This is a genomic window from Psychroserpens sp., assembly GCF_036960315.1.
Classification (GTDB): domain Bacteria; phylum Bacteroidota; class Bacteroidia; order Flavobacteriales; family Flavobacteriaceae; genus Psychroserpens.
Genome location: NZ_JBALVR010000004.1, coordinates 1 through 57,671 on the forward strand (window position 1 = coordinate 1; position 57,671 = coordinate 57,671).

Annotated in this window: 57 protein-coding genes and 2 tRNA genes (1 of these 59 running past the window's edge); 32 read left to right on the forward strand and 27 right to left on the reverse strand. The window is 33.7% G+C overall.

Annotated elements, in window-relative coordinates:
* On the forward strand, nt 1-584 hold a 584-nt coding region (locus V7719_RS07970), incomplete at its 5' end, for a T9SS type B sorting domain-containing protein (protein WP_335729363.1).
* Between the two features lie 299 nt (nt 585-883).
* Here the strand turns inward: V7719_RS07970 and V7719_RS07975 are convergent.
* Nucleotides 884-2,401, reverse strand: a complete 1,518-nt coding sequence (locus tag V7719_RS07975) for an OmpP1/FadL family transporter (protein ID WP_335729364.1) — start codon at nt 2,399-2,401, stop codon at nt 884-886.
* 38 nt (nt 2,402-2,439) lie between these two features.
* Nucleotides 2,440-3,507 carry a hypothetical protein gene (locus V7719_RS07980; RefSeq protein WP_335729365.1) on the reverse strand — a complete coding sequence of 356 codons (1,068 nt, stop codon included), beginning with the start codon at nt 3,505-3,507 and terminating at the stop codon, nt 2,440-2,442.
* Nucleotides 3,508-3,607: 100 nt separating this feature from the next.
* Between V7719_RS07980 and proS the strand changes: the two genes are divergently transcribed.
* The 3 genes from proS to rpsT all read left to right on the forward strand — a co-directional run bounded on the left by proS (nt 3,608) and on the right by rpsT (nt 5,571).
* Nucleotides 3,608-5,086 carry a proline--tRNA ligase gene (proS, locus tag V7719_RS07985; protein ID WP_335729366.1) on the forward strand — a complete coding sequence of 493 codons (1,479 nt, stop codon included), beginning with the start codon at nt 3,608-3,610 and terminating at the stop codon, nt 5,084-5,086.
* A 132-nt stretch (nt 5,087-5,218) separates the two neighbouring features.
* A tRNA-Glu gene (locus V7719_RS07990) sits at nt 5,219-5,290 on the forward strand.
* A 26-nt stretch (nt 5,291-5,316) separates the two neighbouring features.
* On the forward strand, nt 5,317-5,571 hold the full coding sequence (gene rpsT / locus V7719_RS07995) for a 30S ribosomal protein S20 (RefSeq protein ID WP_335729367.1): 255 nt from the start codon (nt 5,317-5,319) through the stop codon (nt 5,569-5,571).
* Nucleotides 5,572-5,723: 152 nt separating this feature from the next.
* Here the strand turns inward: rpsT and rho are convergent, their stop codons facing one another.
* Nucleotides 5,724-7,514, reverse strand: a complete 1,791-nt coding sequence (gene rho / locus V7719_RS08000; protein ID WP_335729368.1) for a transcription termination factor Rho — start codon at nt 7,512-7,514, stop codon at nt 5,724-5,726.
* 230 nt (nt 7,515-7,744) lie between these two features.
* Between rho and V7719_RS08005 the strand changes: the two genes are divergently transcribed.
* Nucleotides 7,745-8,155: a DUF4293 domain-containing protein gene (locus V7719_RS08005; protein WP_335729369.1), complete on the forward strand. Its 411-nt coding sequence runs from the start codon at nt 7,745-7,747 to the stop codon at nt 8,153-8,155.
* A gap of 82 nt (nt 8,156-8,237) precedes the next feature.
* Here V7719_RS08005 and V7719_RS08010 read toward each other — a convergent pair whose 3' ends face one another.
* Nucleotides 8,238-8,732, reverse strand: a complete 495-nt coding sequence (locus V7719_RS08010; RefSeq protein WP_335729370.1) for a metallophosphoesterase family protein — start codon at nt 8,730-8,732, stop codon at nt 8,238-8,240.
* A 66-nt stretch (nt 8,733-8,798) separates the two neighbouring features.
* Between V7719_RS08010 and truA the strand changes: the two genes are divergently transcribed.
* A complete protein-coding gene (gene truA, locus V7719_RS08015) occupies nt 8,799-9,593 on the forward strand; it encodes a tRNA pseudouridine(38-40) synthase TruA (RefSeq protein WP_335729371.1) in 795 nt (264 codons plus the stop codon).
* A gap of 8 nt (nt 9,594-9,601) precedes the next feature.
* Nucleotides 9,602-11,368 (forward strand): ABC transporter ATP-binding protein, encoded by a 1,767-nt coding sequence (locus tag V7719_RS08020; protein ID WP_335729372.1) that lies wholly within the window; start codon nt 9,602-9,604, stop codon nt 11,366-11,368.
* On the opposite strand, the gene V7719_RS08025 is transcribed toward V7719_RS08020, so the two are convergent.
* Genes V7719_RS08025 through folP form a run of 5 tightly spaced genes read right to left on the reverse strand, consistent with a single transcriptional unit; the run spans nt 11,369 to nt 15,300 of the window.
* On the reverse strand, nt 11,369-12,169 hold the full coding sequence (locus V7719_RS08025; protein ID WP_335729373.1) for a DUF3667 domain-containing protein: 801 nt from the start codon (nt 12,167-12,169) through the stop codon (nt 11,369-11,371).
* A gap of 24 nt (nt 12,170-12,193) precedes the next feature.
* A complete protein-coding gene (locus tag V7719_RS08030; RefSeq protein WP_335729374.1) occupies nt 12,194-12,991 on the reverse strand; it encodes a DUF3667 domain-containing protein in 798 nt (265 codons plus the stop codon).
* On the reverse strand, nt 12,992-13,774 hold the full coding sequence (cdaA, locus tag V7719_RS08035) for a diadenylate cyclase CdaA (protein ID WP_335729375.1): 783 nt from the start codon (nt 13,772-13,774) through the stop codon (nt 12,992-12,994).
* 36 nt (nt 13,775-13,810) lie between these two features.
* Nucleotides 13,811-14,530 (reverse strand): hypothetical protein, encoded by a 720-nt coding sequence (locus V7719_RS08040; protein WP_335729376.1) that lies wholly within the window; start codon nt 14,528-14,530, stop codon nt 13,811-13,813.
* The gene (folP, locus tag V7719_RS08045) at nt 14,530-15,300 is read right to left on the reverse strand and encodes a dihydropteroate synthase (protein ID WP_335729704.1); all 771 of its coding nucleotides are present in this window, start codon (nt 15,298-15,300) and stop codon (nt 14,530-14,532) included. Before folP ends, V7719_RS08040 begins: the two co-directional genes overlap by 1 nt.
* Before the next feature lie 130 nt (nt 15,301-15,430).
* Here folP and V7719_RS08050 point away from each other — a divergent pair, with 130 nt between their 5' ends.
* The 8 genes from V7719_RS08050 to V7719_RS08085 all read left to right on the forward strand — a co-directional run bounded on the left by V7719_RS08050 (nt 15,431) and on the right by V7719_RS08085 (nt 21,509).
* Nucleotides 15,431-15,970 (forward strand): DUF1599 domain-containing protein, encoded by a 540-nt coding sequence (locus V7719_RS08050; protein ID WP_335729377.1) that lies wholly within the window; start codon nt 15,431-15,433, stop codon nt 15,968-15,970.
* Nucleotides 15,971-15,981: 11 nt separating this feature from the next.
* Entirely contained in the window at nt 15,982-17,076 is a 1,095-nt protein-coding gene (locus V7719_RS08055) for a BT_3928 family protein (RefSeq protein ID WP_335729378.1), read from the forward strand.
* Between the two features lie 14 nt (nt 17,077-17,090).
* Nucleotides 17,091-18,167, forward strand: a complete 1,077-nt coding sequence (locus tag V7719_RS08060; RefSeq protein ID WP_335729705.1) for an ABC transporter permease — start codon at nt 17,091-17,093, stop codon at nt 18,165-18,167.
* A gap of 1 nt (nt 18,168) precedes the next feature.
* A complete protein-coding gene (locus V7719_RS08065; protein ID WP_335729379.1) occupies nt 18,169-18,660 on the forward strand; it encodes a TlpA family protein disulfide reductase in 492 nt (163 codons plus the stop codon).
* A 36-nt stretch (nt 18,661-18,696) separates the two neighbouring features.
* Nucleotides 18,697-19,446, forward strand: a complete 750-nt coding sequence (tpiA, locus tag V7719_RS08070; protein WP_335729380.1) for a triose-phosphate isomerase — start codon at nt 18,697-18,699, stop codon at nt 19,444-19,446.
* Nucleotides 19,447-20,247 carry a class I SAM-dependent methyltransferase gene (locus V7719_RS08075; protein WP_335729381.1) on the forward strand — a complete coding sequence of 267 codons (801 nt, stop codon included), beginning with the start codon at nt 19,447-19,449 and terminating at the stop codon, nt 20,245-20,247.
* Between the two features lie 87 nt (nt 20,248-20,334).
* Nucleotides 20,335-21,171: a 50S ribosomal protein L11 methyltransferase gene (prmA, locus tag V7719_RS08080; RefSeq protein ID WP_335729382.1), complete on the forward strand. Its 837-nt coding sequence runs from the start codon at nt 20,335-20,337 to the stop codon at nt 21,169-21,171.
* A gap of 62 nt (nt 21,172-21,233) precedes the next feature.
* Entirely contained in the window at nt 21,234-21,509 is a 276-nt protein-coding gene (locus V7719_RS08085; protein ID WP_335729383.1) for an ATP-dependent Clp protease adaptor ClpS, read from the forward strand.
* Nucleotides 21,510-21,680: 171 nt separating this feature from the next.
* Here V7719_RS08085 and V7719_RS08090 read toward each other — a convergent pair whose 3' ends face one another.
* From V7719_RS08090 to V7719_RS08125, 8 genes are all read right to left on the reverse strand, one after another.
* The gene (locus tag V7719_RS08090) at nt 21,681-22,751 is read right to left on the reverse strand and encodes an alkene reductase (protein ID WP_335729384.1); all 1,071 of its coding nucleotides are present in this window, start codon (nt 22,749-22,751) and stop codon (nt 21,681-21,683) included.
* A gap of 78 nt (nt 22,752-22,829) precedes the next feature.
* Nucleotides 22,830-24,038, reverse strand: coding sequence for a hypothetical protein (locus V7719_RS08095; RefSeq protein ID WP_335729385.1), 1,209 nt, complete (start codon nt 24,036-24,038; stop codon nt 22,830-22,832).
* 115 nt (nt 24,039-24,153) lie between these two features.
* On the reverse strand, nt 24,154-24,924 hold the full coding sequence (locus V7719_RS08100) for an outer membrane lipoprotein-sorting protein (RefSeq protein WP_335729386.1): 771 nt from the start codon (nt 24,922-24,924) through the stop codon (nt 24,154-24,156).
* A gap of 44 nt (nt 24,925-24,968) precedes the next feature.
* Nucleotides 24,969-27,317: an efflux RND transporter permease subunit gene (locus V7719_RS08105; RefSeq protein ID WP_335729387.1), complete on the reverse strand. Its 2,349-nt coding sequence runs from the start codon at nt 27,315-27,317 to the stop codon at nt 24,969-24,971.
* Nucleotides 27,318-27,461: 144 nt separating this feature from the next.
* The gene (locus V7719_RS08110) at nt 27,462-28,058 is read right to left on the reverse strand and encodes a TetR/AcrR family transcriptional regulator (RefSeq protein WP_335729388.1); all 597 of its coding nucleotides are present in this window, start codon (nt 28,056-28,058) and stop codon (nt 27,462-27,464) included.
* 123 nt (nt 28,059-28,181) lie between these two features.
* Nucleotides 28,182-29,588 (reverse strand): MBL fold metallo-hydrolase, encoded by a 1,407-nt coding sequence (locus tag V7719_RS08115; RefSeq protein ID WP_335729389.1) that lies wholly within the window; start codon nt 29,586-29,588, stop codon nt 28,182-28,184.
* A gap of 103 nt (nt 29,589-29,691) precedes the next feature.
* Complete coding sequence (locus V7719_RS08120; RefSeq protein WP_335729706.1) at nt 29,692-30,099, reverse strand: DUF6691 family protein; 408 nt, start codon at nt 30,097-30,099, stop codon at nt 29,692-29,694.
* Nucleotides 30,100-30,103: 4 nt separating this feature from the next.
* Nucleotides 30,104-30,664, reverse strand: a complete 561-nt coding sequence (locus V7719_RS08125) for a YeeE/YedE family protein (protein WP_335729390.1) — start codon at nt 30,662-30,664, stop codon at nt 30,104-30,106.
* 101 nt (nt 30,665-30,765) lie between these two features.
* On the opposite strand from V7719_RS08125, the gene V7719_RS08130 reads away from it, so the two are divergent.
* Nucleotides 30,766-30,839, forward strand: a tRNA-Arg gene (locus V7719_RS08130).
* A 313-nt stretch (nt 30,840-31,152) separates the two neighbouring features.
* Here the strand turns inward: V7719_RS08130 and V7719_RS08135 are convergent.
* The gene (locus tag V7719_RS08135) at nt 31,153-31,275 is read right to left on the reverse strand and encodes a hypothetical protein (protein ID WP_335729391.1); all 123 of its coding nucleotides are present in this window, start codon (nt 31,273-31,275) and stop codon (nt 31,153-31,155) included.
* A 108-nt stretch (nt 31,276-31,383) separates the two neighbouring features.
* Here V7719_RS08135 and V7719_RS08140 point away from each other — a divergent pair, with 108 nt between their 5' ends.
* Genes V7719_RS08140 through V7719_RS08160 form a run of 5 tightly spaced genes read left to right on the forward strand, consistent with a single transcriptional unit; the run spans nt 31,384 to nt 37,151 of the window.
* On the forward strand, nt 31,384-32,382 hold the full coding sequence (locus V7719_RS08140) for a GntR family transcriptional regulator (RefSeq protein ID WP_335729392.1): 999 nt from the start codon (nt 31,384-31,386) through the stop codon (nt 32,380-32,382).
* A gap of 4 nt (nt 32,383-32,386) precedes the next feature.
* Nucleotides 32,387-33,331 carry an aldose 1-epimerase gene (locus V7719_RS08145; RefSeq protein WP_335729393.1) on the forward strand — a complete coding sequence of 315 codons (945 nt, stop codon included), beginning with the start codon at nt 32,387-32,389 and terminating at the stop codon, nt 33,329-33,331.
* Entirely contained in the window at nt 33,319-34,965 is a 1,647-nt protein-coding gene (locus V7719_RS08150) for a solute:sodium symporter family transporter (protein ID WP_335729394.1), read from the forward strand. Before V7719_RS08145 ends, V7719_RS08150 begins: the two co-directional genes overlap by 13 nt.
* A gap of 5 nt (nt 34,966-34,970) precedes the next feature.
* Nucleotides 34,971-36,119, forward strand: a complete 1,149-nt coding sequence (gene galK / locus V7719_RS08155; protein WP_335729395.1) for a galactokinase — start codon at nt 34,971-34,973, stop codon at nt 36,117-36,119.
* A gap of 12 nt (nt 36,120-36,131) precedes the next feature.
* Nucleotides 36,132-37,151: a UDP-glucose--hexose-1-phosphate uridylyltransferase gene (locus tag V7719_RS08160; protein ID WP_335729396.1), complete on the forward strand. Its 1,020-nt coding sequence runs from the start codon at nt 36,132-36,134 to the stop codon at nt 37,149-37,151.
* 47 nt (nt 37,152-37,198) lie between these two features.
* Here V7719_RS08160 and V7719_RS08165 read toward each other — a convergent pair whose 3' ends face one another.
* A complete protein-coding gene (locus V7719_RS08165) occupies nt 37,199-37,333 on the reverse strand; it encodes a hypothetical protein (RefSeq protein WP_335729397.1) in 135 nt (44 codons plus the stop codon).
* A gap of 199 nt (nt 37,334-37,532) precedes the next feature.
* Nucleotides 37,533-37,685: an SsrA-binding protein gene (locus V7719_RS08170; RefSeq protein WP_335729398.1), complete on the reverse strand. Its 153-nt coding sequence runs from the start codon at nt 37,683-37,685 to the stop codon at nt 37,533-37,535.
* Between the two features lie 612 nt (nt 37,686-38,297).
* Here V7719_RS08170 and V7719_RS08175 point away from each other — a divergent pair.
* The gene (locus V7719_RS08175) at nt 38,298-40,292 is read left to right on the forward strand and encodes an endonuclease (RefSeq protein ID WP_335729399.1); all 1,995 of its coding nucleotides are present in this window, start codon (nt 38,298-38,300) and stop codon (nt 40,290-40,292) included.
* Nucleotides 40,293-40,366: 74 nt separating this feature from the next.
* Here the strand turns inward: V7719_RS08175 and V7719_RS08180 are convergent, their stop codons facing one another.
* Entirely contained in the window at nt 40,367-42,529 is a 2,163-nt protein-coding gene (locus V7719_RS08180; protein WP_335729400.1) for a M56 family metallopeptidase, read from the reverse strand.
* Nucleotides 42,530-42,531: 2 nt separating this feature from the next.
* The gene (locus tag V7719_RS08185) at nt 42,532-42,891 is read right to left on the reverse strand and encodes a BlaI/MecI/CopY family transcriptional regulator (RefSeq protein WP_335729707.1); all 360 of its coding nucleotides are present in this window, start codon (nt 42,889-42,891) and stop codon (nt 42,532-42,534) included.
* A gap of 204 nt (nt 42,892-43,095) precedes the next feature.
* Here V7719_RS08185 and V7719_RS08190 point away from each other — a divergent pair, with 204 nt between their 5' ends.
* Nucleotides 43,096-44,043, forward strand: coding sequence for a calcium/sodium antiporter (locus V7719_RS08190; RefSeq protein WP_335729401.1), 948 nt, complete (start codon nt 43,096-43,098; stop codon nt 44,041-44,043).
* 58 nt (nt 44,044-44,101) lie between these two features.
* On the opposite strand, the gene V7719_RS08195 is transcribed toward V7719_RS08190, so the two are convergent.
* Nucleotides 44,102-45,115, reverse strand: coding sequence for a glutamine synthetase beta-grasp domain-containing protein (locus V7719_RS08195; RefSeq protein ID WP_335729402.1), 1,014 nt, complete (start codon nt 45,113-45,115; stop codon nt 44,102-44,104).
* Between the two features lie 183 nt (nt 45,116-45,298).
* Between V7719_RS08195 and V7719_RS08200 the strand changes: the two genes are divergently transcribed.
* From V7719_RS08200 to V7719_RS08230, 7 genes are all read left to right on the forward strand, one after another.
* Entirely contained in the window at nt 45,299-47,485 is a 2,187-nt protein-coding gene (locus V7719_RS08200; protein ID WP_335729403.1) for a glutamine synthetase III family protein, read from the forward strand.
* Nucleotides 47,486-47,824: 339 nt separating this feature from the next.
* Nucleotides 47,825-47,965 carry a hypothetical protein gene (locus V7719_RS08205; RefSeq protein ID WP_335729404.1) on the forward strand — a complete coding sequence of 47 codons (141 nt, stop codon included), beginning with the start codon at nt 47,825-47,827 and terminating at the stop codon, nt 47,963-47,965.
* A 247-nt stretch (nt 47,966-48,212) separates the two neighbouring features.
* Nucleotides 48,213-48,893 carry an outer membrane beta-barrel protein gene (locus tag V7719_RS08210; RefSeq protein ID WP_335729405.1) on the forward strand — a complete coding sequence of 227 codons (681 nt, stop codon included), beginning with the start codon at nt 48,213-48,215 and terminating at the stop codon, nt 48,891-48,893.
* Between the two features lie 36 nt (nt 48,894-48,929).
* On the forward strand, nt 48,930-50,108 hold the full coding sequence (locus V7719_RS08215; RefSeq protein WP_335729406.1) for an AIR synthase related protein: 1,179 nt from the start codon (nt 48,930-48,932) through the stop codon (nt 50,106-50,108).
* A gap of 399 nt (nt 50,109-50,507) precedes the next feature.
* Entirely contained in the window at nt 50,508-51,584 is a 1,077-nt protein-coding gene (prfA, locus tag V7719_RS08220) for a peptide chain release factor 1 (protein WP_335729407.1), read from the forward strand.
* 33 nt (nt 51,585-51,617) lie between these two features.
* Nucleotides 51,618-52,433, forward strand: coding sequence for an orotidine-5'-phosphate decarboxylase (pyrF, locus tag V7719_RS08225; RefSeq protein ID WP_335729408.1), 816 nt, complete (start codon nt 51,618-51,620; stop codon nt 52,431-52,433).
* Nucleotides 52,434-52,470: 37 nt separating this feature from the next.
* The gene (locus tag V7719_RS08230) at nt 52,471-53,262 is read left to right on the forward strand and encodes an ABC transporter substrate-binding protein (RefSeq protein WP_335729409.1); all 792 of its coding nucleotides are present in this window, start codon (nt 52,471-52,473) and stop codon (nt 53,260-53,262) included.
* Here V7719_RS08230 and V7719_RS08235 read toward each other — a convergent pair.
* Nucleotides 53,231-53,458: a Lacal_2735 family protein gene (locus tag V7719_RS08235; RefSeq protein ID WP_335729410.1), complete on the reverse strand. Its 228-nt coding sequence runs from the start codon at nt 53,456-53,458 to the stop codon at nt 53,231-53,233. The genes V7719_RS08230 and V7719_RS08235 overlap by 32 nt on opposite strands.
* Nucleotides 53,459-53,681: 223 nt before the next feature.
* Here V7719_RS08235 and V7719_RS08240 point away from each other — a divergent pair, with 223 nt between their 5' ends.
* Nucleotides 53,682-54,902 carry an outer membrane beta-barrel protein gene (locus V7719_RS08240; protein ID WP_335729411.1) on the forward strand — a complete coding sequence of 407 codons (1,221 nt, stop codon included), beginning with the start codon at nt 53,682-53,684 and terminating at the stop codon, nt 54,900-54,902.
* Nucleotides 54,903-54,940: 38 nt separating this feature from the next.
* Here the strand turns inward: V7719_RS08240 and V7719_RS08245 are convergent, their stop codons facing one another.
* Both V7719_RS08245 and V7719_RS08250 read right to left on the reverse strand, forming a co-directional pair.
* Nucleotides 54,941-55,141, reverse strand: coding sequence for a Lacal_2735 family protein (locus V7719_RS08245; RefSeq protein ID WP_335729412.1), 201 nt, complete (start codon nt 55,139-55,141; stop codon nt 54,941-54,943).
* Between the two features lie 269 nt (nt 55,142-55,410).
* On the reverse strand, nt 55,411-56,121 hold the full coding sequence (locus V7719_RS08250) for a DUF4197 domain-containing protein (protein WP_335729413.1): 711 nt from the start codon (nt 56,119-56,121) through the stop codon (nt 55,411-55,413).
* Nucleotides 56,122-56,164: 43 nt separating this feature from the next.
* On the opposite strand from V7719_RS08250, the gene V7719_RS08255 reads away from it, so the two are divergent.
* Nucleotides 56,165-57,121 (forward strand): MBL fold metallo-hydrolase, encoded by a 957-nt coding sequence (locus tag V7719_RS08255; protein ID WP_335729414.1) that lies wholly within the window; start codon nt 56,165-56,167, stop codon nt 57,119-57,121.
* 40 nt (nt 57,122-57,161) lie between these two features.
* Here V7719_RS08255 and purU read toward each other — a convergent pair whose 3' ends face one another.
* A protein-coding gene (purU, locus tag V7719_RS08260) for a formyltetrahydrofolate deformylase (protein WP_335729415.1) crosses the window boundary here: on the reverse strand, nt 57,162-57,671 show its 3' portion. It continues 339 nt past the right edge of the window; only the last 510 of its 849 coding nucleotides appear in the window; its start codon lies off the right edge, out of view; the stop codon is at nt 57,162-57,164.

Below are 57,671 nucleotides of genomic sequence, written 5' to 3' on the forward strand. Positions count from 1 at the left end.
GTGAAGGCGGAACGTATAGTGTTACGGTAACCGATGTTACAAGTTCAAGCAACACGATGTGTGAGAGCAGTGATAGTACAGAGGTTATTGAGAGTGATCCACCAGAGGTTACCGCTACAGTTACAACAGATGCTTTTGCAGATACTCATGTTATAGAAGTTAGTGTCGTAGGGGTAGGCGAGTATGAGTATAGTTTGGATGACGGTCCATGGCAAGATGAGCCCATCTTTGTAGATGTATCGTTAGGTGAGCATGTGGTTACGGCCAGAGATAAGAATGGTTGCGGAGAGGCGAGTGATGAAGTCATAGTTATGGATTATCCGAAGTTCTTTACACCAAATGGCGATGGATATAACGACACATGGAACATTAGCGCAATAAATAATCAACCAAGCGCAAAAATTTATGTATTTGACAGATACGGAAAACTACTCAAGCAACTCAGTCCGACAGGAGGTGGATGGAATGGTACCTATAACGGTAATCAGATGCCAACGAGTGACTACTGGTTTGTAGTGGAGTACAATGAGCCTAATACAGGTGACCGTAAAGAATTTAGAGCCCACTTTACCCTGAAAAGATAGGTGTAGTTTAATTAAAATATTTAAAAGCTATGTAGAGATGCATAGCTTTTTCTTTTTGACATCCATCATAGATTTTAAGAAACAGATGAATAATAAACCTTATTCATTACATACATTAGTGAAAAGATTGATTTGTTCTATTGGGCTTCAGTCTGAAATTATAGATACTTATTAAAAGAAGTCTTGCTATATGATATATTTTAAAACGTAATATCTTTTGTTAGGCTATTGCCTAATATTTTCAATAAAAAATGCCGAACTACAGTTCAGCATTTTTTATAAAGTATGTTTATGAATTGTTACAAGTTAAAACCTAATGTTAGTGTTATGTTAGAGTTTTTAGTATCTAAAGTAGCGGCATCTGTAAGACCAACTGAGTACAGTTGATTGTTAACTGTTCTTTCTGCCACATCATAAGTTAAATCTAGTTTGGTGTTTCCGAAGTTATAACCAAGACCTAAAGAGTAGCCAGTAAGATCTCCGTAAAATGAGTCGTCCTCATACGGACTTTCTTCAAATCTGTAGCCACCTCTAAAACTAAATTGTTGATGCTTAAACTCTCCTCCGAATCTGTACGTGTTAGCAATTTTAAATATGTTATCCATAATTTCATTTTGAGAAGCAAAGAATGCATCAGATGTAGGTCTGAATTTTGTGTTTTTAAAATTTCTTCTCGAATAATCAAAACTCAATAACGCTTGTTCTCCAAAAACATAAGCTAAACTTCCGGTGATCTTTCCTGGAGACTGAAGTCTATAATTTGGGAAAATATTAATAACGTTTGGATTGATAGACGTTGAGAGATTACTACCACCATCATTTCTTATTGTCCCAATACTTTGAGAGGTTTCTTCTGTAAGAGTTAACCAAGTTGGTGAATTATATGTAAAGCCAGCTCTAAACTCTTTAGTTAATTTTAAAATAGCTCCCAATTGAAATGAAAAGCCATTACCTGTAGTTAGTAAATTGTTGTCAAAGCCAACATCGGTAACTAAAGATCCTGCGTTTGAGTTTGACTCATCAAAGGATGTAAATCTTTCATAATTAATAAAATGTGTGTTTAAGTTTAGTCCTAGATATAATCTATCTTCATATTGAGTAGCAGCATTAAAACTTAATTTTCCATTATAACCTCTAGCAACATAATTATAACTTTGATTGAAAGTTCCAGGAGCAATATTTGAATTATAAACTGTATTGTCATCAGTATCAGTATCTGGTTCTAGAATAAAAGACTCATATCCTAAGAATGCTTGTTGATTTCCGAAGCCATAAAAAGTGCCTATTTCTGCATAAGCTTCTGAAATTGTTTCTCCTGGAAAAGCAGAAATTTCATCTAGCCTTCGTCCTTGAGCATAAGCTAAAAAGTAGCTGTCAATTGAATTAGTATTCTGACCAGAAGCAAACCACTCGTCATCATAATTTGCAGTTTTATCATACGCAACACTTACAACAAATTTTCGCCATGAAGAGTTTTCGTTTCTATTAGCAAACACAAATGCAGCTCCAGCTTGATGTAAATCAATTTTTGAATCTGATGATGAATTTTGTCCATTAAAAAAAGACACGTCATTGTCAGAATTTAAGCTTGAAAGCGATATAGAAGCGTGACTTCTGCTAAATATTGCCGAACTAGCAGGATTTATACTTACGGCAGACATATCTCCACCTAGTGCTCCAAACGCACCACTCATTGCTCTAAATCGTGCTGTTCCTTGAATTTCATCTTGAGAAAATCTGAGTGCGTCAGATATATCTTGAGCTATAATATTGGACATAGAGAATACACCTATGACAAGTATAATTAACTTTTTCATATTAAATTTTTAAAACTTTTGCAATAAATAATATCGAATTATCCTCTTTTTCTAGAACTACTTCTAGTTGATGACTTTGAAGATCCAGATGATCTTGAAGAACCTCCAGAGCTTCTCGCTGAAGAACCACTACTTCGAGTGCTACTTCTACTAGGTGTAACTCTAGTTCTTGATGAGCTAGAATTGCTTCTTGTTCTAGTCGAAGAACTGTTAGTTCTAGTTCTTGTTGAACGAGTATTAGTTCTTGTTCTTGTTGATTGTGGTCTAGTTATACGAGTATTAGTTCTTGTTCTAGTCGATTGAGGTCTAGTTATACGAGTATTAGTTCTTGTTGTTTGAGGTCTAGTTATACGAGTATTGCTACGAGTATTAGTTCTTGGGCGTGATGTAAGTGCTCTAGTTGAATTCCCTAACACACTTCTGCTAGCTATAGATCTTCGACCTGAATTTGATGTATTATTAGTGCCTCTTCGGCCATAATTATCCGATCCTCGTCTACCATAGTTGTATGCAAGATTATTTCCGTAATAGGAATTTCCATAGTTATAACCGTAATATCCTGGTGGACACCATGCATTAAAGCCTCCATATCCATAGTTGCCATAGCCGTATCCGAAGTAAGGATTCCATCCCCAATTGTTCCAACCAAATCCACCTCCCCAACGAGAATTGTATCTGCCCCAATTATTCCAACCATAACCAGCATTAAAGCCCCAGTTATTCCATCCCCAATTATCATAGCGATTGATAATAGTTATGGTAACTTGATCACTATCTTGACCCCAACCAGCATTACCAGTTTGAATTTCTTCAGATGATTCGTCGTCGTAGTCACCTACATAATCATCTATATCAGTAAATATAGCACTACCATCATCTGGTATTTCGCTATATTGTAAAGCTTTTTCAGTAAAATAATCTTTATATAAACTGTTGTCTTCAACAGGAACATTGCTTGTCTCTTCGTACACTACTGCATCGTCACTATAAATACCATCATTATCATAACCAACATATTGATATGATCCACAAGAAGCAAACAAGAATGTTAAGCTTAGTGCAACAATAATTGGCAATTTCGTCTGTATGTAATTGTTTAATTGCATATCTTTTGATTTTAATTGTTGAACATTACAAAAATAGTTAGTTTTGCTGAACTATTTTTTTATTTAACATAATCACAAATTTTGTGCCAAAAAGCAGATAATGAGTAAAAACCTTACAAGTAGAACAGAAGATTATTCTAAATGGTATAACGAATTGGTCGTAAAGGCTGATTTAGCTGAGAATTCAGCGGTTAGAGGCTGCATGGTCATCAAACCTTATGGTTATGCAATTTGGGAAAAAATGCAAGCGGAATTAGATAGAATGTTTAAGGAAACAGGTCATCAAAATGCATATTTCCCACTTTTTGTGCCTAAAAGTTTGTTTGAAGCTGAAGAAAAAAATGCAGAGGGCTTCGCAAAGGAGTGTGCAATCGTTACGCATTATAGACTACAAAATGATCCAGATAATGAAGGGAAACTCCGTGTTGATCCAGAGGCTAAACTAGAGGAAGAGCTTATTGTAAGACCAACTAGTGAAGCTATTATTTGGCATACTTTTAAAGGATGGATTCAAAGTTATAGAGATTTACCTTTACTAATTAACCAATGGTGTAATGTCGTGCGTTGGGAAATGAGAACACGATTGTTTTTACGTACAGCTGAATTTTTATGGCAAGAAGGTCACACTGCTCATGCTACAAAAGCTGAAGCTGTTATTGAAGCTGAACTAATGAATGATGTATATGCTGAATTTGCAGAAAATTTCATGGCGATTCCAGTCATTAAAGGTGTGAAAACTGAAAGTGAACGTTTTGCAGGAGCTATTGAAACGTATTGTATAGAAGCATTAATGCAGGATGGGAAGGCGCTTCAGGCTGGTACGTCTCATTTCTTAGGCCAAAATTTTGCTAAAGCATTTGATGTGAAGTTTACCAATAATGAAGGTAAGCTAGATCATGTATGGGCAACATCTTGGGGAGTTTCAACACGATTAATGGGAGCTTTGATTATGACACATAGTGATGATAAAGGACTGGTTTTGCCTCCAAATTTAGCGCCATCTCAAGTCGTTATCGTGCCTATATATAGAAATGATGAGCAACTTGAAGTGATTACTGAAAAGGCCAATACCATCATTAAAGAATTAAAGACTTTAGGTGTTTCTTGCAAGTTTGATTCTAGAACGACACATAGGCCAGGTGCTAAATTTGCGCAACATGAGCTTCAAGGTGTGCCTTTAAGAATAGCAATAGGTCCTAAGGATTTGGAAAATGGCACTGTTGAGTTAGCAAGACGTGATACCTTGACTAAAGAAATAGTTTCTATGGATGATTTAGTTTCTACTGTTGAAACACTTTTAAAAACAATTCAGGAAGAATTATTTAGTAAAGCACTTAATTATAGAGATACTCATATTTCCGAAGTTGATGATTTTGAAACCTTTAAAGAGGTTTTAGAAGGTAAGACAGGTTTTATATCTGCGCATTGGGATGGTACAGCAGAAACTGAACAAAAGATAAAAGAACTTACCAAAGCTACTATTAGGTGTATCCCAATGGATGTGAAAAAAGAAGCTGGGAAATGCGTATACACTGGTAATCCATCAACTAATAGAGTGCTTTTTGCTAAGGCATATTAAATTTTTTTCAAAAAAGTTTATTAAGGTGTTGCAACATTTAAAAATAGTTGTATTTTTGCATCCGCAATGAGTAATTGCTTGTTCATTTGAAATGAAGCTTAAATTTAAGTTTCAAACAGAAATAACTCAAATGGCCCGTTCGTCTATCGGCTAGGACGCATGGTTTTCATCCATGTAAGAGGGGTTCGATTCCCCTACGGGCTACGATTTTTAATAAGAAATAATATACAATGGCAAATCATAAGTCAGCATTAAAAAGAATTAGAAGTAACGACGCTAAACGTTTACGTAACAGATATCAACACAAGACAACTCGTGGTGCTATTAAAAGATTACGTGACATGGAGAAAGCTAAAGACGCAAATGAATATTTGCCTGCAGTGATTTCAATGATAGATAAGTTAGCTAGAAATAATGTTATCCACGATAATAAAGCGGCTAATTTAAAGTCTAGTTTAACTAAGCATGTAGCTTCATTAAGTTAGCAAAAGCTTATAGTTAAAATTATAGAAGCTTCTCTTACGAGAGGCTTTTTTTGTTGCGTTATATTTTAGGTAAATTTAATCTATAATATAAAAAAGCCCTTAATATCGATTAAGGGCTTTTTTTGTTGTGTTATATTAGTCTTAAAGAGATGTTATCCATTCATAGATACTAAGAACTCTTCATTGTTTCTAGTTTGCTTGAATCTATCATTTATGAATTCCATAGCTTCTACAGGATTCATGTCGGCAAGGTATTTACGCATTACCCACATTCTTTTAATAGTAGTTTCATCTAATAGAATATCATCACGACGTGTACTCGAAGATGTTAAGTCGATTGCAGGGAAAATACGACGGTTAGAAATTTTACGATCTAACTGTAATTCCATATTACCTGTTCCTTTAAATTCTTCAAAAATCACTTCATCCATTTTTGAACCTGTTTCGGTCAATGCTGTAGCAATGATAGTTAACGAACCACCATTTTCGATATTACGTGCAGCTCCAAAGAAACGCTTTGGCTTATGAAGCGCATTCGCATCAACACCACCAGAAAGAATCTTTCCAGATGCTGGTTGAACCGAGTTATAAGCTCTTGCTAAACGTGTAATTGAGTCTAAAAGAATTACCACATCGTGGCCACATTCTACAAGTCGTTTTGCTTTTTCTAAAACGATATTCGCGATTTTTACGTGCTCGTGTGCTTCTTTATCAAAGGTAGAAGCAATAACTTCACCACGCACATTACGTTGCATATCTGTTACCTCTTCAGGACGTTCATCAATTAATAAAATCATTTGGTAAACCTCAGGATGATTAGCTGCAATTGCATTTGCAACATCCTTAAGTAACATGGTCTTACCCGTTTTAGGTTGTGATACAATCATACCACGTTGTCCTTTTCCTATTGGAGCGAACAAATCCATAATACGTGTAGAGATAGTTGCTTGCTTCTCAGCTAGATTAAATTTCTCTTCCGGAAATAAAGGAGTTAAATGTTCAAAAGCGACACGGTCTCTAACGACATTTGGACTCTGACCGTTAATTTTACTTACCTTGATTAATGGGAAATATTTTTCACCTTCTTTTGGTGGGCGTACATTTCCAAAAACAGTATCACCAACTTTTAATCCAAATAATCTAATTTGTGATTGCGATACATAAATATCATCGGGAGATGATAAATAGTTATAATCAGATGAACGTAAAAAGCCATAACCATCTTGCATAATATCTAAAACACCTTCACTTTCTATGATGGCATCAAATTCGAAATCCGGTTCTCTGTAACGGTTACGACTGTCTTTGTTTCCGTTATTTTTATGCACATTGCCATCCTTTTGACGCGGATTAGGCTTATTTGTGTCATTGGTTTTTTGACGCGGATTAGGTTTATGGTCTTTTGATTGATTTTGTTTATTATCGTTATCCTTCTGATTCTGATTCGGATTAGGTTTATTATCGTTGGAATTTTTAGAACGATTATCGGTATTCTGATTATTGGTTCTCGGATTGTTATTTCTAGTATCTTTTTTTTCGTTGGAATGAGTTTTAGGAGACGTATCCTCTTTCTCATTAGTATGAGCTTTAGGTGACGTATCGTCTTTCTCATTAGTATGAGTTTTAGGTGACGTAACGTCTTTTTTCTCATCTAATTCCATTTTCTGCTGTTGCGCAGGTTTTTCATCTTGTTTTTTCTCAACACGAGCTCTTGGCTTTCGTTGTTGCTGTACAGGTTTCTTTTGCTCTACTTTCTCTGCAGGTGCAGGTGTAGGTGCAATGACTTCTTTTTTCACAGCATCTGGATTGGCTGCCTGAAAGTCTAAGATTTGGTAAACAAGATCTAATTTTTTTAACGAACGGTATTTTGGTACGTTTAATTTTTGAGCTATATCCTGAAGTTCAGGAAGCTTCTTTGCTTTTAATTCGGAAATTTCGAACATGTATATGTATACTAATTAAGTTTATTCTTTGAAATGGATTTATTTCTTACTTTTCTCTTTTCTGAAAAATGTTAATGGTGGGAAAAATTTGAAAAAAATCTGAAGATTTAACCCTCTGCAACTCTGAGTGTAACAGATTGTTAATGCAATAATACAATTTTATTTTTGAAATTTAATACATCTTTTAAAAAGAAACTATTAATTTTGTGCTTCATTAGAGATAATTATAAATGATTCAACGCATACAAACCATATATCTATTATTATCTGCAGCTGTGTCTGCAGGCTTAATATTTGTGTTTCATTTGTGGACCAATAGCGAAGATGTTATGGTCTTTGCAAAAGATGACTATTTGTATCTAGGTTTGTTTTTAGGATCTGCTTTATTATCTTTAATCTCTATATTTAGCTATAAAAACAGGAAGTTTCAATTTGTTTTGGGACGACTTAATATCATATTAAACTTTATTTTATTAGGATTTTTTGTGTATCAATTGCTAATACCACCTGGAGAGAGTCATATCTCAGAGAAAGGTGTTGGGATATTCATTCCTATTTTATCTATCGTGTTATTGGTTTTAGCCAATAAGGCCATAAAAAAGGATGAAGACCTCGTGAAATCTGTCGATCGATTACGATAAACCCTATTATCTTAATTATTTTAGTGCGTAAACCCAAGGTGAAGACCTTGGGTTTTTTAATGCTTTATGTTTTTCGGAAATATTAGCGCTTCGGAAATTCTATCACTTCAAGATTTTCGATTTTTTTGCCATCAATGGTAAAGCGTAGCATGGTTCTTATGTTGTGAAAACCATGTTTGCCGACTGCGCCAGGATTCATATGAATCAAATTATAGCGTTTATCTGGCATCACTTTCAGAATGTGTGAATGTCCACAGATGAAAATCCGAGGTGGATTCTCCTTTATCAAATCTCGAGTTCTCATGTTATATTTAGGTGGATAACCTCCAATATGCGTCATCCAAACAGCAACATCTTCACACATAAACCGGTTATTTTCTGGAAATTCTGTTCGCGCTTTAGCGTCATCAATATTTCCGTATACTGCACGTAAGGGTTTTAATGCTTTAATCTTGTCGGTCACTGCTAAATCACCGATATCTCCAGCATGCCAGACTTCATCAGCTTGTTTGACGTATTTTAAAATAGCATCATCAATATAACTATGTGTATCAGAGAGTAATAGGATTCTTGTCATCTAGTTGCTCTAGTGGTTAGTTTAGTTTATTTCCCGAAGAAAACCTTTTAATTGTGTTAATGTAAGATGATAACCATCAAAACTAATTATCTTTGTGCTTATACAAAAGTAAGGTTTCTATTGCGGTTTTTTATCGAATTATCATATAACGGAAAAGCATACCATGGTTGGCAAATTCAGCCAGATGCAATATCTGTACAGGAGGTTTTGGAAAAGGCCTTATCTACTATATTAAAGCAGAATATTGCTATTGTTGGAGCAGGAAGAACAGATACAGGAGTTCATGCTTCGAAGTTCTATACGCATTTCGATTTTGAAGATTCATTACCTGAAAATTTTGTTTTTAAATTAAATTCATTTCTTCCAAAGGATATTGCCATTCAATCTATTTTTAAAGTTAGAGACGATGCTCATGCACGTTTTCATGCTATAAGTAGATCGTATAATTATAGAATTTCGACTAGCAAAAATGTGTTTAACTATGATTTTGCTTTTGCATTACAGAAACCGTTAAATGTCGAGTTGATGAATAAAGCTTGCGATATTCTATTACAGTATAAGGATTTTCAATGCTTTTCGAAGGTAAATACAGATGTAAAAACGTATAATTGTAAATTGATGCTCGCTCAGTGGAGCGTTAATGGAGACGAGTTAGTATTTACAATAATAGCAGATCGCTTTTTAAGAAACATGGTTCGCGCAGTTGTAGGAACTCTCATAAATATTGGTTTAGGTAAACTTGAACTGGAAAAATTGCATGATATTATAAAATCTAAAGATAGGAGTGAAGCAGGGTTTTCCGTGCCTGCTCATGGATTATATTTAGTAAATGTTGAATATCCAAAAGACATAAAAAAGTAAATAACTTAATGGAAAACAAGAAAACAAAAGCTTTCGATCTCGATTTGTTTAAGAGATTACTTCAATATATTAGACCGTACAGGTTAGTGTTTATTGGGTCTTTGTTTTGTGTGATTGGATTAGCAGTTTTTGGTGTATTACGACCATTGGTGCTGCAAGAGGCTATAGATGAGCATGTTAAGACTCAAGACTATAATGGGTTCTTGTTCTATATCATTGCTATGCTGGTTTTATTGCTATTAGAAGTGGTATGTCAATTGCTCTTTATATATTATGCGAGTTGGTTAGGACAATCGGTTGTTAAGGATATTCGAGTGAAATTATATAATCATGTCTTAAAGTTTCGAATGAAATATTATGATAACTCTTCCGTAGGTATTCTAATTACTAGAACGGTTACAGATATGGAACGTATCGCAGATATTTTTGGTCAAGGCTTGTTCATGATTTTTAGTGATTTACTTAAGATGCTTGTTGTTGCTGGAGCCATGATTTATATAAATTGGAAGTTGAGTTTGATTGCCTTTGTAACAATGCCAATTGTATTATTTGCGACTAAGATTTTTCAGAAGTATATGAAACGAGCTTTTGAAGAAGTAAGAACCGAAGTGTCTAATTTGAACTCCTTTGTTCAGGAACGTGTAACTGGAATGAAAATTCTTCAGCTATTCACGAGAGAAGCTACTGAATTCAAAAAATTTGAAGCCATTAACGAGCGTCATAAAAAAGGATGGTTAAAAACTGTTTGGTATAACTCTGTATTTTTTCCTATTGCCGATTTGTTGTCCTCTATAACTTTAGGATCCATTATTTGGGCAGGAGGATTAATGGTTGTGATTCAAGGTACAGCAACAGAAGGTAATTTATTTGCATTTATCATGTTTGTGCCAATGTTGTTTAGACCATTAAATCAGATTGCTAATAAATTCAACACATTACAAATGGGAATGGTTGCAGCAGATCGTGTGTTTAAAGTGTTGGATACGACATCTCAGATTGATGATTCTGGTACTAACATCGCTACAGAATTTAAAGGTGATATTTCATTTAAAGAGGTGCACTTTTCTTATGTTGAGTACGAAGAAGTGCTCAAAGGCATTTCGTTAGAGGTCAAAGCAGGTGAAACAGTTGCTATTGTTGGAGCTACTGGAGCAGGAAAGTCCACCATTATCAATTTATTAAACCGTTTTTACGACATCAGCGATGGTATCATTTGCATTGATGGAACAGATATTAAAAGTTTAACCTTAAAATCATTGCGATCTCAAATAGCAGTTGTTTTACAGGATGTGTTTTTGTTTGCTGACACAATCTTAAATAATATTACACTCAAGGATCCTAGTATTTCTGAAGAAGAGGTTATACAAGCCGCAAAAAATATCGGAATCCATGATTTTATTTCTAGCCTTCCAAATGGCTATCATTACAACGTTAAAGAACGTGGATCGATGTTGTCTTCAGGACAACGACAACTCATTTCGTTTTTGAGAGCTTATGTGACTAATCCAAGTATATTGGTATTGGATGAAGCGACGTCTTCCGTCGATTCATATTCTGAGCAACTCATACAAGATGCTACAGATAAAATTACCAAAGGACGTACGTCAATCGTTATTGCGCATCGTTTAGCAACGGTTCAGCAAGCTGACCAGATTATTGTTATGGATGCTGGTAAAATTGTAGAAAAAGGAACGCACAACGAACTTCTAAAAGTCGAAAATGGCTATTATAGAAATCTCTATGAAGTCCAGTTTTTAAAGGCTGAAGCTGTTTAACTATTGTTTTGCTGCTTCAATAGCTGCTCTTTGAGCTTCTATGATTTGTTGCATGTCACCAGTAAAAAACATAATGATCATTACAATAATAGTAATGATTACCATGAAAACACCTAGAACACCTAAAAACAACAGTGTTCTTAATATAATTTTCCCAAAACTAAGTTTGTATAGTCGCTTAAAAGTATAAGCCGCATAAAGTATCATAAAAGGTAGAAATATCATACTCAAAAGGGCTTGCTGAACACCAAACATTGCTGTAATCACAATAATAAATGCGGTGATAATTGATAGTTGAGATTGCCAGTACAAAAAAACAACGATCAACTCGGTGTAATTGAATTTTTTTAATCCTACAAATGTGACACGAGCAATGAGTGCATAAATTGGGATATAAAGCATCATAAACAAGGACATGTATTCTTGAATAAAACTTGCATTTTTCTTTTGGAATTCTTCTTGTCCTTCAAAAGCAAATGCGGAATAATCCATAGCTTCTGGATAAAACTTATCTAGGATTAAAATATATAATCCAGTTAAAGTTATGGCTAAACCAAAATAACTAATAGGATTTACATAACGTTTTCGTATGCCATTAATGTAGCCTTCAATTACAACCTCTGGCCTTATAAATAAATCAAGAAACGTTCTTATAAGCTTGTTGTCATAATTGAAAAAAGTATCGCTAAAATGTTCAAAAAGATTCTTAACGGTTAAGCGATTTCTAATCACTTTTCCTCCACAACGATTACAGAAATCACTATCAGGAATTAATTCGGTATGGCAGTTTTTACAATTCATTAGATGGTTGTGGTTAGCTGATCTTTACATAACATTGGAAACTAATATAGTTATCATTATTAATATAACAGAAACGATAATTAAGATAATTCCAAACGTAATCATTACAAGTAAGAAGTGCAATACTGTATCCCAAAATGACGTTTCAAAAACACGTTTTAAAACATAAAAGAAATAAATAAATATCAAAAGGGTTACAAAACTTGAAATTAATAAATAATTAAATCCGAAGCACAAAAATAAAATACTAACTACCGCAGTAATAATGACTACTTGAGCATTGTAATACAAGTTAAGAACTAAATGTTCTGTGAAATTATAACGTTTTTTCGGTTTAATAACCAAGTATACAAGCCAAGTTGCTAATGTATAAAGCGGAACCGTTATGATGTAAATTATACTTTGATATCTATTAATTTCTTCAAAACTACCTAAAGGATATGTGCTAAAAGTATTGCCTTTCGTCTTAGAAGCTTCTTCTAATGGTTTGAAAAAATCTAAGGCAGTAGCCATATCCTCACTAAAAAATGTATTCATTAAGAATACTTGAATACCAACTAGCGTTAATGAGATGGCAAAATATTGAATGACGTTGATATATTTTTTCCGAGTACCATCTATAAAACCATTAATGACCAGTTCGGGTTTTGTAAACAGATGGATAAACGTTTTAAAGAACTTATTGTCAATACTAATGAATTGCTCATTGATTTCACTCCAAATATTTTTGAGCGTCAGTCGGTTTCGAATGAGCTTTGCACCACATAACGGACAAAAATTAATAGTTTCTTTTAGAGAAGTATTGCAATTTTTACAATCCATCTATGTTAAGTCTTTAAAAAGTAAGGTTGTAAGCTCTGTTAGGTCTTCAAACATAACAAATTCGCCGCTTTTTATATAGGAAATTTGCCCAGTTTCTTCGCTAACTACTATAGCTACAGCGTCTGTTTTTTCAGTAATACCAACTGCTGCGCGATGACGTAAGCCAAAACGTTGCGGAATACTTTTTTCATTATTCACAGGAAGAATCACGCGTGTCGCTTTTACCACATTATTCTCGATAATTATTGCGCCATCGTGCAACGGACTATTTTTAAAGAAGATACTTTCGATAATCGGTTGTGTGACTTTGATGTTCATCTCATCACCGGTATTGGTTAGGAAATCAAGATTGTTATTACGTTCTAAAACGATAAGTGCTCCTGTTCTCGATTTCCCCATTTTGTCACAAGCTGCAACTAAAGCATGAATATCGGTTTCAGTTTCGGCTTCGGTTTTTAAGAACTTCATCTTCTTGAAAAACTTACCACGGCCACTTAGGTTGGTGGATCCAACCATGAGCAGGAATTTTCGTATTTCGGGCTGGAATACTACGATAAGTGCAATAATTCCAACCTTGATAAAGCCATCAAAAATGCGATGCAACATGAACATGTCTAGAAATTCTGTAACTCTCCAAACCAAGTAAATGATAATAATCCCAATAAAAATATTGACAGCCACAGTACCTTTGACTAGCTTATAGACATAATAAAGAAGAATAGCGACGAGGAAGACGTCGATAAAGTCTATAATTCCAAAATCCCAAAATTTGAATTTTTCCAAGGTAAAGGTGTTTAGCGTAAATGTAATAATTATTGGTTAATAAATGAATTCGTTGTTGTTGATTGAAATAATGTCCGATTTTAATTCTGAAATAATAGATTTGAAAGTAATGTATTCTTGAAAACTTAAATTTTCATTAAAGACCAATGATACTTCTAACTTGATTGCAATTCCAACATTTAAAAGTGTTTCAAAGTATTTTTTTATTTGGTCAGTTCTTAGAACTGTTGGCGGTCCAAATACTTCATTTTTACTTTCAAAGTATAATATAACTTCTTGGAATATGTCTGGACCTATCGAAAAATTAGTAACTGGTTCAAAATCATTCTCATTAAAAGGTTTTGAATTTTCTTCAATAGGTTTTTTGTTTCTATCAATACTATAAACCACATCCGTAAACTCCAAAAAGCCTAAATTCTGAATGCTTGTATCATTACAGGTATAATAATTTTTAGCCGATTCGTTTTTATGCATTTTGGCATTGCGTTTTTTGTCTTGCAAAAATTTAATCTTCGGAATGGCTTGTGCAAGCGTTAATCTTTTGTCGACATTAACGAGCCAATTGGTTGTGCTAATAATGTTTTTCCGGTTGAGTTCTACACTATCTTCTTTAGTTTCATCATAAAACAAATAGGCATGAGATACATCGTGGATTTCCGTAATTGGTGCATTTTCAATTTCGGGAAGTTGCAGGATACGCTTATTTCCGCACGATACTAAAAGGAGAGTGATAACTGAGAGATATAGGTATTTCATTAATGTAATTTTTGGGTGAGTTTGATGCATTCCATGGCTTCCTTAACATCATGTACTCTCAAAATACTCGCGCCTTTTTGTAAAGCAATCGTATTGAGAACTGTGGTTCCATTAAGAGCGTCATCGGCAGAATTTTCAAGCGTTTTGTAAATCATAGATTTTCGCGACACTCCAGCAAGAATTGGCAAATCAGTCATTTTAAATAGCTCTAATTTGTTGAGTAATTCGTAATTCTGTTCTATGGTTTTTGCAAATCCGAAACCGGGATCGATAATTATATCGACGATACCTAAGTCTCTTGCTTTAACGATACGCTCAGAATAATAGAAGAGCATATCCTTGACCAAGTCGTCATAATCGGTTAGTTGTTGCATGGTTTTAGGAGTTCCTCTCATATGCATCATAATGTAGGGCACATTTAAATCGGCAACGGTTTTTAGCATATTTTCATCTAAATGTCCCGCTGAAATATCATTTATCAAACACGCTCCAGCATCGATGCATTGTCTAGCAACTTCACTTCTAAAGGTGTCTATGGATATTATTACTTCAGGGAAATTTTTAATAATGAGTTCTACTATTGGAACAATGCGTTGCAATTCTTCGGATTCGCTGACATGGTCTGCATTAGGTTTAGAGCTATAAGCGCCAATGTCGATAAAAGTAGCGCCTTCGCTTAGCATAGTGTCGACTTGTATTATAATTGCCGCCTTATTTTTAAAACGTCCACCGTCGTAAAATGAATCTGGAGTCACGTTTAAAATACCCATGACTTTAGGTTGGCTAAGATCTATTAATTGCCCTTTACAATTGATGGTTTTACTCAAAATTATATAGTGTGGTTAAAGTTTTTTAATCTGATTAATTTATGCGAAATTTACGGAAAATTAAATGTTTTAAATGCAAGATACTTCAAAACAATATGATGATGTGATTTCACAATGCCGAAGTCTTTTTATCAATAAAATGAAAGACTACGGAAGTGCATGGCGAATTCTTAGATTACCATCTTTAACTGATCAGATTTATATTAAAGCACAACGTATAAGAGGTTTACAGCAAAATAATGAGCGTAAGGTTGATGAAGGTGAAGTAAGTGAGTTTATTGGAATCATCAATTATTGTACAATGGCTTTGGTGCAATTAGATAAAGGCGTGGTGGAACAACCCGATTTATCTTTGGACGTAGCTACAGCACTTTACGATGAAAATATTGCCACTACCAAACAACTCATGATGGATAAAAATCATGATTATGGTGAGGCTTGGAGAGATATGCGAGTGAGTAGTTTAACCGATTTGATTTTACAAAAATTATTGCGTGTTAAGCAAATTGAAGATAATGCAGGAAAAACTTTAGTAAGCGAAGGTATTGATGCCAACTATCAGGATATGATTAATTATTCGGTGTTTGCATTGATTCATTTAAGTGAAGCATAAAACAACAACAAATGAAAACACTAGTCAACCTATGTAGAATCCTTGTTGGAGGATTATTTATTTTTTCAGGATTTATAAAATTGAATGACCCTTTAGGATTCTCCTATAAGCTTCAAGAATATTTTAGTTATGATGTTTTAGATATTCCATCATTGATACCATATGCATTAGGGATTTCTGTATTTGTAGTGGTTTTTGAAGTCGTTTTAGGTGTGTTTTTATTGATAGGCTATAAACCTAAATTCACGGTTTGGAGTTTATTAGGAATGATCGTGTTCTTTACCTTTTTAACCTTTTATGCAGCCTATTTTGAAAAAGTAAAAGATTGTGGATGCTTTGGTGATTTCTTAAAATTATCGCCTTGGGAATCGTTTTGGAAAGATGTCATCTTGCTCGTTATGATTGTCATTCTATTTGTTGGACAACGTCATATCAAGCCTATATTGAGTACATTTGGTTTAACAATTACAGCATTATTGAGTTTTATCGCCTGCTTAGGTTTTGGTTATTATGTGTTAATGCATTTGCCAGCTTTCGATTTTAGAGCTTATAAAATTGGAGATAACCTTCAAGAAAACATGCAATTACCTCCAGATGCTCAAAAAGCCGTAACCGATTATATTTGGACTTATAAAGTGAATGGTGAAGAAAAAACAGTTACAGATAGAGGTCGCGGACCAAAAGTATACGATGAGATTATTGGTGTAGAGACCAAAACCATTGAAGAAGGTGATGTGCCTAAAATTCAGGACTTTTCTATCGAATCTCAAGATGAAGATTTAACGCAACAGTTTTTAGCTGAAGAACAACTAGTTATTATTGTCGCTTACAGTTTGGAAAATGCCGAAGCTGATGGTATGAAAAAACTGCAAACCATGGCAGAAGAAGCTCAAAAAAAGGGCTACACTGTTATTGGTTTAACGGCATCAGGAGAACCCAAGAAAAAGGAAATTAGAGACGCGTATAAATTAGATTTTGATTTCTACCTATGTGATGAAAAAGTATTAAAGACGATTGTGCGAGCAAATCCGGGAGCCATAGTTCTTGAAAAGGGTACAGTAACTCAAAAAGCACATTGGAACGATCTTGAAGATTTAGAATTTTAATCAATAATGAACATCTGTTAAACTACATTTTAAATAAAGCCTTTTACGCATTACTCACTCTTTTTGGTGTAGTAACCGTAATTTTCTTATTATTTAGTGTACTTCCTGGAGACCCAGCACAAATGATGTTAGGGCAAAATGAAGACAGTGAGCAAGTGGCTATCGTCAAAGCGAAATACGGATTTGACAAACCCATTTCAATACAATATTTATATTATCTCAACGATTTGTCGCCTGTATCGTTTCATTCTTCAAAACCTGAAGATTACACGTTTTTAAGCGAAGGAAAATACACTGAATCTAAGTTGTTTACCTTAGGAAATACAACGACAGTGATCAAGTTTCCGTATTTGAGAGAATCCTTTACCAAACAGGGAAAGAAAGTATCTCAGGTGATAGGTGAAACGTTGCCAAATACATTCGTTTTAGCCGTTTCAGCAATTTGTATCGCTATTATTCTCGGAATTATCTTCGGAATCATTTCAGCACTGTATAAAGACCAATGGATAGATAAAACGATTCAAATTTTTAGCACGCTCGGAATGAGCGTGCCTTCTTTTTTTAGTGCCATTTTGTTTGCTTGGCTATTCGGTTTTGTACTTCATAAATATACCAATCTTGAAATGACAGGAAGTCTATACGAACTGGACGATTTTGGTGAAAAGGTCAATATCAAATGGAAGAATCTCATATTACCTGCAATTGTTTTAGGTATTCGTCCGTTGGCTGTCATCATTCAATTGATGAGAAACTCTTTATTAGAAGTCTTTAACCAAGATTACATTAGAACAGCTAGAGCAAAAGGGCTTACCGAATTTCAAATTATAAAAAAACACGCCATTAAAAACGCCTTGAATCCAGTGGTTACAGCAATTTCAGGATGGTTTGCATCGATGTTGGCTGGAGCTGTTTTTGTGGAGTATATTTTTGGATGGAATGGTCTCGGAAAAGAAATCGTTAACGCGTTAAACACATTAGATTTACCTGTAATTATGGGTTCTGTGTTAATTATTGCAATATTGTTTATTATCATTAATATCTTTGTGGATGTTATCTACGGATGGCTTGATCCCAAAGTGAAATTAGAATAAAATGAAACTAATAATTATAACCTTATTTGTTGGAGCTTTCTTTTTAAACTGTGAGGCACAACCAGAACCAACTGCCTTTTCTGAAGACGCATTGAAGGATACATTTATCAATCCGAAAGGGGAATCGGTAAGTCTTGAGTCTATACTAGAAACCTATAAAGGGAAAACGATTTTAATAGATGTTTGGGCAAGTTGGTGTAGAGATTGTATTGTTGGTTTGCCTAATTTAAAGGCCTTACAAAAGGAATACGATGAGGTGGCTTATGTGTTTTTATCTATGGACAAAACTCAAAAGAGTTGGAAAAACGGTATTGAGAAATATGGCATTGTTGGTGAACATTATTTTATGACATCAGGCTGGAACAGTGCGTTTAGCAAGTTTGTAGATTTAGATTGGGTACCGCGATACATGGTTGTCGATAAAGAAGGAAACATCAAATTATTTAGAGCGATAAAAGCCAACGATCCAAAAATAAAAGAACATTTGAAATAAATTTAAGTTTCTTCGGAAACCAAAAACACAACACACATGAGAAAAAACATTGTAGCAGGAAATTGGAAAATGAATAATGGTTTGATTCAAACAGAAACCTTAATTTCAGAATTGAAACAGCAAACTAAAACATCTGATGCAGAGGTGATGATAGCGCCTTCTTTCACAAATTTATGGCACGCTTTTGAAGCGACAAGACAAGACGATATAGAAGTTGTAGCTCAAAATATGCACTTTGCTGAAAATGGCGCATATACGGGAGAAGTTAATGCCAGTATGCTAAAAAGTATAGGAGTACATACTGTTATTTTAGGTCATAGCGAACGTCGTGCCTATTATAATGAGACTGACGAATCATTAGCGAAAAAAGTAGATGCAGCTTTGGCAAATGATATGCGAGTGATATTCTGTTTTGGAGAAGAATTGGCAGATCGTAAAGCTGGTAATGAAGAAGCAGTTGTAGAAAGCCAGATTAAAAATGCACTGTTTCATTTAGAGGATTCAGCATACAAAAATATTGTTTTGGCGTATGAACCTGTTTGGGCAATTGGTACAGGAGAAACGGCAAGTCCAGAGCAAGCTCAAGATATGCACGCTTTTATAAGAAAGACTTTAGAAAGTAAATATGGACATACCGTAGCAGATGATATGACCATTCTTTACGGAGGAAGTGTGAAGCCGGGAAATGCTAAAGAAATTTTCTCTAAGCCTGATGTTGATGGTGGACTAATTGGAGGAGCAGCTTTAAATGCCGAAGATTTTTATGCTATTGTGAATGCTTTTTAAATGGGCTTAGCTATACCGAAACAAATTTTAAGAAGCATAGGTGCTATTAGACTCTTGGATAATATGCGTTATCAATTCATGAAGTATAAGAACCGCATTGATAACAAAAATTTTAAATCAGAAAATCCAAATATAGCTTTTCCTCCAGATTATTTGCTTTACGAATCTCATAATATTAATTATAGATTCTATATAGATAATGGTAAACAAAATGCACGTAATCTTATAGAACTGTTTCAAAAGTATACGGATCTTGAAGGTAAAAATATACTAGATTGGGGATGTGGACCTTCAAGAATTATAAGGCATTTTCCTGATTTGTTCCCAAGCACGAATGTGTTTGGAACAGATTATAATAAAAACACCATCGCTTGGAATAAGAAACACATAAAGGATGTCAGTTTCTATGAAAATGAGATAAATCCACCGACGAATTTCGATGACGATTTTTTTCATGCGATTTATGGGTTATCAATATTTACTCATCTTTCCGAAGAGAACCATTTTAATTGGATTAATGAATTGCATAGAATTTCTAAGGTTGGCGCAATTTTGATATTAACGACTCATGGTGAGAATTATAAAATAAAACTCACAAAATCTGATCAGGTCCTTTATGATGCAAATACATTAGTCGTCAAAGGAAATACATTAGAAGGTCATAGGACTTATGTCGCTTATCAACCCCCTCAATTTATGAGGCAATTATTTAAAGATAAATTTGAGTTGTTAGAACACATTCCAGGGCCAAAAGATGAGGACTATTTGGATCAAGATAAATGGGTTATTAAAAAAATATAAAGGATAGCTTTATGAGTCAAATAAAAATTCATGTTATTGTAAGCGCATTTTAAAATTGCTTATCTTTTGCCTCTCTAAATAGCTTACATGTCAAACACCATATACTTAGGATATTATTTCAAAGTGAAACCACTTCAACCAGCTGTAGAAATTCTAATTGCTCAGCTAGGTTATGCTGGTTTTGAGAGTTTTGTCGAAACCGAAGAAGGCGTCACGGCATACATTCAGAAAGAGGAGTGCAGTGAAACTATCCTTGATGATATTCAGATTTTAAATTCTGAAGAATTCGAGATTTCGTTTACTTCAGAAGAGATTGAACAAACCAATTGGAATACCGAATGGGAAAAAAATTTTAATCCTATTATTGTTGATGATACATGTTCAGTTCGTGCTCCATTTCATGAGAAACCAAACACAGAGTTTGATATAATCATTGAACCAAAAATGAGTTTTGGTACTGGTCATCATGAAACGACACATATGATGATTCAACACCTCTTAAAAAATGAGTTTACTGATAAATCGGTTTTGGATATGGGCTGTGGAACAGGTGTTCTCGCGATTTTGGCTGAAATGAAAGGCGCTAAGCCTATCGATGCGATAGATTATGATAACTGGTGCTATCTCAACAGTCTTGAAAATGTTGAGAGAAACAACAGAAAACACATTACCGTTTTAGAAGGCGATGCAAATCTATTGCCTGGTAGACATTATGATATCGTGATTGCGAATATTAATAGAAATATTCTGATCAATGATATGGAAACCTATATCAATACTTTGAATGATAATGGAACCCTATTCTTGAGCGGATTTTACAGGGATGATATTCCAATTATCAAAGCCGAGTGTAATAAATATGCTTTAAAGCACGTTGAAACTTTAGAAAGAAATAACTGGGTAGCTTTAAAATTTGAAAAATAATCTTTAAATTTATCTAACGTTAGGCTACCAACCTCATTAAATAAATTGCGATGCACCAAATAATGAGTACAAAAGAAAAAGCAAAAGAAGAAGTCCTCGTCGACACCTTAGAACAGCCTTTAAATGAGATTGTTGTTTATAATGATGATGTCAATACTTTTGATCATGTCATAGATACGTTAATCTATGCTTGCGACCACACACCTGAACAGGCAGAACAATGTTCAATAATTGTTCACTACAAAGGGCTATGTACAGTAAAAACAGGTGAGTATAAAGAATTAGAGCCGCGATGCACGATGCTTTTAGAAGCAGGTTTAAGTGCTGAAATTATTTAAAAGAATTTTGATGACTTTAATAAAGTGGCTTCTCTAAAGTTGGATTGGATAAATTGATTCTTATTTATATAGATAGTTAAAGACTTATTTGTTCAGTACTATAACTATATAAAATGAAAAACGGTTTGAAGATTAGTCAAACCGCTTTTTTTTTTATGTTATATGAGATTATTAGTAATCTGTATACCCTTTTTCTCCTGGAGAATAGAATGTATCCATATCTGGAGCTACCAATTCTTTTTCATTTTGAATTTTTTCAACAAAATCAGGGTTCGAAATAAATGGTCTACCAACGTAAACTAAGTCTAATCCACTATTTAAAATAGCTTCTGCTTTTTCAGTGGTATTAACATCACCACCAGAAATTATGTTTCCTTTAAAATTTTCTTTGATTGTTTTTTTGATGTCAGTGGTGAAATCTGGTGCACCAAAAGCTACTCTCTGGTCTACAATATGGATATAGGCAATCTCAATTTTGGCTAATTCCTGAGCCAAATAAATAAAAGTGTTTTCTAATGTTTCATAATCAGACTGCATATCATTGTAAGCGCCATATGGGGAAACTCTAATTCCAACCTTGTCAGATCCAATTTCATTTGCGATTTTCCGAGCAGTTTCTAAAACAAATCTGGTTCTGTTTTCAATAGATCCTCCATATTGGTCTTCTCTTATGTTGGACTTTGGATTGATAAATTGATTCATTAAGTAACCATTTGCAGCGTGTAATTCTACACCATCAATACCAGCTTCATTTACCAACCTAGTAGCCGCATTTACATATTCATTTTGAGTACTTTCAATCTCTTGAAGCGTCATTGCTTTTGGCATTTCATGAGCGACCATCCCAGTTTCTGTAAACATCTCACCAGCTGCTTGAATGCTCGAAGGAGCTAAGGTAATTGCTCCTGAAGGCATATTTGCTTTCGCTGTAATTCTTCCTGTGTGCATGAGTTGTACAAATATTTTGCCGTTTTCTAAATGTACAGCGTCAGCTATAGTTTTCCAGCCATTAATTTGTTCATCTGAAAAAGCACCAGGGATTCTAGGGTAACCTAATCCGTTTAGGGAAGGGGAAGTGCCTTCACTAATAATAAGTCCTGCACTAGCTCTTTGTTGGTAATATTTTACCATCAATTGGTTTGGGATATTATTAGTGGCTCTACATCGAGTTAGCGGAGCCATCACAATCCTGTTTTTTAATTCTGTTGACTTTCCCAGTTGAAAGCTATTAAATATATTCATTCAGTTATTTTATTTTTAAAAGTTAATATTGACTTTAAGTAAAGTCTATGGTGAAAAATTATTTGGATATTGATTTCTTTAAAAAAACTTAGAAACAGAAAATCGTAAAAAACTATCTTCTTTAAAATTTCCTAGTATTAATTCATTGGTGTCAATGCCACTAAAAATTCTAGCTTCTAATTCGGCTTTCCAGCTACTTCCTATTCTTCTTGATGCTTCAATACTGAAAATTTTACTACTAGATTCTAAATCTGCTATACCGCCTATTAATATAGAAGTATCTTGGATGTCGTTAAAAGCAATTCTGCTTCCAAAAAACATGTCGTTTTGTAGGGCATTAAGGGCAAGCTCGTCGCGATCGTCATAGAGATATTCGCCTAAAACGCCAATGTCTAAACCATTGCCATCAATATTGCTAAAGGTGTATTCTAAGCCAGCAACAAAAGCAAAGATATCTTGTGCTTTGGCAGTTCTATAAATAGATTCAAATTTCCAAAGAAATGCATTATGCGTGGCTTGTATATCTATTCCTGTTTGATTAATTACAGGATAAAAAGCGTTTATATTTCCTAATGTATCAAAGGTAAATAATGGCTCTCTACCATTACCATAAAAATGTGACACACCAATATCGAAAGCACCAATATAGTGGCTCCATCGAAAGGCCAGGTCTTGTCGCCATTCGTTTGCACCACTTTCATAGGTTAAATCGTCCTTATCTATAATTGTTGGAAAACGTAATCGTCCTTTTTTACCAGAAAAAGTTCGTTTTCTATGATAGGGCAAGTAGAAAAAATCAAAATTACCATAGTTGTCTGTAGTATATGTAAATTGGACCATTGGTTGTCCTAACTTGTCCTCGCCATCAAAAGACTCAACAGCATCTGTTTGGTTGATAATGTCTACTAAATGATTACTCTCAGTGACTCCCCAATATACTTTTTTGAGACCTAGACTTAATTCCCATTTATTTTTTGCCTTTTGGTAATACAATTCTCTTATATCCCAATGTGTGCGTTCGTCATCTACATCTAACCTAAAAAAGCCTGAAAAGTTTATGCTTTCATAGCCTTTATTCCATTCGGCAGAATATTCAGGTTTAAATGCAATTGATGGGAAATTATCTTTTTGCCCTTCGAAAAGCGCATCATTTGTAAAATAACGATATTCGGCTTCTACTTCAAGCTCGAAATCATGTGTTATTTTTTGATCTTTCTCTTGAGCAAACATATTGTATTGCACAAATAGAATGATAAAAGTAAAAAGTTGAAATACTGTTTTTTGCATTTTCATTGATGATATAATTTAAAAGCGCAATACCGAAAACTATTGCTATTAACCCACACTATCTAAAAACCATGAAATTAAATAGTTAACGGTGTCGCGACTCTTTTAAAAGCTATTAATTACCTGCTCTTTTTAAAGCAACTTGAGAGAAATCTTCTTCCGCTAAATTGACTTCAAAATTATAGTTACTAAATTCTAGGCGTGTTTCTTTATTGCTCTGTACATTTACCATATTAAAGACGCCAGCTCTCCAAAATTTATTTTTATAGAGCTCATAGTCAGAATAGGTTAAGGTTTTTAAAAGTGAACCTTTACGGTCGTAAAAATCTATTTTTTCAACTCTATATCCTTTATCTTTATTATAGGTAACATTACGTTTTGTATAACCAGATTTTGGATCTACAGGGTCTTGTTCAACGGTTAGAAGACTGCCATTTTCTTTAAGAAATTTATAAGTGTATTTTTCAACTTCTTGCGAAGATAAATCTTCATATGCAAACTCGCTACCTACAAAAGGACCAGATTTATTGTTAGATGAAATACGCTTTACTCTTTTAATTGAAGGTAAAAACAACCATTGATCGTCTGAAACCGTTTTGTGTGTAAACGTAAGTGTAGCTGTACCTTTAACATCTTTTGGACTGTTAAAGACGATTAGTGATTTATCACCATCCTCTGTTAATTCTAAAGTTTTAGTGGTTAAATCGCGTTCGCTGGTTTGACCATTTTTGTTTTTTAATGTCATTTTTAAATCCACCGTAGAACTGTTAAACCCTAAATCGGCTTGTTCTGCTGCTTTTGCAATTTCTAATCCGCGTTCTTCAGCAGATTGAGCATTTATTCCTAGTGTGCTTAAAATTGCAAGAGCTAAAATTATTTTTTTCATCTTATTTAGTATTAAAATTAGTTATCGTGTTTAGTTTGTGGTTACTATTTGTCAATGCTTTTTGTTTCCTTTTTACTTATAAGAACAAGTAATGATGGTAATAAAATAAAGTCGATTATTAGTGCTGACAATATAATGATTACTGTAATTCGTGCCATATAACTGTTTAAAGCAAATGCTGATGTTGAAAGCACGATAAAACCAGCTAACAATACAATGGTTGTCGTTACAAGTGCTTCTCCTACAGTTTCAAACGCATAGATTACAGCTTGTTTGGCGTTGTAGCCCAATTCGCGTTGTGCTCTTAAAAATTTACTCATGAAGTGCACTGTGTCGTCAACAATAATACCTAATGTCATTCCAAAAACAATAACCATTCCAGTATTAATGGTGCCTTTATAGAGCCACCATAAGCCAAAGCCAATAAGTACAGGTGTTACATTTGGAATAATACTTAATAGACCCAGTTTAAAGTTTCTTAAAGCAAGCATAAGTACTAGTGAAATTAAAATTAGGGCAATTATATTTCCGTTAAACATACTTTCTGCTTGTCTGAATCCTAGATTTGAAAACATAAGCATTGGACTAACAGGAATAGCATGCATTTCTGCGGGTGCATTTTCTTTTAACCAATTTTCACTGCGTTTTGCAAAAGCAATAATTTCTGGGCTACTAATGTTTTTAAGTGTAACTGTAACACGAGTTTCTGATTTATCGACATTTATTTGATTGTTTAAATCTAAACCAAATGGTAAGGACAGTTCATATAATAATAAATATTGAGCAGCTTCTTCTCTATTGCTTGGAACTTTATAAAAACTTTCGTCATCGCCATGCATAGATCGATTAACACGTCGCGCAACTTCACTAAAAGCATTTACATGAACGACTTCTGGTTGTTGGTTCAACCAATCTTCAAAAGCATTTAGTTTTCTAAGATATACTGGGTTGTTAATTCCGCCACTTTCTCCACTTCCAACAGAAAGTTCTATATTATAAATCCCTGTGAGGTTATCGCTTATATAATCTGTATCTGTTCTAAATTCAACACTTTCATCAAAATAATTAATAAACTCATCATTAAATACATTCTTTGTTGCCATAAAGGTCATTACACCAATTATTACAGCAGAAATAATCGTTAGTTTTAAGGGTTGTTTTACAACAAACTCACCAAACGATACATACCTGTTTTTCCTGGTTTTGGTAGTTTCTTTTTTTGCTTTCGCTTTTACTGGGAAAATTGCCATTAATGCCGGTAATGTAGTGGTTGAAAAAATAAATGCCATTGTCATTCCAAAGGCAGTAATATTTCCTAAATCCCAAAAAGGAGGGACATCGCCAAAATTCATAGTTAAAAACCCAATAACCGTTGTTAAACTCGTAATAAATACTGGCATAAAATTGAGTCTAATAGATTCTATTAATGCATCTACTTTACTAAGACCATCTTTACGCATTTTTTGTAGCATAGTGACCAAAATATGAATACTATCTGCAACCGCAAGCGTGAGAATCATGGTCATAAAAGTAGCAGATGGAGGCGTTAATTTGATACCCATGATACCAATGAAACCTACAGCACTTATAATTGAAAATAATACAACAACTAATGTTGTAATAGCACTATAAATACTTCTGGTTAATATTAGTGTCACAATGAGAACTAGAAGAATCATAATCCCGGTAAGCTTTAAATCATTCATTGAAGATTCAAAAAACGCCGTGTTCAATGGTACTAAACCAGAAGTGTGTACCTCAAAATTCGGATTCTTATCTTTAAAATCAGCAATCATGCCCCTAACAAAAGCAGTTACTTCAGGAATTTCTGCAGCACTATCTTTACCAGGTAATCTTACCGTAATATTTACTGCAGTAACACTGCCTTTTTCGTTTATAATACGATTTACAAGTAATGGTTCTTTTAGTGCTTTTACTTTAATCTCGGCGATTTCAGCATCTGTTTTTAAAGCAGATTCATAAGACAAGTCATCTACATATAAATCGTCGCCTACGGCACTTGTATGCTGAAAATTGGTAATAGCATCAACTCTAGACGAGTATGGTGTATTCCAAGATTCTGCAGTTAATTCTTCAATGGCAGTAAGGTTTCCTTTAGTAAACACATTACCATTTGAAGGTGAAAGAACCAAAATAACATTGTCGAGCTTTGTGTATTTTTCTTGAAGCGCATCAAAGGCTTCTAATTCTGGATTAGATTTGTTGAAAAAAACATGGTAATCACCATCAAATTCCATTTTTCCTTGAGAGGCGAGACCAAAAGCTAATAATACTGTAGCGATAAGCACTTTCCACTTGTGCTTAATTACAAATTTCGCCCAATTTTTCGCAAATTTATTTGAAGCGTTGCTTACTTTTTTTAATGCATTCATTCTTTATTATTTTAGTTGACCAGTCAGTTAGTTTATTGACTTAATCATTCGTTAGTTTATATAAGACGATTCTAATGATATGTTCGTGCCAAACTTTAAATGTTAAAAAAAATTGACCGGTCGTCTATAAACTGATTAAAAAAATTATTTTAAAAGTGTATTTCTTATGATATTCATGAGATTATCAATGGGATAAGAGCTATTCATTTCTTTCATTGTTGTCATAGCTCCTTTTCCTGCATCTTCAATAAATGCAGCAATATCTGCAGCTGCCATCTTATTTTCTATCTCACCAAAATCCTGAGCCTCTTGAATAACGTTGGTTATTAAAGACAATACCATTTGTTCTTTTACTAAAATGGTTGTCCTGATTTTTTCACTATGTTCTGCCATTTCACTGCCTAAATTGCAAGCCAAGCAACCCATTTTACAATCCATTTCATTTTTCAGAACACTATGTCGATATTCATGAAAATCTAAAAGCCGTTGTTTTGGGGATACCGATTTGTTTTCCAAAATCTCTCTAGCCGGTGTAAACATCATAGAAAAATATTTTTCTATTGCTTTTACTGCAAAGTCTTCTTTACTTTCAAAATAAAAATAAAAAGATCCTTTAGGAATCCCAGCTATTTTAACAATGTCGTTAACACTCGTCGCATTATATCCTTTAGACCACAGCAATTCCATCCCTTTATCTAAAAGAGTATCTGCTTTAAGGTCGTGTTTTAAGGTTTTGGACATGTTATAAATATTGATGAGGCAAATATATGACCACTCGTCTAGTAAATCAAATTTTTAAATGTTAAAATTATTATAAATTCAATTAAATTACTATTATATTATTGTTTATCAGTAGTTTATGTCTTATAAGGTTGAAGGGCAAACAAAGTCTGTCATAGGTAAATCAGTTTTTTTGATATCAGCAAAACCTCCAGCAACATCAACTAAATTGTGAAAACCTCTTGCTTTTAAAATGGAAGCTGCAATGACACTTCGGTAACCCCCAGCACAATAGATATGATACGTTGTATCTTTTGAGACTTCGCTCATTTGCTCATTGATATAATCTAAAGCGAAGTGTTGAGAATTTTCTAGATGCATACTAGCATATTCACCATCTTTTCTAACATCTAAAATAGTAACGCCTCCATTTTTTATCCTGTTTGCAAATTTTTCAGCAGAAATAGATTCTAATGTGTCTGTATCTTTTTCAGCTTTAGTCCAAGCATTGATTCCGCCTTCTAAATATCCAAGTGTATTATCATAGCCAACACGAGATAAACGTGTCACAGCTTCTTGACTCTTGCCTTCTGGAACTACTAAAAGAATAGGCTGTTTTATATCTGTGATTAAAGCGCCAACCCAAGGTGCAAATCCACCATTTAATCCAATGAAAATCGAATTTGGGATGTGACTTTTAATGTATTCATTTTGTGGTCTTACATCGAGAACTACGGCTTCCTCATGATTTGCCATAGCTTCAAAGTCTGCAGGACTGAGAGGGATATTGCCTGTTTTTAATACCGCTTCAAAGGTATCATACCCCGTTTTGTTTAGCATTGCATTTTTTGCAAAATACTGTGGAGGAGGTGCAATGCCATCAAGAACTTCTTCTACAAACTCTGCTTTGGTCATATTTGCTCGAAGCGCGTAATTGGTTTTCTTTTGATCTCCAATAGTTCCAACAGTTTCTTTGCTGAGGTTTTTTCCACAGGCTGAACCTGCACCATGAGCTGGATAAACGATAACGTCATCAGCTAAGGGCATTATTTTATCACGCAAGGAATCAAATAGCATGGCTGCTAAATCTTCTTTAGTTAAGTCAGATTTAATGGCTAAATCTGGTCGACCCACATCACCTAAAAATAAGGTGTCACCAGAAAAAATAGCATGATTTTTTCCGTTTTCATCAATCAATAAATACGTCGTTGATTCTAAGGTATGACCAGGTGTATGTAATACTTTTATGGTAATATTTCCAAGTTTAAAGTCTTCATTATCTTGTGCCGAATGAATATCATAAGTTGTTTCAGCTCCAGGCCCGTAAACAATTGTAGCATCAGTTTTTTTAGCTAAATCCACATGTCCTGAAACAAAATCGGCATGGAAATGCGTTTCAAAAATATATTTAATTTTCGCATTATTGCTATGGGCTTTATCAATGTATGATTGCGTTTCTCGAAGCGGATCGATAATCGCAACTTCTCCATTAGATTCTATATAGTAAGCACCTTGGGCTAAACAGCTGGTGTATAATTGTTCGATTTTCATAGGAATATCAATTTCACTCCTCAAAAGAGAGGTTTAATTTTTAATCTAAATTTTGCTCCAAAGATACGAAGTATTTTTTTTAACTGACAAAAATCAACTTTGGCTAATGCGGTAATTTATCTTTCAAAATGCCGTAGGTATAAGTTCCCAATAATGCTGCAAGAATAATGATGATTACTGAAAATGCACCAGTTCCAATTAGGATATACATTGGTCCAGGACAAGCGCCAGAGAGTGCCCATCCCAATCCGAAAATTGTTCCGCCAACGATATAACGCGTAAACCCCTTGGCTTTTTTAGGAACAGTCATGAGTCCGCCATTTATATTTTTAATGTTTTTGCTCAACAAGAGTAAAATGATTCCTGTGATAACAGCAGTGCCTATAATACCATACATGTGAAAGGATTCAAACTTGAACATTTCATAGATGCGGTACCATGAGACTGCTTCGGATTTTACGAGTACGATTCCGAAGATAATTCCGACGACTAAAAATTTTAAAAACTTTATCATATTAACCAAAAATTAAAGGGAATAGTAAATGAATCATAATGAGGCCTCCCAAAAAGAAACCAATAACAGCAATAAGCGATGGCAATTGTAAACTGCTTAAGCCTGTAATCGCGTGACCAGAGGTGCAGCCACCAGCGTAGCGCGTTCCAAAGCCAACAAGAAAACCACCAATAATTATAATAGCTAAACCTTTTAGGCTAAACACCGCATCCCAACTGTAAATCTCGGCTGGAAGGATAGTTTGTCCTGCATTTTCAAAACCAAGTGCACTGAGTGCGTTAACCGTATCTGGGTTTAAATCTATGTTAGTTGGCACAGATAAATAGAAATGCGCTATAAATCCACCTATTATAGCTCCTAGAACAACTGTAAGATTCCAGCTTTGAGTTTTCCAATCGAAATCAAAATGCTTAACTTTTTTTCCTGCACCACCAATGGCGCATAGTGTTCTAAGGTTAGAGGACATACCAAATGTTTTTCCGAAATAAATAAGGGTAAACATGATGATGGCAATTAGCGGGCCACTAACATACCATGGCCAAGGTTCTAGAATTACTTCCATAAAAGTGTTGTGAAATTAAATTCAAAAATAAGAATTTAGATTTTTGAATTAATAGTTTGGATATAAATTAATAAAAATAGTATATTTGCACCCACAAAAAAGGCCTCGTGGCGCAACTGAATAGCGCACTTGATTACGGCTCAAGAGGTTACTGGTTTGAATCCAGTCGAGGTCACGAATAAATAGTCAATAAGAAAAAACGCCAAGCTTGCTTGAGCGTTTTTTTTGTTTGAACTATTTTTAAAACGGAGCTTAGTATGGATCATGAAATAACCCAGTCGAGGTCACTAGATGAATCCTAATACGTTATATAATAATGTATTAGGATTTTTTTTATTTTCTCTTGTGACCAATTTGTGACCATTAATTATCTTATTAGAAGATAATTTAATTTATTCATATTCTGTGAAATAGGGTTAGTTTCTGATTGATCTTTTAAATCAATTTTTACAAAAGTTGGAGTTACTCCAGTAATTTTATAGATACGCTCAAGTGTTTTCCGTAGAATTTGATAAGTCGTCCAAAATAACAACTTCAAAACCATATTCTATTAATTCAATAGCTGTATGAAATCCAATATATCCACATCCTCCTGTAACTTTACTTTTCATTTATCATTAATATGTATTAATTAACCGTGCAATATATAAAGTATTTACACCAAAACCCACCAGTACCTACCGGTTTGTGTTTTTTTTAAATTATTCTATATTTGCCTCATGGGAATCGTAACAATTAAAGATAAATCTGGCACGCCTAAATACAAGCAAATTGTAGCATCAATAGAAGAAGCAATCATTAATGGTGCACTTAAAAAAGGAGATAAGCTACCCTCTTTAAATAGCATAAAAAATCAATATTCCCTATCTAGAGATACTGTGCTTACTGCTTTTAATGAATTGAAGACTCGTGGGATTGTTATGTCCATTGTTGGTAAAGGCTATTATGTTATCAGCGAAGATGTTGATGTTAATCAAAAAATATTTTTATTATTTGACGAGTTTAATTCTTTTAAAGAAGACTTATACAACTCTTTTTTAAATGGGATGGGTGAGAATGTGCAAGTTGATATCTTTTTTCATCATTTCAACCTTGATGTCTTCAATAAATTAATAAATGACAATGCAGGTGATTATAGTTATTATGTTATTATGCCAGCTAATTTAGAAGGAACAGAACATGTGATAAATAGACTACCAAATGATAAAGTCTATATCCTAGATCAAATGCATTCGGAGTTAAGAGATTACCCTTCTATTCATCAAAATTTTAAAAAAGATATATATCAAGGACTACAGACAGGACTTAATCAAATAAAAAAATATCAAAAAGCGATTCTATTCTATCGCGAAGAACGTCAACCAAAAGGGATTTTAGATGGCTTTAATTTGTTTTGCTCACATAACAGCATTCAAAATGAAGTTATTGTCACATTAAAAGATCGAGAATTATTAAGTGGGGAATTGTACGTCATTTTAGATGATAAAAATTTAATTCGAATCATTAAACAGATAAGAGAACAGCGTTTAACACTTGCCAAGGACATTGGGATTATTTCTTATAATGATACACTTTTAAAAGAAATTGTTGAAGGAGGAATCACAACGATATCTACCAATTTTAACCTTATGGGTACACGATTAGCGCAAATGATTTTGAATAATGAATTCGCTCAAGTTGAAAATCCAAATAGTCTAATCCTTAGAAAATCCTTATAAAAGATTGTATACACTAACAGAAATAGAAACACAAGGTTTACACTACTTAGAAATGGCAAGTTCTGATGGTGAATCAAAAGGACAAATATGTCTTAATCAAGGAGGTCGATTGAGCAAATTCGTATTTAAGAAGATTCAAATTCTTGCAGATTTCGATACTTCAACCTATAAGGACAATTATGCGTCTTCTGTTTTATTTCCTTTTGCAAACAGAATTAAGGATGGAGAATATACTTTTAATGATTCAAAATATGAGCTAGACTGCAACGAATCCGATAAGAACAACGCATTACATGGCTTAGTATATAACAAGACTTTTGTTTGTGTTCATAAAACGCTAACATCAAATTATGCATCACTAACGTTGCAATATAAAGATGCAGGTAAATCTAAAGGATTCCCTTTTAAATTCAATATTGAATTAATTTACACACTAAGTCAAAGTGGACTTAATCTATCTGCTAAAGTCGTAAATGAATGTGATAAAACATTTCCATTCACTCTAGGATGGCATCCTTATTTTAATAGTAAAGATTTAAATAATAGCTCTATAAATTTTGTAAGTAGTAAAAAATATCGTTTCGATAATCAGCAAATTATTTCTGGTACAACTAGCTTAGATGTTGAAATGCCTTTTCAACTAAAAGATGTAAAATTAGATGATGGTTATCCACTTGCAACAAATGAACTTGAATTTTCAACACCAGAATATAGTTTCAAATTAACTTCGACATCAATAGAAAATTTTCTTCAACTATACACACCAAATCAACCCAACGTCATTGCTATTGAGCCAATGACTGGTGCGGCTGATAATTTTAATAATAAAATAGGTTTACAAATGCTAGATCCAAATGATACATATAATGTCGAATGGAATATCAAAATCGAAACCTTAAACTCCAAAACAAAAACTAACAAACTAATCAATAAACTATGCAATTCTTAACATTCATCGGGTTTACAGCCTTAGTTGCTATCATATCCTATTACAAAACGAGAAATACTGAAGAGTCGTCTTCAGATGGTTACTTCCTTGGAGGTCGTAGCTTAACAGCTGGTGTTATTGCTGGATCATTATTATTGACCAATTTATCTACCGAACAAATTGTTGGATTAAATGGTTCTGCATACCAAAGTGGATTATCAGTAATGGTATGGGAAACACTAGCAGCGATTGCGATGGTGGTTACAGCTATGTTTTTATTACCAAGATATTTAAAAGGCGGATTAACAACAGTGCCAGGGTTTTTAGCAAAACGATTTGATGTTACTACAAAAACACTAACCTCAGTTTTATTTCTATCTGGTTATGTGGTGGTTCTGCTTCCTGTGATTTTATACTCAGGTTCTTTAGCTATTAGCGGGATGTTTGATATCCCAGAATTATTAGGTGTAACACATACACAATCCATTTGGATTTGCGTTTGGGGAATAGGTGTAATAGGTTCTATTTATGCTGTTTTCGGCGGATTAAAAGCTGTTGCTATTTCAGATTCAATTAATGCAGTAGGCTTATTAATTGGAGGTATTTTAATTCCAATTTTTGGTTTAATGATGATTGGTGATGGAAGTATTATGGATGGTATTTCTACGTTGACAACCGAAAATCCAGATAAGTTTAAATCAATGGGTGGACCAACAGACCCAGTGCCGTTTTATACCATTTTTACAGGTATGATGTTAGTGCAATTGTTTTATTGGGGAACTAACCAGCAGATTATCCAAAGAGCGCTTGGTGCAAAAGATTTAAAGGAAGGTCAAAAAGGATTATTATTAGCCTCATTTATAAAAATTCTGGGCCCAATAATTGTTGTATTACCAGGTATAATTGCCTATCACATATTTCAAGGAAATTTAGAAAGTGCAGATAGTGCTTATCCTATGTTAGTAAAAAAGGTATTACCTAGTGCTTGGGTTGGTTTCTTTGCTGCAGTATTGTTTGGCGCTATTTTGAGTTCATTTAACAGTGTCTTAAATAGTTCTGTAACCTTGTTTGGTATTGATGTTTACAAACAGCATATCAATAAAGATGCAGATGAAAAAACAGTTGTGAAATATGGTAAAACCTTTGGTGTTATTTTAGCTATTGCTTCTATGTTTATTGCACCACTTATTGCAAATGCAGGAAGCTTATTTGACTATTTACAAGAGATTAACGGTATTTATAGTATTCCTATCTTTTCTATTATCATTGTCGGTTATTTAACCAAGCGCGTACCTGCTCTTGCAGCTAAAGTCGGATTAGTGTCTGGATGTTTATTATATATCCTCAGCCAGTTTTTTATGCAACCTTACTTTGTAACTAAAGCATTAAAATCAGCAAAAGAATCTGGAGTTACAGATGAAGTTGCTTTAGCTTTAGTAGAAACACAAGCTTATCCTCATTTCTTAGATGTCATGGCAATTTTATTTGTACTAAACGTAATCATAATGCTAATTATAGGATGGGTGAAACCAAGAGAAGAACCTTTTGTACAAGAATACACCAAACAAGTCGATATCACGCCTTGGAAATATACTAAACAAACTGGTATTGCGATCTGTGTCATTGTAATAGGTGTCTATATTTATTTTGCTTAATTCAAATGAATAAAAAATTAATTAAAGAAGTAAAGCGCAGTTTTAAATCGCAGTTTAAAACCGATTCTCTAATCGTGTTTTCTCCAGGTAGAATTAACCTTATTGGAGAGCATACCGATTATAATGATGGCTTTGCATTTCCTGCTGCGATAAATAAAGGAATTGCGCTTGCGATAAGTAAGAGTGATTCAAATGTTAGTAAAGCGTGTGCCTTAAATAAGAATGAAATATACGAATTTAACACAGAAAACATCAAAGCTTTAGAAGATGGAGGTTGGAGAAATTATGTTCTAGGAGTTGTTGCTGAATTGCAAATGCTTGGTAAACACGTTGGAAATTTCAATAGTGTTTTTGCAGGTAATATTCCAGGAGGAGCTGGCATGTCGTCTTCTGCTGCCTTAGAGAATAGTTTTGCATATGGACTCAATGAATTGTTCGAATTAGGATTGTCTAAACATGAAATGATTTTAGTCTCTCAAAAAGCCGAGCACAATTTTGCAGGTGTAAAATGTGGCATCATGGATCAGTATGCAAGTATGTTTGGCATTAAAAATAGTGCGCTTCTTTTGGATTGTAGAACGGTTGAATCTCAACCTTATAAAATAGATTTTAAGGATTATAAGTTGATGCTCATTAACAGTAATGTAAAGCACGATTTATCTGAAAGCGCTTATAACAATAGACGCGAAGTATGCGAAAAAGTATCAGAACTATTGCAAATTGATGCCTTAAGAGATGCTTCTAAAGAAGAGCTTGATGGAATTATTGGCGACATTTCAGTTGTAGATTATCAAAAAGCATTGTATGTTATTAATGAGAATAATCGTGTGCAGCAATTTTCAGAAGCTATTAAAAAAGATGATATTGAAGCTTTAGGTGATTTGTTATATCAATCACATGAAGGCTTAAGAAAAAACTATAAGGTGAGTTGTGATGAGTTAGACTTTCTTGTGGATAGAGCAAAGGAAAATCCACATGTAATTGGATCCAGAATGATGGGTGGGGGCTTTGGTGGTTGTACCATTAGCCTCGTTAAAAAAAACGAATTCAAAAAATTCAAAAAAGAGGTTTCTAAAAAATTCAGAGCAGCATTTGAAAAAGATTGTTCTGTATATAGCGTAAAGTTGTCACAAGGAACACAAGTAGTTAAATGATAAATTAATAAGATGAATACTAATTTGCAAGACTATTCGCATAAGCGATTAAATATACTTACTGGAGAATGGGTTTTAGTGTCGCCTCATAGAGCAAAACGACCATGGCAAGGGCAGAATGAAGCTATTTCTAATGAGCAACGTCCAACGCATGATCCAAGCTGTTACTTATGTGCTGGCAATACCAGAATTAATGGGGAGCAAAACCCAGTTTACAAAGATGTTTTTGTTTTCACCAATGACTTTGCAGCTTTACAAACCACAACGCCTAAATTTTCTGTAAACGAAGGTTTATTTAAAGCCGAAAGTGAACAAGGCATTTGTAAAGTCATCTGTTTTAGTCCAGATCACTCAAAAAGTTTGGCAGATATGGCTGTTGAAGACATTGACAAAGTGGTTAAAACTTGGCAAAAAGAATACACAGAGTTGGGTTCTAATGACATGATTAACTATGTGCAGATTTTTGAAAACAAAGGATCTGTCATGGGATGCAGTAATCCACATCCACATGGACAAATATGGAGTCAGTCAACATTACCTAATGAAGTTGATAAAAAAGACCAACAACAAAACACATATTATATTAAAAACAAGAGTAGCTTGTTGGGTGATTATTTAAAACAAGAATTAAAAGCAGACGAACGTATTATCTATCAGAATAATGATTTTGTAGTACTTATGCCATTTTGGGCTATATGGCCTTTTGAAACTATGATCGTTCCAAAAAAACAGAATCGAAATATTACTGAACTTTCTGATGAAGAAAGTCTTGGTTTTGCTGATGCGATTTCAAAAATCACAATAGTTTATGATAAGTTATTTGAGTGTTCATTCCCTTATTCGAGTGGAATTCATCAATCGCCAACTGATGGTAAACCTAATGATCATTGGCATTGGCACATGAGTTTTTATCCCCCTTTATTGAGAAGTGCAACTGTAAAGAAATTTATGGTTGGATATGAAATGTTTGGTTCTCCTCAAAGAGATATTACGGCAGAGCAAGCCGCAGACAGATTAAGAAACTTATTATAATAAAAAAAACATCAACATTGGAAAAAATATTATATCCCTTCTTATTTCTATTTGTCGTAATAATAGCAGGATGCAGAATCTATTTGAGTTAATTCTTCTGTAGAAAAATCAATATTATCCAAAGCTTTCATATTTTCTTTAAGTTGCTCTTTATAAATCGCACCAATTAGTATTGAAGTCACTTGAGGTTACTATAACAACCACGTAATTGCCATCTGCGATAATTTTTGACTTCTTTGCAATGCAATTGCATTTAAAGCTTTTACCTTTTGAATTGTGCCTTTTGCCTTTTCGCTTTCTAAATGCGTTATTTTTGTTTGAACTATTTTAAAATAGGAGCTTTATCAGCAACAGTCAATTTACCCATGTAAGTATTGAGTTTTACCCCAAAGCACGCGTAGTCACATAAACTCGCCAGCCAATAATGGCTAATTGAAGTTTAGTGGCTTTGCTAAGGTCTAACTGTTGTTTGGAATAACTAGGTAAGAGTATTTTGTTGATTTTGGCAAGTCCTTTAAAGAAATTCTGCTTCATATGGTTGGGTTTAGAAAATTAAACCTGAATGCAAAATTACATATTTTAAAATTTAAAGAACGTTTAAAAAAAATGATGTAAAACTTAGTCTAGAATAAGTTTTACATTCATGGTTCTGTATTATCTAATCGAAAAAATAATATCGATTAAAAATTTAGCAAGTGTCATCATAATTTTTTGGTTTTAGGGTTAATATTTAATTCGTTTTCTTGATTGAGTTTTCAATATATCATATTGGAAAACCATTCTCCAAATGTTTATAGCTAAATCTGTGAAATTGAATATAATATTATAACTAAAAAGACGATTTGTATTTCAATATTTACGTGGCTGTCTTAAAAAATGTTACATATTGTAAGTATATATGTTTTTTTTGGTTGTTTATTGTAATAGTTCAAGGGGGTTTTTGAGTGCTTTTTTTTCAACCAAGGGGCATTTCATCTTAAAATCGACTAAAAATCGACATTTCATCTTTTTTAAGTTTTTTATTTTTGAAAGTTTTGAAGAATTTTATTCCATAAAAATAGAACGCTTTCCGTTAAAATTCATGATTTAACAATCCTATTATTCCAAATAGCATCTTGATATGATTACATTTGTAAAAAACATAAAATGAAAAGACCGCTATTAGTTTTCATTTCCATGTGTTGTTTTCAATTCACGTTTTCACAAGTTGTGATTAATGAACTTGATTGTGACACGCCTGGAATTGATAATATGGAATTCCTAGAACTTTTAAGTGATACACCAAATTTCCCATTAGATGGCTATGTCGTCGTTTTTTTTAATGGGTCGAGTTCAGGGATGAACACCAGTTACTTTACTGTCGATTTGGATGGGTATCAAACCGATGTTAATGGGTTGTTGCTTATTGGTAGTAACTCTGTAAGTCCAGTGCCTCAATTTTTAATTTCAGAAAATGTAATCCAAAATGGCGCAGATGCTGTAGCTATTTATCAGGCTAACGATACAGATTTTCCAGAGCAAACCCTAGCCACAATAGATAACCTGGTGGATGTATTGCTCTATGATACTGCAGATTCAGATGATCAAGATTTTATTGATATTTTTAGCCAGGATCCTAGATTTGCAAGTATTCAGCAGATTAATGAGGGTTCGGGTAACAATACAAATTCTATTCAACGTTTTGTCGATATGGATGATAACGTGACTTATATGTCTACGACACCAACGCCCAGACAACTCAACGATGGTAGCGGAATAATGCTGAACGGAGTTAGTATTGGTATCACACAATCTCAATACAATGAAGATGAAAGTTTTGATATCACTTTTATTTGTGAAATGCCTGTAACAGAAAACCTGAACTTTAATATCTTACTTGATAATTTCGGATTTAATACATCTGATTTTACCGGAAACACGGCGATTAGTATTCCTATGGGTCAAACGACAGCCTCTACAACCATCACTTTGGTTGACGATACTGATGATGAAGGCGACGAGGTTACCAGAGTACGTTATGAAAGTCTACCAGCTGAATATCTAGAACTCAATAATAATTTAGCAATCCGTATTGTAGATAATGATTTTACAATGGCGAATTTTGGAACACCATTAAATCCTACCTTCGGAAATGTTGACAGTACACAACCTACAGGCTACTACAATTCACTTGATGGGTTAGCTGATGCTGATTTGCGTCTTGCTTTACAAGCTATTATTGCTGAAGAAGGTGTGGTAAGAGCACAAACCTATTCAGACATATTAGATATATTGGTTGAAGCAGACCAGAATCCCGAAAACAGTAATCAGGTATGGTTGTTATATACAGAGCAAGGTCGCGCTAAATTAGACGTACAAATTGGTTCTAATAGTAGTGGAAGATGGAATCGAGAACATACCTATCCGCGTTCTCGAGGTGGATTTAGTGGGATTGAAGAGGATGAAATTGCAGATGGCAGAGATGTCTTTTGGAATACGACTGCAGATTCACTTCGTCATGGAAATTCTGATGCGCATGCGCTTCGTGCTGCTGACGGACCAGAAAATAGCTCGCGTAACAATAAACATTATGGAGATCCAACTTTTGGTGGATACGAAGGACCAATCGGAACAGCAGGAAGCTTTTATGGTGATGTCGCACGAAGTGTATTATATATGGAAATTAGATATAATGGTTTATCTGTTGTTGATGGCTATCCAGAAAATGGTCCAGGAGAGTTAGGGAATTTAGCAATCTTATTAGATTGGCATAGAAATGATCCTCCAGATGATTATGAAATGAATCGTAACAATGTTGTGTATACATGGCAGTTTAATAGAAATCCATTTATTGATCAACCAGACTTGGTAGAATACATTTGGGGAACTAATGTTGGGGTTATTTGGGATCAAGAATTGAGCGTTTCAGAATTTGATCAACTTGAGATTCAAATTTACCCTAATCCCACTCGAAGTAGTATTACAATTAAAGGTTTGCAAAGTGAAGCTATCGTAGACGTGTTTTCTATTGAAGGTAGAACGATAAAAACTCTAAAAGCTAATCCAGAGACAACTGTGGATTTAAACCTCAGTAGCGGACTCTATTTACTTCATATAACTTCAGACAATAAAACAACAATAAAGAAACTTATTATCAACTAATTTTGATAGTTTGACATAAAAAAAGCATCCCGATAACTATCGGGATGCTTTTTTTATTCAATTTAGCTATTGGCTTAATAATGACCCATAGTTCTCACAAAGAGCTTATCATCTTTAGATTTACCCATCACAATATCGGGAATGGTTTGCTCTTTTTCTTTCCAAGTCGCACTGGACTTTCGCCCTTCATTATCATCAAGTGATATTTTAATGCTTGTGATTTCTCCAGCTTTATTACGTCTCACTTTTTTAAACTTAGCGTCAATTCCAAATACTTTCAGTTTATTTTTTTGCTGTTCTAGAAAAGCATCAGTTGCGTTTTTGGTTATGATGAACTCTCCTGTGACATCATTTTCATAGTCATCAGTTATAAAGGTTGATGATACAACCCAAGGACCATCTTCTCTAACCTCAATAACTCTAGGTTTACTTTGTTCAAATATGGTAGAGCCAGTTTTAGATCGAATAACAATAACACCATTTTTACCTTTTTCACCATACACCTTTTTAGCTCTTTTGTCTTTTATAACATCAATGCTCATAATATTATTAGGTTCAAGACCTCTAAACTCACTTTGAGACACGGTTTTCCCGTTAATAATAAAAAGTGGTTCTTCTCCTTTAATATTATACTTATACTCATAATTGATGTTGTTCTTTTTGTCTGTTTTTATTAGAAAATTATTAGATCCTTTTTTAGACATAATCACAACACCATTTTTACCTTGGTCTCCATAAGTCTCTATGGCAATCTTGCCTTTTAAAATATTTACAGATCGAATCTCATCTGAATCTATATCCTCAAAAAGAGACTTTTTAACTATTTTTCCATCAATGACAAATAAGGGTTCGTCAGATTCTGAAATGAATATATTTACATTTTCTGAAGCATTAATGTTCTTTCTCGTTTTAACATAAAAAGTGTCTACAATTTGATCTCTTATAACCTTAATATTTGAGCCTTTGGTTTCTTCATGAAGATCTTTAACTGTATAGACGTTACCTCCAGTAGATTGTGTTTTTATTTTTTTACCATTAGCCTTGTATATAAATGTGTTTTCGCCCTTGTCAATAGTGCCAACACCAAATGAGTCATCACTACTGTTAAATCGGAAGGCTTTAATGCCATCATCACCTTTGATATTGTAATTTGAAGAATGGCTATCACTTTTAAAGTCTGTTTTAATACTTGTGATTTCTCCTTTACTGTTTCGCTTTACATTCTTGTAAGTGAAAGAAATACCCTTGCTTTTAAGTTTTTCTTGAATCTCCTTAAGTTGGTCATCCGTCGTGTCTTTAGAAATCACAATTTCGATATCACCAGTTTGAGGAACTTCTAATGTTATGGGGTCTATGTGTTCTTCGGATAGGACTTCTACATAAACATCCTTAGTATTAAAACTTAGCATAAACAGCGCTAATAACGGAAGCACTACTGCAAATTTTATTTGGTTTAATTTGTTTGATTTTGATTTGTGTAACATAACAATTCGTTTTTTGATTAATGATGTGTAAAAATTATTTGTAAATGCTAGCTGATGATTTTTTACGCTAGCTTTTAATAAAACAGTTTGGTAACTTTTTTCACAAGGCGAAACATATTGTGCCTTTTGATCTGCTATAAATTCTAAGTTTTGCTGTAATGCCTTTTTGTATAACCAAACAATTGGATTAAACCAAAATAAAATGCAAGCCAATTGCGCAATAATGGTGTCAACTGAATGCCATTCTTTGGTATGAACTTTTTCATGATTAATCACATGTGTGAGTTCTTCATCTTTAAATTGTTTTGGATTATAAACAATGCGATTAAAGAATGAAAAAGGCGCTACGTTTTCAGTAGTTTTTAAGATTTTGAAATCGTCTGAAGTTACAGAGTTACTAGTTTTTAAAATTTTCCGAAGTGATAAAAATTCGATGCATAATTTTCCAAAGAATACTAGAATTCCACCCAAATAGGTCCAGATAATGAGTTGCACATAATCGAATGGTTGCGCTTGAATAGCGCTTTGAGCAGATTCAACAGAATTACCTGTTACGGACACAAATCCTGAAGTTTGAATGGGTATGTACTCTATATAAACCGGAATGACTACCAAAGGAATACTACTTGCCAATATTAATCCCGATAGTAAAAACCAACGATTGGCTTGAAAAAAAGTATCGCGTTGTAAAAATAGCTGATAAGACAGGTAAAAAATTAGAAGTACTGCTGATGCTTTTAATAAATAGTCCATGATTAGTTCTTATTTTCAATTAGAGCAATGATTTCTTTAAGTTCTTCTACACTAATTTTCTCTTCCTTGGCAAAAAAGGAGACTACATTTTTATAAGAGCTGTTAAAGTAATGCTCTATTGCTGTATTCATAAAGCGTTTTTTGTAGGCTTCTTTGCTTACAATAGGGAAGTATTGATGCGTTTTTCCGTAGGCATTATAGCTTACATAACCTTTTTCTTCTAGGTGTCTAATAATGGTGGAAAGTGTATTGTAATGAGGTTTGTCTTCTTTTATTTCGGCAAGTACATCTTTTACAAAAGCCTTTTCAAGCTTCCATAAGATGTGCATAATTTCTTCTTCTTTATTGGTGAGTTTTTGCATGATTGAGAGTGCTTTTGAATGCATTACAAATGTATAACTATTTTTATAGTTATACAACTACTGATTTAGTTATTTAACTAAAATTTAAGTTTTCAGGTTTATTAATAAGGATTGATTTAAATGATTTAACACTATTCAAATTAGACTATCTTCGCATTTTTAACACAAGAAAGCTTTGGTGAAGCGGTAAAAGAAATAAATCAAATGAGTCTAGTTTGGATCATCTTAGGATTGATGTTATTGGTAGTAGGAGGTGAGTTCTTAGTTCGATCGTCTGTAGCTTTATCATTTAAATTGAATATATCCAAAATGGTTATTGGGATGACTGTTGTAAGTTTTGCAACATCAGCTCCAGAGTTATTGGTGAGTTTGAATGCCGCATTAACAGGTTCTCCAGCTATAGCTATAAATAATGTGATTGGCTCCAATATTGCAAATATTGGATTGGTTTTAGGAATTACAGCAATCGTAAGTTCTATTGCTGTCGATGAATCCTTTTACAAGCTTAATTGGCCAGTAATGATGCTGTTTTCAATGGCCTTGTATTATTTCCTTTATAATGATAACCAATTAACACATATTGAAGGAGGCGTTCTTTTTGCATCATTAATTATCTTTTTAATTGTGCTTATAAAGTCTGCTAAAAAAGAGACTGTTACAGAAGAAGTTGATGATAGTCTCGCTGTGGTGTCCAATTTTAAGATTACATTATGGTTACTCATTGGAGCAGTTGCCTTGTACTATGGTTCAGTATGGTTAGTAGATGGTGCTAAAGAATTGGCTACCGCTTTAGGTGTTAGTGATGCTGTTATTGCAGCAACTGTTATTGCCATTGGGACTAGTGTTCCAGAATTAGCAGCTTCGGTTATAGCAGCAGTTAAAAAGGAAAAAGCCTTATCACTTGGTAATTTAATTGGCTCTAATATTTTCAATATTGGTTCGGTTTTAGGACTAACTTCAATGATAAAAACGATTCCAGTAACAGATTCAGTGATACTAAATCGTGATATCTTTTGGATGTTAGCTTTTTCTGCAATTTTAATTCCCTTAATTATTATCCCGAAGAAATTCAACATATCAAGATATAAAGGCATGCTGTTGGTGGCTGCTTATGGCGTATTTATCTTTTTGGCTTTCAAATCTCAGGCATAAAAAAAACGCCTTCTAATAATAAGAAGACGTTTTTATGAATAAAAAGATAGATTATAACCTAGCTAATATTAGCAGTTTTTACAGTCTTTATAATACGACCTGCAATTTTGTATGGATCACCATTTGATGCTGGACGACGATCTTCTAGCCATCCTTTCCAGCCTTGCTCAACTGTTATAATTGGAATACGAATAGAGGCACCTCTATCTGAAATACCATATGAGAAATCTGATACATGCGCAGTTTCATGTAAACCTGTTAAGCGCTCGTCATTAAATGCGCCATAAACATCCATGTGCTCCTCTGTAACGGGTCTAAAAGCTTCACAAATTTTTCTATATGTCTCCTCGCTACCACAAGTTCTTAAAACGGTGTTTGAGAAGTTAGCGTGCATACCAGAACCGTTCCAGTCGCCTTTAACTGGTTTTGGGTGATACTCTATATAGTAACCGTACTGTTCAGTTAAACGATCTAATAAATAACGTGCAACCCAAATTTCGTCACCTGCTTTTTTTGCGCCTTTTGCAAATAATTGAAATTCCCATTGACCTGGAGCTACTTCCTGATTAATGCCTTCAAAATTCAATCCAGCAGCAATGCATAAGTCTGCATGTTCCTCGACCAAATCTCTTCCCCAAGTGTATCGTCCACCAACTGAGCAGTAGTATTTTCCTTGAGGTCCAGGGAATCCACCTCTTGGGAAACCTAATGGTAAATCAGTTTTAGCATCCATTAAGAAGTATTCTTGCTCAAAGCCAAACCAGAAATCATTGTCATTATCATCGATAGCTGCTCTACCATTAGATTCATGGGGTGTGCCATCAGAATTTAATACTTCAGACATAACTAAAAAGCCATCCTTTCTTGCAGGATCAGGAAAAATAGCTACGGGCTTTAATAAGCAATCTGAAGAGCCGCCCACAGCTTGCTCTGTAGATGATCCATCAAAAGACCATGCAGGACAGTCTTCTAATTTACCACTAAAGTCCTCTTGAACTTTAGTCTTACTCCTCATGTTTTGTGTTGGCTTGTGTCCATCTAACCAAATGTACTCTAACTTTGATTTGCTCATGCTGTTTTATTTTAAAAAATTAAAGCACAAATATTATCATTTTTATGCTTTGGTCAAAAAAAAGAGGGGTATTTTAGGTTAAATGTTATTAACAATTATCTATACCCTAATTTTTTAGGGGTTAATATCTTAAATGTTTAATTATTGCTTAAATTTGCCCTGTAAAAATAATAAATTGATAATATGTCTACTCTAAGATTTCATGCTTTAAAGGAAATTTTTAATCGTCAACCCATACATATTGAAGAAAATGTGAGACGATCAGAGATTTTTGGGGCTAATGTTTTTAATGAATCAACCATGCGTCAATACTTGACGAAAAATGCTTTTGAAAGTGTTATGGATGCTATTAGTAACGGTTCTAAAATTGATAGAACTGTAGCAGATCATATCTCTTCTGGGATGAAAGAGTGGGCAATCTCAAAAGGAGCAACGCATTATACACATTGGTTTCAGCCATTAACAGGAGCAACAGCAGAAAAGCATGATGCATTTTTTGAAACCATAGGAAATGGCTTAGCTATTGAAAAATTTGAAGGCGGACAATTAGTACAACAGGAACCAGATGCCTCTAGTTTTCCGCATGGTGGAATTAGAAACACCTTTGAGGCGCGTGGTTATACAGCTTGGGACCCAACGTCTCCAGCGTTTATCTACGGAACAACCCTTTGTATTCCAACTGTGTTTGTATCCTATACAGGAGAAGCATTAGATTATAAAACACCATTATTGCGTGCACTCCAAGCAGTTGATTCGGCGGCTGTTGCAGTTTGCAAATATTTTGATAAAAACGTTAAAAAGGTTAATGCCTCTTTAGGTTGGGAGCAAGAGTATTTTTTAATCGATAGCGGATTAGCAATGTCAAGACCTGATATCGTTTTAACTGGTAGAACCCTTTTAGGGCATTCCCCAGCTAAAGGTCAGCAATTAGATGATCATTACTTCGGAACCATACCCAACAGAGCAATGGCGTATATGCGCGATTTGGAAACCGAATGTATGTTATTGGGAATTCCCGTAAAAACTAGACATAATGAAGTAGCACCAAATCAATTTGAGTTAGCTCCAATTTATGACGAAGCCAATTTAGCAGTAGATCATAACTCCTTATTAATGGATGTTATGGAAAAAGTTGCAGAGCGTCATAATTTTAGAGTATTATTTCACGAGAAGCCATTTGCAGGAGTCAATGGGTCTGGTAAACACAATAACTGGAGTTTAGGAACCAATACAGGAGTAAACTTGTTGAGTCCAGGAAAAACACCAATGAGCAACCTTCAGTTTTTGACGTTTTTCATCAATACCATAAAAGCGGTTCATGATAATGAAGAATTATTAAGAGCAGCTATTGCATCGGCTAGTAATGATCATCGCTTAGGTGCTAACGAAGCACCTCCAGCTATTATTTCAGTGTTTATTGGTGAGCAATTAACAAAGGTGCTGCATGAGTTGGAAAACGTTACCAACGGAAAATTATCACCACAAGAAAAAACAGACTTGAAATTGAATGTGGTTGGGAAAATACCGGATGTTTTACTTGATAATACAGATAGAAACCGAACATCGCCTTTTGCGTTCACCGGAAATAAATTCGAATTTAGAGCCGTGGGTTCTACAGCAAATTGCGCCAATCCTATGACCGTTTTAAATACTATCGTTGCCAAGCAATTAATGGACTTTAGAGATGAGGTAGAAGCTTTAATCTCTAAAAAAACAATGAAGAAAGATGATGCCATTTTTAATGTGTTAAGAGAGTACATTAAAAAATCTAAAAACATCCTTTTTGAAGGAAATGGTTATGGGGAAGCCTGGGAAAAGGAAGCAAAAAAGCGTGGCTTAAGCAATAATAAAACCACTCCTGAGGCCTTAAAAGCCAAAGTGTCTAAAAAAGCAATACAATTGTTTGAAGACATGGGAGTTATGAATAAAATAGAGTCTGAAGCACGTTATGAGATTGAGATGGAAGAGTATGTGTTGAGAATTCAAATTGAAGGTCGTGTTTTAGGCGATATTGCTAGGAATCATGTGGTGCCCACAGCAGTTCGATACCAAAATATCTTGATCGAAAACGTTAAGGGCCTTAAAGAAATTTATGGTGCTTCCTTTAAAAAATTAGCGAAAGAGCAACTTATTCTTATTGAAGAGATATCGAGCCATATAGAAGGTATTAACTCTAATGTTACAAAAATGACAGCAGAGCGAAAAGAGGCTAATACTATCGAAAATTTAGAAAAGAAAGCTGATGTTTATTGTCATAAAGTAAAACCTCTTTTTGATGACATTAGATATCACTGTGATAAGTTAGAATTACTCGTAGATGATGAGCTTTGGCCACTAACAAAATACAGAGAATTACTATTTACTAAGTAATAAAGTTTTGAATTACATCTCAGGAATTGGAAACAAAAAATGGGCAGAATAAAAGAAGAAATTGTCTAAAAACGAACCCTCTATTATTAGGTCAGACATGATTGGTTATTATTAACAATTTATGCACAAATAAGTTTGAAAGCCTCATTTTTTGAGGCTTTTTTTTAATATTTAAATATTTGCAAATGTTAATAACTACCTCGTCTAACGCATATAACAGTTGAAAATAATGTATTTCAACGCATAATTATATCAACTAAACGAAAATATAGTTAAAGCTATGAAAACCCTTACGTAATGTGTTAAGTTTGTAATGCTATTAATCAATTTTTTGTAATAATGAAGAAGTTACTACTAAGTGTAGCAGCACTTATGTTTGCTACCTTGTTGTTTTCTCAGGATGATTCTAATGACGTGAAAGAAGACCTTACTCAGGATAACGTTGTTAAAACTGAAGCGAGATTTCAAGCAGAATCGTAAATGATTTAGATGCTTACAAAATTAGTTGGCATTACAATCATTGCCAAGTAAAAAGACAAATGTATTTTATGAAATTCATTTGTCTTTTTTTATGCCCAAAATTTATTTTTTTTTAAAAATATAACCCATTGATAATTAATTTTTTATATTGCTCTCCCTTTAATACTTATTTAAGTATTAAAGATACCCAATCTTTTGAACCTAAAATTGCTCTGTTATTGGTTTAGTTTAACCAAAACAAATTTTGATGATAGCACAACAAATTCGTTTCCGTTTACTAGTATTAGTAATTGTTCTAACTGGATGCTATTCGTTCGCACAGGAGGAAATAGAAATATCTGATGAGCCCAACACTAAATTTTTCAATTTAAGAGGGACTAATGCCTTTGATGTTGCATTAGGAACTTCGGTAATTAATGGTGATTTAGTCGATCCTCAGTTTGAGATTTATTTTCATGTTGGCTATAAAAGACAATTAACGCCACATCTTTCATTAGATTTTGGATATCATAAATTCAATTTGGCTTATATAGATATTTATAACGAAGGCTTTATGTCTTTCGATTTAAACTTAGAAGCTTTATTGTTTCCACACGAACGATTTTCTCCATTTATATTTGCAGGTGGAGGTTATAATGCTTCTAACCACTTTAAAGAAACGGCATCTAAGATTCAAGGTGGTGCTGGAATCGAATATATCGTGTCTAATCAAGTCGGTTTGAAACTCTATGCAGACTATAATTATGTGTCTAGTGATACACTTGATGGTTTAGAAGTAGGAGCATCTGATGATACTTATTTTAGAATTGCATTTGGAGCCAACTTCTATTTTGGAGGTGCAGTAAAGAAATCTAAAATTTTAAAAGACTATTCTACCGAAATTGAAGCAAATTCAATAACTGATGATAGAAATAGACCCAAATTGTAATTAACAATTCTTATTTTTGTGGCTCAAAACTAACTCATGAGCCAAGATGTCAGTAAACGTTATGCACAAAGAGGTGTTTCCGCTTCTAAGGAAGATGTGCATAATGCTATCAAAAACATAGATAAAGGTTTATTCCCTAAAGCTTTCTGTAAAATAGTTCCAGATTATTTGACAAATGATGATGACTATTGCCTCATCATGCACGCCGACGGAGCTGGTACCAAAAGCTCACTGGCCTACATGTACTGGAAGGAAACTGGAGATATTTCAGTATGGAAAGGTATTGCACAAGATGCTTTGATTATGAATATCGATGATTTGCTTTGTGTTGGTGCTACAGATAATATCATGCTGTCTTCTACCATTGGTCGTAACAAGAATCTAATTACTGGAGACGTTATTTCGGCAATTATTAATGGGACTGAAGAGCTCATTCAAGATTTGAAATCTTTTGGAGTTACCATTCATTCAACTGGAGGCGAAACTGCAGATGTTGGTGATTTGGTGCGTACAATAATCGTAGATTCTACCGTTACAGCTCGCATGAAACGTAGCGATGTGATCGATAATGCTAATATCAAAGCGGGTGATGTCATCGTAGGTCTAGAAAGTTTTGGACAAGCAACCTATGAAACTGAGTATAATGGAGGGATGGGAAGTAACGGACTTACGTCTGCGCGTCATGACGTGTTTCATAAGTATTTGGCTGAAAAATATCCTGAAAGTTTTGATGCGTCGGTACCTGAGGATTTGGTCTATTCTGGTCAAACCAAATTGACAGATGCTGTAGATAATGCACCAATAGATGCTGGTAAATTGGTATTGTCACCAACACGAACTTATGCGCCAATTATAAAAGCAATTCTATCTAAATTTTCTTCGGAAAGTTTACATGGCATGGTTCATTGTTCTGGTGGAGCACAAACCAAGATTCTCCATTTTATTGACAACTTACATATTGTAAAAGATAATATGTTTGAAATTCCACCATTGTTCAAATTGATTCAAGAGCAATCAAAAACCGATTGGAAAGAAATGTATCAGGTGTTCAACTGTGGTCATCGTATGGAATTATATGTAACTCCAGACATCGCAGAAGACATTATCAACATATCCAAATCGTTTAATGTCAATGCACAAATTGTTGGTCGTGTAGAAGCTTCCGAAGCGAAAAAGTTGACTATTAAAAGTGAATATGGTGTTTTTGAATATTAGATAAACCCTTTTATCAATAAAAGAAATGAGGCTGTCAATACTCCATCAAAGAGAAAGATGACTGCAAAAAACTTGATATTTGAAACACCGCGAATTTTGTAAAAACGCAAGCGCTGTCTCACCTTTCGGTCGCTTATCATAAACCACAAGACAAAGATTAAAAAGAGCTTTGTTGACAACGCCAAAATAAGCTCAGGGTTAATTACTGTTATCGCTAGAGTAACAATAAATGACCAAACAGCCATCGATTTATAGTAGTTTAGTATGGATTTCACTTGCTTTTGCATGATGATATAACGTTAAATTATCGAAGTTTATTTTTTAAAGACTTAAGCAATTTATCAACACTTTTAAATCCATAATTTATCGTATTTTTGAATCACAATTTTTAGAAGATACATGTTAGAGAAATTAGAAATAGTAAAACAACGTTTTGATGAGGTTAGTGATTTAATCATTCAGCCAGATATTATTACAGATCAAAAACGTTATGTACAACTTACTAAAGAATACAAAGATTTGCGTTTGTTAATGGATAAGCGTGAATCATACATTGAGTTTACCGATAATTTAAGTGAAGCCGAAGAAATCATTTCAGATGGAAGCGATCCGGAAATGGTTGAAATGGCAAAAATGCAATTGGAAGAAGCCAAAGAAGGCATCCCTAAACTTGAAGATGAAATACGTTTCCTATTGATACCTAAAGATCCTGATGACGCTAAAAATATTGTTGTGGAGATAAGAGCAGGAGCTGGTGGAGACGAAGCGAGTATTTTTGCTGGAGATTTATACAGAATGTATACCAAATACTGTGAAGGTAGAGGGTGGAATGTTAGCATTGTAGATTTAAATGAAGGTACAGCTGGCGGTTTCAAAGAAATCATTTTTGAAGTTAGTGGAGAAGATGTTTACGGAACGATGAAGTTTGAAGCAGGTGTGCATCGTGTACAACGTGTACCTCAAACTGAAACTCAAGGCCGTGTACATACTAGTGCTGCGTCAGTTATAGTATTACCAGAAGCCGAAGAATTTGATGTTCAACTGGATATGACTGAAGTTAGAATCGAGCGAACCACGTCTACTGGACCTGGTGGACAATCCGTTAATACAACCTATTCTGCGATTAAACTTCACCATGAGCCAACAGGTATGATTGTGAGTTGTCAAGATCAAAAGTCATCACACAAAAACTTAGAGAAAGCTTTAAAAGTATTACGTTCTCGATTATATGATATTGAATTGGCTAAAAAGCAAGCAGCAGATTCTGAGAAACGTATGAGTATGGTGAGTTCTGGTGATCGTAGTGCGAAGATTAGAACATATAATTATCCGCAAGGTCGTGTAACCGACCATAGAATTGGATTAACACTTTACGATTTACAGAATATCATAAATGGCGATATTCAAAAAATAATTGACGAATTAATGCTAGCTGAAAACACAGAGATGTTAAAAGCTAGTGACGACCATATATAAACTTAGGGCCTCTTTTTTAGAGGCTTTTTTAGTATGACAACACAACAACTCACTGAGCAAATCAAAAAAAAGAATTCCTTTCTATGTATTGGATTGGATGTCGATTTAAATAAAATTCCGATACATTTATTAAAAGAGGAAGATCCTATTTTTGCTTTTAATAAAGCAATTATAGATGCTACTCATCATTTATGTGTGGCTTATAAACCTAATACGGCCTTTTATGAAGCTTACGGACTCAAAGGATGGAAAGCACTTGAGAAAACTATCATGTATCTTAACGTAAACCATCCGGAGATTTTTACCATTGCAGATGCTAAACGTGGTGATATTGGTAATACAAGCGCCATGTATGCAAAAGCATTTTTTGAAGACTTTGCATTTGATAGTGTGACTGTCGCTCCTTATATGGGTAAAGATTCTGTTGAGCCCTTTTTAGCATTTAAGAATAAACATACAATTATGTTAGCATTAACATCTAATGCAGGTGCCTTTGATTTTCAGACGAAAATAGTAGACGGCAAAGAACTATATAAGCAAGTTTTAGAAACTTCTAAGACTTGGAAAAACGCTAAAAACCTCATGTATGTGGTTGGTGCGACAAAAGCTGAATATTTTGCAGATATTAGGAAAATAATTCCTGAGGCTTTTCTGTTAGTTCCAGGTATTGGTGCTCAAGGCGGAAATCTGCAAGAGGTTTGTAAATACGGAATGAATGATGCGGTTGGCTTATTAATTAACTCGTCTAGAGGCATTATTTATGCGTCTCAAAACGACAATTTTGCTACGGCTGCAGCCGGAAAAGCTAAAGAACTTCAAGAGCAAATGGAAACCATCCTTAATTCTTAATTATCACTGCGAGAAGGAACGACGTGGCAATCTCATCATGAAATACCAAGACCAACTTAAAAGAATACTAGAACTTCAAGAGACTCCAAGGCGCATTGTATCTCTCGTGCCTTCTCAAACAGAATTGTTAGTCGATTTAGGATTAGAATCTTCAATTGTTGGCCTGACTAAATTTTGTGTGCATCCAGAACATTTGCGAGGAGTAAAGACAGTTGTTGGAGGAACTAAACAAGTTCACTTCAATAATATAAAAGCTTTGAATCCAGATATCATTCTTTGTAATAAAGAGGAAAACACGAAGGAGATGATTTCAGAATTGGAAAAAATTGCTCCTGTTCATATTAGTGATATCTACAATCTGTATGATGCTTTGTTGCTTATAGAAATGTATGGTGTATTGTTTTCTGTAGAAAAAAAAGCTGAAGGACTTATTCAGGATGTAAAAAGGGAGCATAAGGGTTTTTGTAGATATATTGAAGATCAACCCAAGCTGAAAGTCGCTTATTTTATTTGGAAAAACCCTTGGATGGTTGCAGCAAAACATACTTTTATAAATGAGATGTTGCAATTAAATAATTTTGAAAATATTTTCGGAAACTTAGAACGTTACCCAGAAGTTGATTTGTATACTATTGATAAGGATGTTGAAGTTTTAATGTTGTCTAGCGAACCCTTTCCATTTAATAATGAACATATCGAAATTCTTAAAAATGAATTACCAAATACAAAGGTAATTTTGGTAGATGGCGAATATTTTTCGTGGTATGGTTCGAGATTAAAAGACGCTTTTAGATATTTTAAAACATTGCGTCAAAATCTTTTAGCTTAGAGCGCTTTAAATTTAAGATGCGTTGTTTTAACTTGTTGGCTTCATGAAATAAAATATCGCTCAAACTTATATCTGTTTGTTCAACATTATAGGCTTCTTCTATAAAACGAGAATATCGGTCTTCCAAATCTTTTAAATTGAAAATCTTGTTTAAGTAGGGTCTGGATTTACCAACTTTACAAAAATGTGGATTCATAATATTGTTTTTATACCTTATATACGGTCTAAAACCAGAGCTTGGATGACTTCTATGCGTTAAATAAATGTGAAATTAATTTTGTTGTAGTGTATTGAATTATTGATATCGAATTATTTTCTTGGTATAATAGTAGGTTAATTATGTCATATGAGTATATTGCTGAGATTTTTAAGAAAATACTTACAATTTGAAAATAACATTAAGCAAAAAAAACAAAAACATGAAGTCAACTATTACTCTATTTTTATTCCTCTCTACATTTATTTTATCTGCTCAAGTTAATTATGAAAAAGGTTATATTATTGATTATACAGGCAAGAAGATTGATTGTTACATCAAAAATGTTGACTGGAGTAATAATCCTTCAGATATTCAATACCGATTGGAGGAGAATTCTGAAGCTATTACTGCAAATCAATCTACAATCAAAGCTTTTCAAATTGGAAGCACTTTAAAATACGTAATCGCCACTGTTGAAGTTGACCAATCTTTAAGTCAAATATCAAAATTAAGTAGGTCTTTTGGCCCTAATTTTCAAACAGAAACCACTTTTTTAAGAGAACTAGTAGCTGGAGATGCATCACTGTATTTCTATCAGAATAGTAACTTTAGAAGATTTTTCTACTCTATTGATAATTCAGAAATATTGCCATTAGTTTATAAGAAGTATAAGTTAAACAATTCCACTATTTCTGAAAATGCAACTTATAAGAAAACACTTTTTGATAATTTAAAATGTGAAAATATTACTGCAAATTCACTAAGGAATGTTAAATACAGTCAGGATGATTTGGTTGATCTTTTTTCGGATTATAATGTCTGTAAATCTGGTGATAATTTTGTTTATCAAGACAAGCCTTCTAATGGGAAGTTAAATGTTAGAACAAAATTAGGAGTTAGCTTCAATCAATTAGAAGTGAAATTTGATTCTGGAATTATTGTAGAAGATTTACAATCTGCAACATTTTCTGAAGAGATAGGTCCTAGATTTGGTCTTGAAGTAGAATATGTATTACCATTTAATAAAAACAAATGGAGTATATTTTTAGAGCCAACTTTTTTAAGTTATTCGTCTACAGCTGATATTAGAATTGAAAGACAGGTTAGTACTTTTGAAGATACAGCAACTATAGATTATAAAGTGATTGAATTACCGTTAGGCTTTCGTCACTACATGTATTTAAATGATAACTCAAAACTGTTTATTAATGCGGCTGTTGTAGTGTCTTTTGATTTATCTGATGATATCGAATATAGAGAAACTAATGACCTAATAATTAGTTCGGGAACTACTCTGCTTATTGGTCTAGGGTATGATTTTAACGATAGATTTAGTCTTGAAGGAAGAGTGTATAGTAATAAAGATATTCTTTCAGACTACGCTTCATATAATGGAGACTTAAGTAGTTATGGTTTTGTCTTGGGCTACAGGTTTCTATAAAAAAGGAAAAACACTTTAGATGCACTACACGTAAATAATTAATTCTGCTGTAGTGTACTTAAATCTCTATTAAGGTACTTTAATTTATTGAGTTTGTGCAATAGTTTAATCGCATTATATTCTGAAATATCACTAAGCGCAGAATCAGTTTGACGGAAGTTATATGCTTGTTCTACGAGCCTTTTGTAACGAGCGAGTAATAAGGATTGGTTATATAGAATTTTTTTTGTGTAATTCATCACAATATTGATTAGCAATTAAATGTAGATAAAATATTGTAATTCAGCAACATAATGTTAACAAAAAAATCGACCTAAGATTGAGATCGATTTTTTAAACTAAGGTTTCTAATTCTAACTAACTGATACAAATATGCGCATTTTTTGAAGGTCTAATGTTATGTACATGTTAGCATTAGATTAAAAGTGATTTAATAAATTTAAATAGATAGTGAAAATTACCAAAGCTTTTCATGGTTTGAATGAGAAGGAGGACTAAGTTCTTCTATTTAATCCTGTAACGCAAATACCTTTTGTAATAAATCTGTAGTTCTTGAAGAGACTTTGTTTCTAATTTCTTTTTCTTCCACTGAAATCATAGTATACACGCCTTTTAGTGCTTCTCCAGTAACATAATCTGTTAGGTCAGGATTTACATCACTTGTAAACGGAATGGCATTATACTTATTAATGAGATTTGACCAAATTTGATCTGCTCCAACTTTAGAAAACGAATTATTAATTACAGGCTTAAAACTATTATAAAGAGCAGTTTGTGTCTTGCTTGTTAAGTATTGTGTTGCGGCATCGTCATTCCCCAATAATATGTTTTTTGCGTCATTAAACGTAATATCCTTAACGGCATTTATAAATATTGGTGTTGCTTGACTAACTGCATCTTCAGCAGCTCTATTAAGGACTTTTAAACCTTCATCAGCAAGGTTGTCTAAACCAATATCACGTAAAGCTTTATCTACTTTTCGAAGTTCTTCAGGAAGTAATATTTTTACCAATTCATTTTTAAAGAAACCATCTTTTTGAGTCAATTTGCTTACCTGTTTGTCTATACCGAAATCTAAGGCTTGGCGTAAACCAGAAGCAATATCAGCATTACTTAAAACACCTCCACCACCTTGAGGAAGACTATTAACAACATCTTGTAATTCTGCACAAGCCGTTAGGTTAAAAACAAGAATAAAAACTGAAAATTTACGTAACATGATTTTGGGTTTTATATATTTAACAAATATAGATATTTTACTTATGAGAAAGGTTCAAGTTTTATGCCTAATAGGTTTATTTTTCTTTTTTAATTGTAATGACAAAATTAAAGAGGAACAAGGGGTTTCTAAAACTAAATCCAATCAATATATCACTGTTTTGGGAATTGCTCAGGATGCTGGATTTCCCCAAATTGATTGTGAAAAAGCATGTTGTGCCTCCTTTTATAATGGAGAAGAATCTAAAAAGTTAGTCTCCTGTTTAGGCTTGATCGATTTAGATACAAAGCAGAAGTGGTTGTTTGATGCCACTCCAGATATACCACAACAAATTCAAAATTTAAAAACTGATCATTTAGATACTGATAAGGTAATTGATGGCGTATTCTTGACACATGCTCATATGGGACATTATACAGGCTTAATGTATTTAGGTTTTGAAGCTTTAGGTGGAAATAATATTCCTGTCTATGCCATGCCAAGAATGAAAAATTATTTAGAAACTAATGGTCCTTGGAGTCAGTTGGTGTCTTTTGAAAATATTGAATTACGCGAACTTTACAACGATTCAACTCTGACAGTTAGTCGTACACTTAAAGTAACACCTATTCTGGTGCCACATCGTGATGAATATTCAGAAACTGTAGGTTATAAGATAGAAGGTGAAAATAAATCGGCCCTATTCATTCCAGACATCGATAAATGGCAAGTTTGGAATAAGAACATTATTGAAGAAGTTAAAAAGGTAGACTATGCATTTGTGGATGCTTCATTTTTTAAAGATGGAGAACTAGACAGAGATATGAGTAAGATTCCGCATCCATTTACAACAGAGACGACAACCTTATTTGAAAATGAGTCTATAGCCACTAAGGGTAAAATTCATTTCATTCACTTTAATCATACCAATCCAACAATAAGAGACGTTCATCCTTTAAAAGATAGCATTCAAAATTTGGGTTTTAACTTTGCAAAGGAAGGTGACCGATTTGAATTATAATGTCAAATGATATTTATAATAAATTGATTAAATATTATGTCTAATAAAAAATAACCGTTTTATTGTTATACACCATAACTTTGCGGTTGATATGATGTTTAATGGCAGTAGCTAATACTATTTTTTCTAAATCGCGACCTTTAGTGATGAGGTCTTTAATTGAATAGGTATGAGAAACGCGAGCCACATCTTGCTCTATAATTGGTCCTGCGTCTAACTCTTCTGTAATATAATGACTGGTAGCACCAATAATCTTAACACCTCTTTTTAATGCGGAATGATAGGGTTTTGCACCAACAAATGCTGGTAAAAAGGAATGATGAATATTTATGATTTTATTTTTATAGCGATCAATCAATTCGCCAGAAATAACCTGCATGTATCTAGCTAAAACAATAAAATCTATGTTGTTTTTTTCTAAAAGCTCTAGTTGTTTATTTTCTGCTTCTAATTTTGTGTCTTTAGTTACAGGAATATGATAAAAGGGAATATTGAAATTATCTGCAATAGGTTTCAAATCCAAATGGTTGCTAATAATAAATGGCAATTC

Coding starts and splice junctions, on each gene's coding strand:
- rpsT (WP_335729367.1), top strand. CDS start 5,317: ATGGCAAATCATAAGTCAGCATTAAAAAGAATTAGAAGTAACGACGCT.
- V7719_RS08055 (WP_335729378.1), top strand. CDS start 15,982: ATGAAAACACTAGTCAACCTATGTAGAATCCTTGTTGGAGGATTATTT.
- V7719_RS08115 (WP_335729389.1), bottom strand. CDS start 29,588: ATGAAAATCGAACAATTATACACCAGCTGTTTAGCCCAAGGTGCTTAC.
- V7719_RS08230 (WP_335729409.1), top strand. CDS start 52,471: ATGAAATACCAAGACCAACTTAAAAGAATACTAGAACTTCAAGAGACT.
- V7719_RS08240 (WP_335729411.1), top strand. CDS start 53,682: ATGAAGTCAACTATTACTCTATTTTTATTCCTCTCTACATTTATTTTA.
- V7719_RS08170 (WP_335729398.1), bottom strand. CDS start 37,685: ATGAAGCAGAATTTCTTTAAAGGACTTGCCAAAATCAACAAAATACTC.
- V7719_RS08020 (WP_335729372.1), top strand. CDS start 9,602: ATGGAAAACAAGAAAACAAAAGCTTTCGATCTCGATTTGTTTAAGAGA.
- V7719_RS08095 (WP_335729385.1), bottom strand. CDS start 24,038: ATGCAAAAAACAGTATTTCAACTTTTTACTTTTATCATTCTATTTGTG.
- V7719_RS07980 (WP_335729365.1), bottom strand. CDS start 3,507: ATGCAATTAAACAATTACATACAGACGAAATTGCCAATTATTGTTGCA.
- V7719_RS08250 (WP_335729413.1), bottom strand. CDS start 56,121: ATGTTACGTAAATTTTCAGTTTTTATTCTTGTTTTTAACCTAACGGCT.
- V7719_RS08050 (WP_335729377.1), top strand. CDS start 15,431: ATGCAAGATACTTCAAAACAATATGATGATGTGATTTCACAATGCCGA.
- prmA (WP_335729382.1), top strand. CDS start 20,335: ATGTCAAACACCATATACTTAGGATATTATTTCAAAGTGAAACCACTT.
- V7719_RS08135 (WP_335729391.1), bottom strand. CDS start 31,275: ATGAAAAGTAAAGTTACAGGAGGATGTGGATATATTGGATTTCATACA.
- V7719_RS08190 (WP_335729401.1), top strand. CDS start 43,096: ATGAGTCTAGTTTGGATCATCTTAGGATTGATGTTATTGGTAGTAGGA.
- V7719_RS08065 (WP_335729379.1), top strand. CDS start 18,169: ATGAAACTAATAATTATAACCTTATTTGTTGGAGCTTTCTTTTTAAAC.
- V7719_RS08200 (WP_335729403.1), top strand. CDS start 45,299: ATGTCTACTCTAAGATTTCATGCTTTAAAGGAAATTTTTAATCGTCAA.
- pyrF (WP_335729408.1), top strand. CDS start 51,618: ATGACAACACAACAACTCACTGAGCAAATCAAAAAAAAGAATTCCTTT.
- V7719_RS08100 (WP_335729386.1), bottom strand. CDS start 24,924: ATGAAAAAAATAATTTTAGCTCTTGCAATTTTAAGCACACTAGGAATA.
- V7719_RS08105 (WP_335729387.1), bottom strand. CDS start 27,317: ATGAATGCATTAAAAAAAGTAAGCAACGCTTCAAATAAATTTGCGAAA.
- V7719_RS08235 (WP_335729410.1), bottom strand. CDS start 53,458: ATGAATCCACATTTTTGTAAAGTTGGTAAATCCAGACCCTACTTAAAC.
- proS (WP_335729366.1), top strand. CDS start 3,608: ATGAGTAAAAACCTTACAAGTAGAACAGAAGATTATTCTAAATGGTAT.
- V7719_RS08140 (WP_335729392.1), top strand. CDS start 31,384: ATGGGAATCGTAACAATTAAAGATAAATCTGGCACGCCTAAATACAAG.
- V7719_RS08125 (WP_335729390.1), bottom strand. CDS start 30,664: ATGGAAGTAATTCTAGAACCTTGGCCATGGTATGTTAGTGGCCCGCTA.
- V7719_RS08185 (WP_335729707.1), bottom strand. CDS start 42,891: ATGCAAAAACTCACCAATAAAGAAGAAGAAATTATGCACATCTTATGG.
- V7719_RS07975 (WP_335729364.1), bottom strand. CDS start 2,401: ATGAAAAAGTTAATTATACTTGTCATAGGTGTATTCTCTATGTCCAAT.
- prfA (WP_335729407.1), top strand. CDS start 50,508: ATGTTAGAGAAATTAGAAATAGTAAAACAACGTTTTGATGAGGTTAGT.
- V7719_RS08160 (WP_335729396.1), top strand. CDS start 36,132: ATGAATACTAATTTGCAAGACTATTCGCATAAGCGATTAAATATACTT.
- galK (WP_335729395.1), top strand. CDS start 34,971: ATGAATAAAAAATTAATTAAAGAAGTAAAGCGCAGTTTTAAATCGCAG.
- V7719_RS08085 (WP_335729383.1), top strand. CDS start 21,234: ATGAGTACAAAAGAAAAAGCAAAAGAAGAAGTCCTCGTCGACACCTTA.
- truA (WP_335729371.1), top strand. CDS start 8,799: ATGATAACCATCAAAACTAATTATCTTTGTGCTTATACAAAAGTAAGG.
- V7719_RS08180 (WP_335729400.1), bottom strand. CDS start 42,529: ATGGACTATTTATTAAAAGCATCAGCAGTACTTCTAATTTTTTACCTG.
- rho (WP_335729368.1), bottom strand. CDS start 7,514: ATGTTCGAAATTTCCGAATTAAAAGCAAAGAAGCTTCCTGAACTTCAG.
- V7719_RS08040 (WP_335729376.1), bottom strand. CDS start 14,530: ATGAAATACCTATATCTCTCAGTTATCACTCTCCTTTTAGTATCGTGC.
- V7719_RS08215 (WP_335729406.1), top strand. CDS start 48,930: ATGAGCCAAGATGTCAGTAAACGTTATGCACAAAGAGGTGTTTCCGCT.
- V7719_RS08245 (WP_335729412.1), bottom strand. CDS start 55,141: ATGAATTACACAAAAAAAATTCTATATAACCAATCCTTATTACTCGCT.
- V7719_RS08175 (WP_335729399.1), top strand. CDS start 38,298: ATGAAAAGACCGCTATTAGTTTTCATTTCCATGTGTTGTTTTCAATTC.
- tpiA (WP_335729380.1), top strand. CDS start 18,697: ATGAGAAAAAACATTGTAGCAGGAAATTGGAAAATGAATAATGGTTTG.
- V7719_RS08195 (WP_335729402.1), bottom strand. CDS start 45,115: ATGAGCAAATCAAAGTTAGAGTACATTTGGTTAGATGGACACAAGCCA.
- V7719_RS08090 (WP_335729384.1), bottom strand. CDS start 22,751: ATGAATATATTTAATAGCTTTCAACTGGGAAAGTCAACAGAATTAAAA.
- V7719_RS08255 (WP_335729414.1), top strand. CDS start 56,165: ATGAGAAAGGTTCAAGTTTTATGCCTAATAGGTTTATTTTTCTTTTTT.
- V7719_RS08010 (WP_335729370.1), bottom strand. CDS start 8,732: ATGACAAGAATCCTATTACTCTCTGATACACATAGTTATATTGATGAT.
- V7719_RS08030 (WP_335729374.1), bottom strand. CDS start 12,991: ATGGATTGTAAAAATTGCAATACTTCTCTAAAAGAAACTATTAATTTT.
- V7719_RS08005 (WP_335729369.1), top strand. CDS start 7,745: ATGATTCAACGCATACAAACCATATATCTATTATTATCTGCAGCTGTG.
- V7719_RS08075 (WP_335729381.1), top strand. CDS start 19,447: ATGGGCTTAGCTATACCGAAACAAATTTTAAGAAGCATAGGTGCTATT.
- V7719_RS08025 (WP_335729373.1), bottom strand. CDS start 12,169: ATGAATTGTAAAAACTGCCATACCGAATTAATTCCTGATAGTGATTTC.
- folP (WP_335729704.1), bottom strand. CDS start 15,300: ATGGGTATTTTAAACGTGACTCCAGATTCATTTTACGACGGTGGACGT.
- V7719_RS08210 (WP_335729405.1), top strand. CDS start 48,213: ATGATAGCACAACAAATTCGTTTCCGTTTACTAGTATTAGTAATTGTT.
- V7719_RS08110 (WP_335729388.1), bottom strand. CDS start 28,058: ATGTCCAAAACCTTAAAACACGACCTTAAAGCAGATACTCTTTTAGAT.
- V7719_RS08150 (WP_335729394.1), top strand. CDS start 33,319: ATGCAATTCTTAACATTCATCGGGTTTACAGCCTTAGTTGCTATCATA.
- V7719_RS08205 (WP_335729404.1), top strand. CDS start 47,825: ATGAAGAAGTTACTACTAAGTGTAGCAGCACTTATGTTTGCTACCTTG.